Below are 57,671 nucleotides of genomic sequence, written 5' to 3'. Positions count from 1 at the left end.
GCCCTGGACACCGGCCGCATCTGCGTGGCTGCCTTGAACCAGAGCAACATCAAGGCTGTGACGGACGCGATCGTTCAGGTCATCTGATTTCGCCGCGCGATGAAAAACGGGAAGCCTTTGGGCTTCCCGTTTTTATTTGTCCCTGGAACCGCCGTGCAACCTCTAGACTGCACACAATTCAAAGTGCAGGAGCTGACGAGTGCAACGAGGCTGCGATCTTTTGATCTTGTTTCCAAGATCAAGATCAAAAGATCGCAGCGTTCCGCAGCTCCTACCGGTTTTGTGTACACCCGAGATTTTTGAAGAGAACCCACATGAAAAACGACAACCTGCGCGCCGACCGTGACGACCTGGATGATTTCATCCCGCGCGCTCCGGCCAAGCGTGAAAAGAGCCTGGTGCTGCAAGTAGCCACCGGGGTATTCCTCGGTGGCCTGGCCCTGTGGCTGGTGCAACTGGCGGCGACAGCGGTCTATGCCAAGCTGATGCTCGGCACGATTACTTTCGGCAGTTAAGCCAGTTCAGCCGAGCGCTGGGTGGCGGCATCGTCGTAAATCACATACAGCGATTCGGCGACCTGGCTTTTGATGGCCTTGCTGCTTTCGAGACCGAGGACGAAACCTTCAGCCTTGCCGCCAGCGCGGTTCAATTCTTCGGCGGTGCTTGCCCCGGCGATTGCATCGAAAAGTTTTTCGGCGTGCGGGCCGATCCCTTTGGGCAGGCTGATCTGTGCAGTGCTCATGCGAGCACCTCGGTGTTACGGATGATTTGATTCATGGCGCGTACCTTTGCGGCGAATGGCCGGTAGCGCGTGTGACCACTTCCGGGCTGCCATGGTAGACCTCTGAAGTCTTTCTGGTAACCGTCAATCGCTGACAAAATGCCGTCCGTCCCGCTGAATCGCATAAATCGCCAGGCGACGCTTGACTTCTCTTTTTGAATCAGTAACATACGCACCAATTCCGCAATAGCTCAGTTGGTAGAGCAAGTGACTGTTAATCACTGGGTCCCTGGTTCGAGTCCAGGTTGTGGAGCCAAATAGCAAAGCCCCTGAATCGCAAGGTTCAGGGGCTTTTTTGTGGGCGCATTAAAAATACCAAAAGGCCGATCTGTTTGGGCATATCGGCCTTTCCTGTTTCAGACGCAGCGGTCAGACATGTTCGCTGCTTTTCACCTGCACCTTCGGCGCGCCGTGGCCATGATCATGGTCATCCGGCTCGATCACCGGCACTTCCTTGCCATCGCAATCATGCAGCTTGCCGTCACTGAAGTAATCGCCTTCACGCAGCGCGGCGAGATCGCGATAACGCAGCGTGCGCTCTTCGGCTGCGGCGAACACCGACTGTTGATCCGAGTTGCCGGTCGTGAAGTGGTTGAACGCCAGGTTGAGCAGGATCGCCATGATTGCCGACGAACTGATGCCCGAATGGAAAATAGTCGCGAACCAGCTCGGGAAATGATCGTAGAAGTTCGGCGCGGCGATCGGGATCATGCCGAAACCGATCGAGGTGGCAACGATGATCAGGTTAACGTTGTTGCGGTAGTCCACCTTCGACAAGGTGCGAATGCCGCTGGCCGCCACGGTGCCGAACAGCACGATCCCGGCGCCGCCAAGGACCGAAGTCGGTACGGCAGCAATCACCCGGCCCATGAACGGCAGCAGGCCGAGCACCACCAGGAACAAGCCGCCGGTAGCGACCACGAATCGGCTCTTGATCCCGGTCACCGCCACCAGGCCGACGTTTTGCGCGAAAGCACTTTGCGTAAACGAACCGAAGATCGGCGCAAACATGCTCGACAGCATGTCGGCGCGCAGGCCGTTGCCCAAGCGTTTGGAATCTACCTTGGTGTCAATGATTTCGCCCACGGCAAGGATGTCTGCCGAGGTTTCCACCAGCGTCACCATGACCACAATGCACATCGACAGGATCGCGGCGAAATGGAAGGTCGGCATGCCGAAGTGGAACGGTGTCGGGAAGCCGAACATGGGACCGGTGGTGACACTGGAGAAATCCGCCATGCCGAGGAACACCGCCAGCACCGTGCCGATGACCATGGCCAGCAGAATCGACAGCCGAGAAATGGTCGCGCTGCCAACCTTGCTCAACAGCAACACCAGCACCAGCGTCACCGCTGCCAGACCGATGTTCTGCATGCTGCCGAAGTCCGGCGCGTGGCTGTTGCCACCCATTGCCCAGCGTGCGGCCACTGGCATCAGCGTCAGGCCGATGGTGGTGATCACAATGCCGGTGACCAACGGCGGAAAGAACTTGGTGATGCGCGAAAACACTGGCGTGATCAGCAAGCCGATCAACGAGGCGGCAATCACCGCGCCCAGCACCGATTGGAAACCGCCCTCCCCGCCACTGCTGACGATCGCGACCATGGTCGCCACACCAGAGAACGATACGCCCTGGACCAGCGGCAGCTGACAGCCAAAAAACGGCAGACCCAGGGTTTGCAGCAACGTCGCCAGCCCCCCCGCAAACAATGAAGCAGCAATCAACAGACCAATGTCCGCCGGCGACAGACCGGCCGCCTGGCCAATGATCAGTGGCACCGCAACGATACCGCCGTACATGGTCAGAACATGTTGCAGGCCGTAAGCCATATTCGCGCCGACCCCGAGGTTTTCGTCCTCGGGCCGTTGGTGTGAAACATGGGGCGTTTTCATGGTGGGGGGTTCCCTGGTTTTTGTTATGCGCACACTGTATTCAATACTCAGGACAAATGTCCATAGAGTTGTATACAACTTATCAGTCAAATAATGGTTAGGTAGCCATCCAACCTTCTAGCCTGCGCTTCTTGCCCTAACAAATCCGGCAACACATCCCCGCTGCGTCCGCGCCAGTGTCCACCAGGCTGAAGTGTTCACGGCGACCGACGGTGCAGTCGCGCTCTTTTTTATACATATAAAGTATGCATAATGAAGTCATTCAAGATTCAGTACGACAAAAGCAAAAACGCAGCCAACAAACTCAAGCACAAAGGCATCAGCCTCGCCGAAGCCGAACCGGTTTTCCATGACGAACGCGCACTGACACTTGAGGACAACGACCATGACGAACAACGCTGGATCACCCTCGGCCTCGATGCCAAAGGTCGTGTGCTTGCCGTTGCTTACAGCCATCGCGAAGCCAATGTTGTTCGAATCATTTCCGCACGTCTCGCCACACCCAGCGAACGGCGCGCGTATTTTCAGGAGGCTTGAACGATGAAAGACGAATATGACTTTTCCGCAGGTAAACGCGGCGCAGTAGCGCCGAGCAAGGGCAAGACCCGCATCACCATCATGCTTGATGACGCGGTGATCGAAGCGGCGCGTACCGCCGCAGAAACCGAGGGCTTTGGCTACCAGACTGTGATCAACAACACCCTGCGCCATGCTCTGCTTGATGGCCCACGCCAGCAGGGAAGCGCTGACGACTCAGGTCTGACGGGGCAATTCAAGAAAGGCATCACCGCCACCGATCTCAAGAGTCTCGAGAGAAAGCTGTCAGCGGCCATCGGCGAAATCCGTCGCGTATTGGAGCCTGATGTAAAGCCTTAGATGGAGGCTGGCGCGATGACCCGAGCCAGCGCTTGCCGCGCACGCGGTGAATCAGGCATTTGAAGATCAAACTCACGCCGCAGCAACTCCATCAGCTCGTCGACATCCGCCACTTCGCGCCGCTCACTGTCCGCGCCCATGTGATGAATGGCGAAACTGCCGTTGTTCAGGGTTTTGCGCCAACCAGCGCCGGTGCGCGCCACCATCAGGCGCTGGGCAAAAGGTGACTCGGGATGCGTCGAGACGTACCAGTTGCCGACGGTGTAATCGATGTCCTCCTGGCGCTGCAGATCAAACAGGTACATCGGCCGCCACTCGCCTGCGACCTGGGCGCGCAGCAGGTAGCCTTCGTTCTGCTTGTCGATGCGGTAGGGTTCGTGCGGGGTTAGTTGCTCATGTTCACTGTCGAGCAGCAGCGGTGCGGTCGGCACCATGCCGCCAAAGCCGACGTCGGTGATGTAACGCACTGTGTCGATGGTCACCAGACTCAAACGATGGGTGCGCGCCGTCCAGCTGCCTTCCGGTTGATTCATCACCACGCGCCCGCTGATCGCCCGCGCGTCGAAGCCCAATTCAAGCAGCAGCGCATAAAACAAATGGTTGAGTTCGTAGCAGTAGCCGCCCCGCCCTTGCTGCAGCACCTTGCTTTCGATGGAGTCCAGGTCGATCGACACCGGTTCACCCATGATCGTAGCCAGATTTTCGAAAACAAATTCGGCGGTATGGCGCAGTTGCAACTGACGCAACGTATCCAGTGTCGGTGGCGGCGGCGCATCGAAACCCAAACGTTGCAGATACAGATTGGTATTGCTCAGCCGTAGCGCACTCATTGCTCGATCCTTATGCATGGGCCGCAGAACACTGCGTGGATGTTGCCCTGTATACGGGATCAGGCACGGCTTTCGACAATTGATTTCGCCAATCGCCTGGTCAGCGCTTTTTCCGCGAGCCGATGCGAATCCATGTCGGTGCATGGTCGCTGGCGTGCGGTTCGTTGCGTACCCAGGCGTCGACGCCGGCATCGTGCAGATACGGGCTCAATGCCGGGTTGAGCAGCAGGTGGTCGATGCGCAGGCCGGAGTTGGTTTGCCAATGGTTACGGAAATAATCCCAGAAGGTGTAGATGCGTTCTTCGGGATACACGTGGCGCAGGGAATCGGTCCAGCCCTGGCCCAGCAGGCGCTGATAGCACTCGCGGCTTTCGGGTTGCAACAAAGCATCCTTGAGCCAGGATCGCGTGTTGTAGATGTCCATGTCGGTGGGCACGACATTGAAGTCACCGGCGAGCACCACCGGGTGATCGCTGCTTTGCAGGTCTTTGGCGTAATTGATCAGACGCTCGAACCAGGCCAGTTTGTAATCGAATTTCGGCCCCGGCTGTGGGTTGCCGTTGGGCAGATACAGGCAACCGACCAGCACACCGTGCACCGCCGCTTCGATATAGCGGCTGTGCGTGTCATCGGGATCGCCGGGCAAACCGCGTCGACTCTCCAGCGGCTGCGCATCACGCGCCAGAATCGCCACGCCATTCCATGACGCCTGGCCCTGCCAGATCGCGCCGTAACCGGCGGCCTCCAGTTCGGCGGCGGGAAATGCGCTGTCGACTGACTTGAGCTCTTGCAGGCAGGCGATGTCCGGCTGCTCGCGCTTGAGCCATTCCAGCAGATTCGGCAGCCGCGCGCGCATGCCATTGACGTTGAAGGTGGCGATTCGCAGGTTTTTCATCGTCTGCAACTCCTGCCCGGTGGGATTGCAAATTGTGACCCTGAGAACGCCGCGCAGGTTGCATCGAATGACAATGCGACAGCTCAGACGCGATTACGCAGCCATTGCAGGAAGCCTCTTTTCGGCGCGACCACGGGCGCTTCCTCGGTCAGCGACTGCGCCTTGTGCAGGCGGAAATCGAGCAACGCCTGCATCGCATCATGGATGTCATGGCGCGCGTCCAGGCACGGTTTCAGGTAGGACTTCTCGATGCGATACAGGGCGCAGAAAGTCTTCGCGGAAAAATCCGCCGGCAGCGCGGTGTCGGAGAGAATCCCGGCCTCGCCGATCACCTCGCCCGGCCCCATGCGCCCGGATTCCAGGGGTGCACCATGGCGCTTGAGCGTCACCGAAACCACGCCGGATTCAATGATGAACAAATGATCGCTGACCTCCCCGCCCGCCAGAATCGTTTCGCCGGCGCGGAAGGTTTGCAGGGTCATGTTCTGGCTGAAGGTGTCTTTCTCTTCTTCACGCAGAGTCGAGAAGATCGGTGAGCTTTCTAACAACGCCCTTGGCCGCGACAACTGCGGTGCGGCGCTGGTCTCGTTGCTCGACAGCAGGTTGACGCCGGAGGCCTGCAAATGCCGGTAAGCGAGGTCGAACAACTGATTGCGCACCACGCGCTTCTCGCCCATCGAGGCGACAAATCCACTGATTTCGTATTCCGCGCCGCCGCTGGCAGAACTCTTCAACGATACGCTCGGCGCCGGCGTGTCGAGCAATTGCCGGCAACCCTGCATTGCCCGCTCCAGCGCCTCGATCACTGAGCTGGGCCGGGCATGGGGGCTGACAGGCACGCTGACGGAAACGCCGAACATATTGCTCGGTCGGCTGAAGTTGATGATTTTGGCTTTCGCCGCCAGCGAGTTGGGTATCACGGCCATGCTGCCCTGACTGGTTTGCAGACGCGTGGCGCGCCAGTCGATGTCGGTGACGCGGCCCTCGGTGCCGTCGATGGAGATCCAGTCATCGAGTTGATAGGGCTTGGTGGTGTTGAGGACGATGCCGGAGAACACGTCGCTCAAGGTGCTCTGCAAGGCCAGACCGACAATGATCGCCAACGCGCCGGACGTCGCCAGCACGCCTTTGACCGGCAGATCGAGCACGTACGCCAGCGCCGCAATGATCGCGATGAGGAAAATCACCGCGCCGAGCAAGTCCTGCAACAGCCGGCCGGTGTGGCCGACCCGCTGCATCATCACCGCGCCGATCAGCACCGTCAGGGTCCGCGCACCAAACAGCCACCAGCCGATCTGCAACCCGGTCGCCGCCAGATGCAGCGGCACGTTGTCGGCCCACGGCGCCGGCTCCATCGGGTTGAGGCCTTCGTTGAACAGCACAATGCTGAACAGGGCGAAAATCAGCACCCGCACCAACAGCTTCCATTCGCTGCCGCGAGAGCTGATCAGCCGCCACAGGCCAAGATCGAGCAGGATCAGGATCAACGCGCTAAACAAAGGGTGTTCGGTCAGCAGAGACAGCATCAAACAACTCCGACAAAGGCCAATCGCGAGAAGATCGCACAGATTGGCACAGTGTAGGAGCAATTGATTTCGGCGGATGAACCGCCGCTTGAAAACACTGCGAAACCCTGTAGGAGCTGACGAAGGCTGCGATCTTGAGGATGTGGGACGCGGAGCGTCCCCGGCTGCATTCCCACGCAGAGTGTGGGAACGATCAGACGCTGAAAAACCTGTGGGAGCGAGCCTGCTCGCGAAGGCGTCCTGTCAGTCACTACCTCTTCGACTGAATCAGAGCATTCGCGAGCAGGCTCGCTCCCACAGGGGAGTTTCAGTTGCCAGTAAAGCTCGGGGTCAGGCGTGCATCCGGCCAAAACGCCCGGACTGAAAGTCGGCGAAGGCCTGATGAATTTCCTGCTCGGTGTTCATCACGAACGGGCCATGGCCGACGATCGGTTCGTCGATCGGCTCGCCGCTGAGCAGCAATACCACCGCGTCTTCGCTGGCCTGGAGAGTGAGTCGATCACCGTCGCGTTCGAACAGCGCCAACTGCCCGACCCCTACCGATTCCGCACCGTTGACCTGCACCGAACCTTTCAGCACCACCAGTGCGGTATTGCGTCCTTCGTGCAGATCAAGCGTCAGCAACTTGCCGGCATTGAGGCGCAGATCCCAGACGTCGATCGGCGTGAAGGTGCGCGAAGGTCCGGTGTGCCCGTCGAATTCACCGGCGATCAGACGCAGGCTGCCGGCGTTGTCCTTGAGCGCGATGCTGGGAATGTCGCGGTCGAGAATGGTCTGGTAACCCGGCGCGGCCATTTTGTCCTTGGCCGGCAGGTTGACCCACAGCTGGACCATTTCCAGCTTGCCGCCGGTTCTGGCGAAATTCTCCGAATGAAACTCTTCATGGAGGATGCCGGACGCTGCGGTCATCCACTGCACGTCGCCCGGGCCGATGGTGCCGCCGCTGCCGGTGGAGTCGCGGTGTTGCACTTCGCCGTCGTAAACGATGGTCACGGTTTCAAAACCACGGTGCGGATGCTGGCCGACGCCACGCTGTTCAGTGGTCGGGGTGAATTCGGCGGGACCGGCGTGATCGAGCAGCAGAAACGGGCTGATGTGCTTGCCCAGGTTGTCGTAAGAGAAAAGTGTGCGCACCGGGAAACCATCGCCGACCCAATGGCCGCGCGGGCTGGTGTAAATGCCGATGATGTTTTTCATGGGGTCTCCAATGGGTAAATGCATTGGATTAAGCCTAAAGGCATATCGAATATTCGACTAGACGGTGAAAACCGGCTTGAGTGTTCCATGTGCAGAACAATTGGGTCAGCAGCGCGCATTTCGCGAGCAGGCTCGCTCCCACAGCAGACTGCATTGGTTCAGAGACAGCGCGCGAGGCCGTGCATGGCGTCGCGCAGCTTGCCGATGGCACGCTCGATAAACGCGTTATCACCGTCTCGGCACGCCGTGTCCAGATCTGCACACGCCGCAACAACCCGCGCAGCGCCGACCATTTGCGCGCCGCCCCTGATGCGATGGGCCAGCTCAAGCAGGCCGTTGCGGTCGCCGACGTGGATATGATCCAGAGCCTGGAGATCATCACGCAGGCTGTTGCCGACTTCGTTGCGCAAATGCTCGATCAACGAGTGATCGGTCCCGGCCATCTGCTCCAGGGCACTCAGGTCAATCTCGACCGACTCGGCGCCAGGCGGTTCATCTTCGTGAAGCTCGCAACGGCGGGCGCCGTTCATGGCTTCAGCCAGATCGTGCAAGCGAATCGGTTTGAACAGGCAGCCGTCCATACCGGCATCCAGACAACGCAGGCGCTCTTCGATTTGCGCGTTGGCCGTAAAACCGAGGATCAGACAGGGCCTGCGGCCGCTGGCGGCTTCTTCGTTGCGAATCGCCTGTGCCAGTTCATAGCCATTGCGTCGCGGCATGTTGCAGTCGGTGATCACCACATCGAAGGCCTGGGTTCGCCAGCGGTCCAGCCCCTGTTCGCCATCGCCCACATCTACCGTGCGATGCCCGAGTTCGCTCAATTGCCAGCACATCAGCAAGCGGTTGACCGGGTGATCGTCCACCACCAACACGCTTAATACACAGGTCGCGGCTGCCGGCTCGGGCGTTGCCAGTGTGGTCGCCACCGACGTCAGCAGCGGCAACTGGATATTGATTTTTACTCGCGTGCCTTGCCCGAGATCACTATCGAGACCCAGCGTGCCGCCCATCATTTCGCAGAGGTTACGGCTGATCACCAGCCCCAGGCCGGAACCGCTGCGCGCCGCTTGAAGGCTATTGCTCGCTTGAACGAACGGGCTGAACAGGCGCTTTTGATCCTCGGCACTTATACCGATGCCGCTGTCTTCGATAAGCACCTGCACATTCACTTGCTCGTCCGATATTGCAACGACCTGCAGTCGCAGGCTGACCTCGCCTGCCTCGGTGAATTTGATCGCATTGCTCAACAGGTTGGACAGTACTTGTTTGAAGCGCGTCGGATCGACCAGCACATCCACGTCGGCGCGCGGATCAAGCTCGATGCGCCACAACAAGCGTTTCTGCCTCGCCAGCCCTTCGAAAACCCGACACACCGATAACACCGTCTCGCGCAGGTTGGCCCGCTCGGGCGCGAGGGACAAATGCCCGGACTCGATACGAGCGATATCGAGAATGTCGCCAATCAACGCCAATAATTGCTGGCCGGCATTCGACGCCACCTGAATGGCGAGTCGATCGGTGACGCCCTCCTCTGCGCGCTTGAGGGCCAGTTCGAGCATGCCGATCAGGGCGTTCATCGGCGTGCGGATCTCGTGGCTCATGGTCGCCAGAAAAGTGCTCTTGGCCCGACTGGCTTCGTCCGCCGCGTCCTTGGCCTGTTGCAGTTGCAGCAACCATTGCTGACGCTGGTGGATCTGCCGGCGCTGCCAGCCAATCCACAGCAGTGACAACAGAAGCAAGGCAGCTGCGCTGGCGAAACCAAGCAGAATCTCCTGACGGTGGCGCAGCCAGTAGCTGTTCTCGACCACTACATCGTGGCTCCAGCGCTCCACCAGTTCATCCATTTGCTGCGGCGCAATGCTCAGTAACGCCTTGTTCAGGATCGAGTGCAGCAATGCCGATTGCGGCGCCGTGGCCAATGCGATGCGCGCCGGCTGATCGCCAACGGTGCCGGTAATTCGCAGGCGATCGCGGTACTGCCGGGCAATCAGAAAACGCGCCACCAGCAACGAGCTCACCGTTACGTCGACCTGTCCTCGGGCAATCAGCGCCATGCCTTCGGCGGGGCTTTTCACTTCGACCAGACGTAGTCCGGGCACGCGTTGCAGCAGGTATTCACGCAACGGGTGGCCGCGATAGATGGCCAGGCGTTTGCCCGCCAGGTCGTCGAGCGGCAATGGATGTGGCCCGTTCGCCGCACTGACCAGCACGAACGGATTGTTCAGATAGGCGCGGGTGAATTGCAGCTGCGCTTCCCGCTCGGTGCTCGGCGTCACTACCGGCAGGACATCAAGTTCACCCGCCTGGAGCTGCTCGAACTGATCGTTCAACGAGGTGCCACGCACGATCTCGAAATTCAGCCCGCTGCGCTGAGCGATGAGGCTCAACAACTGCGCTGCCAGGCCGTTGAAGCGTCCATCGGCATCGAAAAACGCCAACGGCGCGAAGTCTTCGACCGCGCCCACCCGCACCACCGGGTGCAGATCAAGCCACTGCTGTTCAGCGGCGCTGAGCTGTACCCGCGACTGTTCGGCCATCTCGGCGAGGCCGACGCTCCAGCGCTGTTCGATCAGATGCCGACGTTCCATGGGCACGGCCAGCAAGGCCTTGTCGACGATGCGTTTGAGCACCACATCGCTGCGCAACAACGCAAAGGCGAACGGATTGGCATCAAGCCCCGACGGCCCGGCCAATTGCAGGTCGTTGCGATAGTTGGTGTTGATCAGATAATTGGCGCTGATGAAGTCGCCCAGGTACACGTCGTCGGCACCGAAGGCGACCGCGCCGAGTGCATCCATGGCCGAAGCATAAAGCTGCACGTGGGCGCCGGGGTAGAACGCCTGAACATGGGCCAGTGGCAGGTAATCCTCGACCATGGCGATGCGTTTGGCCGTCAGGTCGGCGGTCAGCTTCTCGTCGTGACGCGTGACCAGCATAGGCTGATCTTCAGCATACGGCCGCGACAGAACAAAGGCCGGATCCGCCGCTTCGAAACTGTTCGAGGTGCCCAAGAGATCAACGTCGGCGCGCTTGAGTGCGGCCATCAGTGCCGGCCGATCGGCGAAACGCCGCACTTCGATCCTGATGCCGAGCAGTTGCGCCAGCAGATCGGCGTAATCGGCGGTCAGCCCTTCCAGCTCATGCTGTTGGCGGGTGATTTCGAAGGGCGGGTAATCCGGGCCGGAGATGCCCATGCGCAAAACTGGATGCTCACGCAGCCACTGGCGCTCCCGATCATCGAGGCGGACCTGGATACCCCCAGGTTCGAGGCGGGCCAGCACCTCCAGTGTCTGCGGCTGATCATTCGCCCAGACCAAGGCGGCAAGCCCCAGCCAAATCCCTAAAACCCGCAGTCCCTGCGTCATGTCGAGGTACTCAGATCAAGTGATTGCGCTTGGCGAACTCACGCAGAAGCACCAGCGAACCCAGGCCAAGTTTCGCCATCATGCGGGTCTTGTAGGTGCTGACGGTCTTGTGACTCAGGTGCATCTCCTGGGCGATGGCTTTGTTTGGTTTGCCCAACGCCAGGTTCACGAAAATGCATAACTCTCGATCGGACAGCTGAGCGATCAGCTCCTGTTCAGTGCGTTGCACCGCGTTGTACAGACCGCTGGTATTGGGCAACGCAGAGAAATAGGTGTGGCCGGACATCAGCGCCTTGATAGCATCGTGCAGCAGCGTCAGATGATTGCTCTTGGTCACGTAACCCCGCGCGCCCGCGCGCAAACAGCGCTCCTGGTAATGCGTGGGCTCATGCATGCTGAACACCAGGATCCGGCAGCGTGCCGTCGGCGCTTTGATCTGGATTCGCGTCAGCACTTCCAGCCCGTCCATGGACCCCAAGCCGAGATCGAGCACGACCAGGTGTGGATCATGCGCGCAAATCAACGGCACGACTTCATTGCCATTGGACGCTTCATGAATCTGCGTGAAGCCTTGAGCCTGCAGGACAATTCGAATGGCCGCGCGCACGACTGGGTGATCATCGACGATCAGCGCTGACTTCATTGGTACTCCTGCAAAATCGAAGACACCGCAACAGTCTGTCCCGGAGTCGGTGGCCGCGCCGGCACTGTTACATGGATGAGCAAGAGAATCACCTGTCAGGTCTGACAGTTGTGCAGAGTGGTTTTTTATGCATTGGCATGGCGCAACGACGCGTGAGAGTCGGGCGGTGCCTGGCGTTCGTCGCAAGCTTCGACTCTCGCCATCACCTGCCCGATGAGCTGTGAATTGGGCAATGGCGTCGGGCTGATCTGCGCGTTTTCCTGAGCAAACCCCGCAACCGCCAGCAAGGGCGCCGACGGTTCGTTGTAGATCAGAGCGTGGCGAACCTGTGGGTGATCGAGCAGAAAGCCCGACAGATCGAGGGAGCCTGCCGCCAGCTCGGCATTGATCACCAATACATCGAACGGCTCGCAGCCGTAGTCGACCAGCGTCAACAGTTCGCCGAGATTCTGCACCGGGGCGACGCGGTAGTAGCCGAGCGAGTTGAACAGGCGCTCGATTTTCATGCGATGAAAATGCTGCGGGTCGGCGATCAGGATGCGCAACGCTTTGTTGCTCATGGTCATTCTCCCGGTGAGGTTTGGGGAGGGCAAGACTACGCAAGCGTCGGGGATAGCTCTGTAGGACTTTTCCTAAAAAGCAGGCCATTCATCCGGCGCCCCAGACGCACCAATATCCCCTGTGGGAGCGAGCCTGCTCGCGAAGGGGCTATACCAGTCAGAGACGTATTGACTGACACGGCGCCTTCGCGAGCAGGCTCGCTCCCACAGGGGAGAGCATTCCATGGCTGCTATTGCCAGCCGAATCGACGGATGTAGAAGCCTTTCACCGCTTGGGTCAAAGCCATGTACGCGAGCAGAATCATTGGCAGAAACGCGAAATACAGCGACGGCAATGCCTGCAACTTGAAGTAATGCGCCAGCGGGCCCATGGGCAGGAAGATGCCGACTGCCATGATAATCGCCGTCATCACCATCAGCGGCATGGCTGCACGGCTTTGCAGGAACGGAATCTTCGGCGTACGGATCATGTGCACGATCAGCGTCTGGGTCAGCAACCCGACCACGAACCAGCCGGACTGGAACAGCGTCTGGTGATCCGGGGTATTGGCGTCGAACACGTACCACATCAAGGCGAAGGTGGTGATGTCGAAGATCGAGCTGATCGGGCCAAAGAACAGCATGAAGCGCCCGACGTCAGCCGGCTGCCAGCGCTGCGGCTGTTTCAGCATCTCGTCGTCGACGTTATCGAACGGAATGGCAATCTGCGAAATGTCGTACAGCAGGTTTTGCACCAGCAGGTGCATCGGCAGCATCGGCAGGAACGGGATGAATGCACTGGCCACCAGCACCGAGAACACATTGCCGAAGTTGGAGCTGGCAGTCATCTTGATGTACTTGAGCATGTTGGCGAAGGTACGCCGCCCTTCGAGCACGCCCTCCTCCAGCACCATCAGGCTTTTTTCCAACAGGATGATGTCCGCCGCTTCCTTGGCGATGTCCACCGCGCTGTCCACGGAAATGCCGATGTCGGCGCTGCGCAGCGCCGGCGCGTCGTTGATGCCATCGCCCATGAACCCGACCACATGGCCGTTGCCCTTGAGCACACGGACGATGCGCTCCTTGTGCGACGGCGTGAGTCTGGCGAAGACGTTGGTCGTCTCGACCGCCACCGCAAGCTCAGCATCGCCCATGCGCTCAATGTCATTGCCCAGCAGCAAACCCTGTTGCGCGAGGCCGACCTCGCGGCAGATCTTTGCTGTGACCAGCTCGTTGTCACCGGTCAACACCTTCACCGCCACGCCGTGCTCGGCCAAGGCCTTGAGCGCTGGCGCGGTGCTTTCCTTCGGCGGATCGAGGAACGCCACGTAACCGATCAGCGTCAGTTCCTGCTCATCGGCCAGGCTGTAAATCTCGCGGCCTGCTGGCATTGAGCGAGCCGCGACCGCCACCACGCGCAGACCTTCGGCATTGAAAGCGCCGGTGACCTGGCGAATCCGCGCCAGCAATTCATCGCTCAATGCCTCATCAACTTCGCCGTGACGCACCCGGCTGCACACCGCCAGCACTTCTTCCACCGCGCCTTTGCAGATCAATTGGTGGGGCTGAGCGCGGCCCTCCACGACCACCGACATGCGCCGGCGATTGAAATCAAACGGGATTTCATCGACCTTGCGAAACGCACTGCCGACTTTCAATTCGCGATGGATTTCCACGTGTTCCAGCACCGCCACATCCAGCAGGTTTTTCAGGCCGGTCTGGTAGTAGCTGTTGAGGTAGGCCAGTTCCAGCACAGCGTCAGAATCCTCACCCCAGACGTCGACATTACGCGCGAGAAAGATCTTGTCCTGAGTCAGGGTGCCGGTCTTGTCGGTGCACAGCACGTCCATGGCGCCGAAGTTCTGGATCGCGTCGAGGCGTTTGACGATGACTTTTTTGCGCGACAGGAACACGGCGCCTTTGGCCAGGGTCGAGGTGACTATCATCGGCAGCATTTCCGGGGTCAGGCCGACGGCAATCGACAGCGCGAAGAGCAGCGCTTCGGTCCAGTCGCCCTTGGTGAAACCGTTGATGAACAGCACCAGCGGCGCCATGACGAACATGAAGCGGATCAGCAGCCAACTGACCTTGTTGACCCCCTGCTGAAACGAGGTCACCGCCCGGTCCGTCGCGCCGACCCGTTGCGCCAACGCACCGAAATAGGTGCTGTTGCCGGTGGTGAGAATCAGTGCAATCGCGCTGCCGGAGACAACGTTGGTGCCCATGAACAGAATATTGTCCAGCTCCAGCGGGTTACGCGTGTCGCGATCGGTGTGCCGGGTGAATTTCTCCACCGGCATCGATTCACCGGTCATCGCTGCCTGGCTGACGAACAGATCCTTGGCGCTGAGCACGCGGCAATCGGCGGGAATCATGTCGCCGGCCGAGAGCACGATGAGATCGCCGGGCACCAGTTGCTTGATCGGCAGCTCCCGACGTGGGCCATCGCGGCGCAGCACCGTGGCGGTGTTGCTGACCATGGCTTTGAGCGCATCGGCGGCCTGATTGGATTTGCTCTCCTGCCAGAAGCGCAGCAGCGTCGACAGCACCACCATGGAGAAAATCACCACGGCCGCCTTGAGGTCTTCGGTCAGCCAGGAGATCACCGCGAGTAAGGTCAGCAGCAGGTTGAACGGGTTTTTGTAGCAGTGCCACAGATGGGTCCACCACGGCAGCGGCTGCTCGTGTTCGACCTCGTTGAGGCCATGTTGCGCGCGCAGTGCATCGGCCTCGACTTCGGTAAGCCCCTCGCCGTGCGTGCCCAGCGCTGACAGCAACGCAGCGCTGTCTTCATGGGCGGCAGCGACCAGCGTGTTGGCCAGCGTCGGCGGCACTTCACGGCTGACCAATGTGTCATTGATCGAATCCAGCAGCGCCAGACGACGGAAGTGCCGGGCGATGTGGCGGCTGCGCAGAAAGCCTGCGAAAAATTCCTTGAGCGTGAGTTTCATGGCTGTGTCCCCTGTGGTCAGCCGGGAAACCGTCGAGCAGGTACCGCCGCGCCCTGGCACCGGGAAAACCGGCACGGCAAGGCGTGGCACGCCGGTCGGGAATGACAGGCGTGTCGATAGGCTGCGATGACGACTGAGGTCGCCATCACGCTTGGTTCAGCGTCGTTGAGAAGGACGTCGAGACACGATCCGGAACGGGTCGTGCACGGGATGCCGCTGCTCGCTGTTACGGCGAGACAACGGCAGGGAAAGGCTGCGCGTTATCTTGCCGAGAATCTGCCGGTGATCGAGACCGGCCGACAACTGTCACTCGAACAAGTACCCACTGTGGGTCTCCGCAATTGATGAAAACGCGCGCAGCTTACGCCTGCAGCTAAACCGCTGGAAGAGGTGTTTGCCGGGAATGTGGGGGGTGTTCAGGAAGGGTTCAGAATTTCCCCGCGAGCGTTCCTACGCTCAGCGTAGGAACGCCTCATCGGACGTTCCGCGTTCGGCTTCTGAAAGGGACGCGGAGCGTCCCGGCTGCATTCCCACGCAGAGCGTGGGAACGATCATATGTGGGGCTTTCCATGGCCCCTTCGCGAGCAGGCTCGCTCCCACATTTTGCCCTGCGTTCACAGATCCATTGTGGGAGCGAGCCTGCTCGCGAAAGCGGTGTGACAGGCGCCGCAGAACTCAGCTGGCAGTCGCCAACAGCAACTCCGCCACCGAGCGACTGTGCCCGCGCTGTTTGCCATGCTCGTACAACGAGCCAGCGATTTCATCGGCGCGAATCGGCAGCACCGACAGCAGCGTATCGCTCAGGCCATGGCTGGCCTGGCAGAAGCCCTGCATATATATGCCGGCCTTGCAGCGCTCGTCGGTGATCAGTTTGTAGTTGCGATCGACTTCGAATTCGCCGAGGTATTCCTCCAGCGGCGCGAGCAACTTGCGGTGCATCTGCCGCTCGTAACCGGTGGCCAGCACCACGGCGTCATAGATTCGCACCGTGACTTCGCCGGTGGCATTGTTGCGCACTGCCAGTTCGATACCGTTTGCCGTGGCAGTGGCGCTCTCGACGGTGGTCAGGGTGCGGAACGCATGGCGGGCAATCCCGGAAACCTTCTGCCGGTAGAAGATGCCGTAGATGCGTTCGATCAGGTCGATGTCGACCACCGAATAGTTGGTGTTGTGGTACTCGTTGACCAGACGCTCGCGCTCGACGCTGTTCTGCTGGAACACCAGATCAGTGAATTCCGGCGAGAACACTTCGTTGACGAATGGGCTGTCGTCCGCAGGCTTCAAGGCCGAGCCGCGCAGGATCATGTCGACCTGCACCGACGGGAATGAATCGTTCAGGTCGATAAAGGCTTCCGCCGCGCTCTGCCCGCCGCCGATGATGGCGATGCTCATCGGTTGATTGTTCACGCACGGCTGTCTGGCCATTTGCGACAGATACTGCGAATGGTGGAACACCCGATGATCGCCCTTCAGCGCCTTGAACGCCTCTGGAATGCGCGGTGTGCCGCCAGCGCTGACCACCACCGAACGTGTGGTACGCACGAATTGCTGGCCGTCGCTGCCCCGGGAAATCACCCGCAATGCCTCGACCTGCTGGTTGTGCAAAACCGGTTCGATGAACTGCACTTCTTCGCCATAACGGCTCTGCGCGGTGAACTGCCCGGCCACCCAGCGCAGGTAGTCGTTGTACTCCATGCGGCATGGATAAAAGGTGCCGAGGTTGATGAAATCGACCAGACGCCCGTGGTGCTTGAGGTAATTGACGAACGAGTAAGGGCTGGTCGGATTGCGCAGGGTCACCAGGTCCTTGAGGAAGGAAATCTGCAACTCGCTCTGCGTCGACAAGGTGTTGCCGTGCCAGCTGTAAGTGGCCTGCTTGTCGAGGAACAGCACATCCAGTTCGCCCTGGGTCACGCCGCGCTCCTGCAGAGCGATGGCCAGTGCCAGGTTCGAAGGGCCGAAACCGACGCCGATCAGGTCGTGAACGATGGGCGATGCAATTGCCTGTGTCATTTCCAGTGTCCTCTGGATGAACCCCTCAACGCGGGGAAATAAAGCCTGGGTGGCCTGACCGGCCTGAATCAGGTCAGCAGGTCGTCTGTTGAGTAGGAACGAGGACGATGAAAGGAAATTTAACCGGCGCGGCTCACTGGCCGTCCCATTGCTGGATGCGCAGGCGGCAATGCTTCATGGCGTTGACGATGTGTTTTTCCACCAGCGCCCGGGAGATGCCGAGGGTCTGAGCGATTTCCGGATGGGACATTCCTTCGATCTTGCGCAGCAGAAAACTGTCGCGGCACAGCGGCGGCAACTCGGCCAGTGCGCGCTGGAGCATTTCCAGACGCTGGCCGTGATCGAGGGTGCCGTGGGGGGACGGGGTGAAATAGCGCTCTTCGTTATCCAGCACGTCCAGCGATTCGACCTGGCGCAGCGCGTTGCGGCGGTGATCGTCGATAACCAGGTTCAACGCGGTGCGATAAAGGAAGGCCCGGGGTTGTTCGATCGGCACCTCGCTGGAGCGCTCCAGCACGCGTACGTAGGCGTCATGCACCACATCCTCGGCGACCTGACGGTTGCCCAGTCTGGCGTTGAGGAAACACACCAGCTCACGATAGTAGTTTTCCAACATGACTCCCGACCGCATCGATGCCGTTTCTGTCCTTGAGCGCACTGATCAGACCTGCGGATCACGCAGTAGCAAGATAGTGGCAACTTGAGGTGCGTAATTTATAGTAATTCTCATATAGATTTAAAGAGTTGATTCCATATCCCGGACAAATAGTCGTCGCCCGGCTACGGTAACTCGATGTGTCTGCGGCTAAATTCCGTCGCCCATGCCTCGTTTACAGGACAGCCCCTGTGTCTGTCGTGCCTTGCGACGGGCCGCAACCACTGGCCGGAACCCTGCATGAATCGTCCCCGCCCCGCCCGTCGCGCGCTGTTTGCCGCCCTCTGTCTGATTCCCGTGATCGCCGTTGCTGCCTGGCAGGTTTTGCCACCCGGTCGCGACGCCGTTGCCACTGTGCAGGTCAGCCGGGGCGATATCGAAAACAGCGTGACGGCGCTCGGCACCTTGCAGCCCCGCCGCTACGTGGATGTCGGCGCACAGGCTTCGGGGCAGATTCAGAAGATTCACGTCGAGGCTGGCGATACGGTCAAGGAAGGCCAGTTGCTGGTGGAAATCGACCCGTCGACACAGAAAGCCAAGCTCGATGCCGGGCGCTTTTCCATCGAAAACCTCAAGGCGCAGTTGCAGGAGCAACGCGCCCAGCACGATCTGGCGCAGCAGAAATACCAGCGCCAGCAGAAACTCGCCGCCGGTGGCGCCACCCGCGAGGAAGACGTGCAGACCGCCCGCGCCGAGGTCCGCGCAACCCAGGCGCGCATCGACATGTTCCAGGCGCAGATCCGCCAGGCCCAGGCCAGCCTGCGCAGCGACGAAGCGGAGCTCGGTTACACGCGCATCTACGCGCCGATGAGCGGCACCGTGGTCGCCGTCGGTGCGCGGGAAGGCCAGACCCTCAACGCGCAACAACAGACCCCGCTGATCCTGCGCATCGCCCGACTGTCGCCGATGACGGTATGGGCCGAAGTTTCGGAGGCCGACATTGGCCACGTCAAACCGGGCATGACCGCTTACTTCACCACCCTCAGCGGTGGCACTCGGCGCTGGAGCAGCACGGTGCGGCAGATCCTGCCGGTGCCACCACGTCCGCTTGAACAGAATCAGGGCGGCAGCCCTACCAGTGGTCGCAGCGGCAGCGAACGCGTGGTGCTTTATACCGTGCTGCTCGACGTCGACAACGCCGATCACAGCCTGATGACCGACATGACCGCCCAGGTGTTCTTCGTCGCCGAACAGGCGCAAGACACCCTGACCGTGCCGACTGCCGCCCTGCAACCGGGCTCGCGTCCGCAGTGGCAGCGAGCGCAGATCGTCGCTGCCAACGGTGATATTCAGGCGCGCGAAGTACGCACCGGCATCAGCGATCGACTGCGCACCCAGGTGCTCGAAGGTCTGGATGAGGGCGAGCATGTTCTCAGCGCGCCGGCCGCTGGTCATGGGGGCTGAATGCACACGCCCCTGATCGACCTGCGGCAGATCCGCAAAGCCTACGGCGGCGATGACAGCCCGCGGGTGGAAGTGCTGCGCGGGATCGATCTGTCGATCCACGCCGGCGAATTCGTTGCGATTGTCGGCGCCTCCGGTTCAGGCAAATCGACGCTGATGAACATCCTCGGCTGCCTCGACCGTCCCACCAGCGGCGAGTATCTGTTCGCCGGGGAAAATGTCGCGCAGCTGGACAGTGATGAACTGGCCTGGCTGCGCCGCGAAGCGTTCGGGTTTGTCTTTCAGGGCTATCACCTGATCCCGTCCGGCTCGGCGCAGGAAAACGTCGAGATGCCAGCGATCTATGCCGGCACCCCGGCCGCCGAGCGCCATGCCCGAGCTCACGCGCTGCTGGAACGTCTCGGTCTCGGCACTCGCACCGGCAATCGTCCGCATCAGCTTTCCGGCGGCCAGCAACAGCGGGTGTCGATTGCCCGTGCGCTGATGAACGGCGGCCACATCATCCTCGCCGACGAGCCGACCGGCGCCCTCGACAGCCACAGCGGCGCTGAAGTGATGACCCTGCTCGACGAACTCGCCGATCAGGGCCATGTGGTGATCCTTATCACCCACGACCGCGAAGTGGCGCAACGGGCCAAACGCATCATCGAAATCCGCGACGGCCTGATCATCAGCGACAGCGCCGAGCACGCGTGCGCGCCGCCTGTGGCCAATCCCGGGGCGTTGCAAGCGGTCGACCTGCGCCAGCGCCTGAGCAACGGCAGCAGCCAGACCGGCGCCTGGAAAGGTGAACTGGTCGACGCTGTACAAGCGGCGTGGCGAGTGATGTGGATCAACCGCTTTCGCACCGCGCTGACCCTGCTGGGCATCGTCATTGGCGTGGCCTCGGTGGTGGTCATGCTCGCCGTCGGCGAAGGCAGCAAGCGTCAGGTCATGGCGCAAATGGGCGCGTTCGGCTCCAACATCATTTACCTCAGCGGCTCGGCGCCGAACCCGCGTACACCGGAAGGCATCATCACCCTCGACGATGTCGCCGAACTGTCCGCCCTGCCCCAGGTGGAACGGATCATGCCGGTCAACGGCTCGACCGCCGGCGTGCGCTTTGGCAACGCCGACCACAGCAGTTACGTCGGCGGCAATGACACCAACTTTCCGCAGATTTTCAACTGGCCGGTGATTCAGGGCAGCTACTTCACCCAGGCCGACGAGGACAGCGCCGCCGCCGTCGCGGTGATCGGCACCAAGGTCCGCGACAAGTTACTCAAGGATGTCGCCGACCCGATCGGTCAATACATCCTCATCGAGAACGTGCCGTTCCAGATCCTCGGCGTGCTCGCTGAAAAAGGCGCCAGCTCCGGCGACTCCGATAGCGACAACCGCATCGCCGTGCCCTATTCGGCGGCGAGCACGCGCCTGTTCGGCAGCCGCAATCCGCAATACGTGGTGATCGCGGCCAAGGATGCGCGCAAGGTCAAGGACGCCGAACAGGCCATCGAACAGGCGATGTTGCGTCGGCACCACGGCAAGAAGGATTTCGAGCTGACCAACAATGCCGCGATGATCCAGGCCGAAGCGCGCACGCAAGGCACGCTGTCGCTGATGCTGGGGGCGATTGCAGCAATTTCTCTGCTGGTCGGCGGCATTGGCGTGATGAACATCATGCTCATGACCGTGCGCGAACGTACCCGCGAGATCGGTATTCGCATGGCCACCGGCGCCCGTCAGCGCGACATCCTGCGGCAGTTTCTCACTGAAGCGCTGATGCTCTCGGTGGTCGGCGGAATCGCCGGAATCGGCCTGGCGCTGCTGGTCGGCGGCGTGTTGTTGCTCAGCGGCGTGGCGATCGCCTTTCAAGGGCTGGCGGTGATCGGTGCGTTTGCCTGTGCGCTGGTCACCGGTGTCATTTTCGGCTTTATGCCGGCCCGCAAAGCTGCCCGGCTTGACCCGGTCACGGCCCTTACCAGTGAATGATCGACCTATGAAAGTGCGACTGACGTTCCTCGCCGCCAGCCTGCTACTGGCGGCCTGCAGCAGCCCGGCGCCGCGCCTGGACAGCGGCGTGCAGCCACCAAGCGCGTGGCAGTCCGCCGACAGCCACGGCGCGCGGCAAAGCAATCGGCAATGGTGGACGCAGTTCGGCAGCCCCGAGCTGGAGCGGCTGGTGGAACAGGCGCGGCTGGGCAGCTACGACCTCGCCGCCGCCGTGGCACGGGTCAGACAGGCCGAGGCCAGCGCAACCATTGCCGGCGCCCCGCTGCTGCCCGAACTCAAGGCCGGGCTGAACGCCAACCGGCAGAAACTGATCCACGGCAAGGGCTACAGCCAGTTGGATGTCAGTCCCGAGAATCGCTCGCTGGATTATTACGATGCCGAGCTCAGCGCCAGTTACGAAATCGATTTCTGGGGCGGCAAGCGTGCCGCGCGCGACAGTGCCGTGTTCGGTGTGCAGGCCAGCGAGTTCGACCGCGCCACCGTCGAGCTGACCTTGCTCAGCGGCGTCGCCAACAGTTACACCCAAACCCTGGCCTTGCGTGAGCAGGCGCGCATTGCCGAACTCAATCTGGCCAATGCGCAAAATGTGCTGCATCTGGTGCAGACCCGTTTCGACGCCGGCAGCGCCACCGCGCTGGAACTGGCCCAGCAGAAAAGCCTGGTGGCGGAACAACAGCGTCGCCTGCCGCTGGTGCAACAACAGGCCCGCGAAGCACTGATCAGCCTCGCCGCCCTGCTCGGCCAACCGGTGCAAGCGTTGCCGTTGCCCGAGCAATCCTTCGCCCAATTGCACTGGCCGGACATCGCCAGCGGCGTGCCGAGCGACTTGCTCAGCCGCCGCCCGGACATTGCCAGCGCCGAGGCCAGACTGGCGGCGGCGCAGGCTGATGTCACCGTCGCCCGCGCCGCGATGCTGCCGAAAATCACCCTGACCGCCAGCCTCGGCAGCGGCGCCGACCTTGCCGCCGACCTGCTGCGCACGACGTTCTACAACCTGTCCTCGGGGCTGACCGCGCCGATCTTCAACAACGGCCGCCTCAGCGCCGAACGCGACAAGGCCAAGGCCCGACAGGATGAACTGCTGGAGACCTATCGCGGGGCAATCATCAACGGCTTCGCCGACGTCGAAAAAGCCCTCAGCAGCATTCGCGGCCTCGACGAACAGCGGCAATGGCAAAGCGAAGAACTGAACCAGGCACAGACCGCTTTCGACATCGCCCAGAGCCGCTACCAGGCCGGCGCCGAAGACCTGCTCACCGTCCTGCAAACTCAGCGCACGCTGTATGCGGCGCAAGACCTGAACGTCCAGCTGCGCCTGTCGCGGTTGCAGGCGAGCATTGCCTTGTACAAAGCGCTGGGGGGTGGTTGGGAAGTGATCTGACGGAGATGCGTCGACTGAACTGACGCCATCGCGAGCAAGCTCGCTCCCACAGGGATCAGGGTAAATCTGCTGTTCATTCGTATCTTTGAGATAGCTATCGCGAGCAGGCTCGCTCCCACAGAAAAGCAAAGCAGCGCAGCTGCCCGCGGCGAAGCCGCCCCACTCAACAACGAGCGTTAGCTCGAGTGCTTTTGATCTTGATCTACCGGCGACGTCGGAAGGCTGCGCGGAGGGATTGATCCGGGCGTGGGAGCGCAGCGACCGTCTGGCGCAGCCAGACACAGCGGAAGGAGGTGCAGCGAAGCAAACCGGAAACGCTGCGCCCGGATCGATCCCGCAGCGAAGGAACCCGAGCCTGCGAGGGCCGAACGCAGGAGCAAGCGTTTTTTTGCTTACTTTTTTTAGGCGTTTGTAAAAAAGTGAGTCGCCGTAAGGGCGAAACCTTAGGTAGTCGTTACCGCAGCGATGGATATGTACTCACTCAAAATGCCCCCACCGCCCCAAAAAAAGCCTCCGCGAGCAAGCTCGCTCCTACAAGGGATTGCGACCAATTCAGAGAGTGTGTTTGTTTGAACCAATCTAGAGCTGTCGGCCCTTGACCTTCAGGTGTCGCGCATACCAAGGGCGCTGTGGCACTTTGCGGAACAGCTCGGTCATGTTGTCTTCGTCGCCAAAAGTGATACGCAGCGCCAGCTTCATGGTCTCCGGGTCCATCTCCACTGAGCGTCCGACTTGCAGCCCGGGCACGGTGCTGCAGCCGTGGGTGTCGGGGCCGAGCCAGGGGTCGGCGACTTCCACCCAGCGTCCCGGCGCAAACCACGGCACGCCGTTGACTTCCAGACGGCTCACTTCGCCCGGGTGAAAACGTTCATGGGCGCGGAACCAGTCTTCCAGGCGGTCATCAATCCAGCCGTGGAAACGCCAGAACACCGGATTCACATGGGAGGAAAACGGATCACCGAGAAAGTCGTTTTCCGGCGCATACCAGCGCGCAGCGAAGTCCGCCTGATCGCGCGCCATCGGCACTGGAATGTCGTTGGATGGGTCACGCGCCACCGAAGCCCAGCGCATGTGCAGCCAGTCGTGCAGGCCCAGTTCGACTTCCGAACCGAACTGGCCAAGGGTCAATTTCGACAAATAACGCGGGTCACGGTACTGCGATTCCCAGACCAGGAAATTGCTCTGGAAAGTCTCCGCCGCTTTGATGTCGCTGACCCACTTGGTGTACTCGTCATCGCCCTCGGCCAGCCAGGTCGGCGGCAGCGAATTGCCGTCATGATTGTCGAAATAGCGGGCGAAGCCCTGTCGGTCCCGCTCCAGCTCAGGCTGCGGCTGCGGAAACGCCGGCCAGGAAGGCAAATCCTGCATCGAGCGGGCGATGCCTAGCATGTGCCGATGCATAAAGAAAAAATCCACGCCCGAGCCATTGCGATCCTTGCTTGGCCCACGGGCGTCGCGCTCCTTGTCACGCGGCCCGGGCTGCCAGCCGATGCCGCGCAGCGCTTCGCGCTTTTTCTCCGAGAGCTTGTGCCACTTGTCGCGGGTGGCGTGCCAGAGCTGGTGGAACAACCGATGCTCGGGCGCCACCAGCCAGGCCAACAGTTGCGGATTCAGACCGGTGCGTTCACGGGCCTCGGGAAAACGTCGTTTGATGGCGATGAACTGGTTGTCCAGCTCGGGCAACGCCAACGGCCGGTCCAGACGCAGCACTTGCCCGGTGAACGTGGCGCTGCCGGCATTGCCGAACGCCGCCCAGACCTCATCCAGTTTGACTTTTAATTCATACACCGGCGGTGCAAGTGGCGCATCGGTGCGCAGCAGGCGCCAATACATCTCGGCGCCGTTGCCCGGTGCCAGATCGCCAACCACTTGATAACGCACAGGCCCTTCGGCACGCAGATTCGCTCCGGTGTCGAGATAACCGCGCAGGCCGCGCCCACGATGAGCGATGTCGAGAAACAGCTCCAGGCCTTGCGCCGGCAAACCATCAAGCCCGGCCGCCGCACCGGTAAAGCGAATGTCCCAGACCCCACGCAAATTGTCCGCCAGCTGTTGCCCGGCGGTGTCCGCCAGATCGACCGTGGCCTCGCCCGGGGTGATCGGAAACTCCTCGCGGGTCAATTCACGATGTGCATAAAAAGCGGCAGGCAGCGCGGCGCCCGTGAGTGCCATGCCCGCCATGAACCAGCGTCGAGAGATCGTCATTGCCCTACCTGTGTCAGCCATGAAGCAGGCTTTATCCAAGCTAGAACGTTTGCTCGGCGGGGAAATTTACGCCGCCGGCAAAACATCCCTGCGCCGCTGCCGGGCATTTGTAACGCACACCTAAATTAGCCGTGCAGCCACTCGTTCTTCCCAGATAGCAAAGGCCCCTGCGCCTGTACCTCGACGGCGAACCTGAATGAGATGGCAATGACAAAACCGCGTTGGAAAAAGGCTCTATTCATCGGCCTGCCGCTGGCCCTGGCGATCAGTGCCGGCGCAGGATTTCTGGCCTGGGATTACTGGAACAACCCCGGCTATCCGGTGAAGGTGATGAAACAGGCGACGGAGTTGCAGGATCGCCTGCTGTCGTTCGACAGCCACATCACCGTACCGCTGAGTTTCGGCAGCCACGACCACGAAGCCGACAAGGATGGCTCGGGCCAGTTCGACCTCATCAAGGCCAATCGCGGACGCCTGTCCGGCGCCGCGCTGACGGTGTTCGGCTGGCCGGAAATGTGGAACGGCCCGAATGCCCCGCACCGTCCGACCGAGGGTTTTGTCGAAGAAGCGCGCAATCAGCAGGAGGTGCGCTACAAGATCATTTCCGGGATCGTCCGCGACTTTCCCAATCAGGCCGGCATCGCCTACACGCCGGATGATTTCCGCCGCCTGCATGGCGAAGGCAAGTTTGCGATTTTCATCAGCATGCTCAACGCCTACCCGCTGGGCAATGACCTGAGCAAGCTCGACCTGTGGGCCGGGCGCGGCATGCGCATGTTCGGCTTCAGTTACATCGGCAACAACAGCTGGGCCGACTCGTCGCGGCCGCTGCCGTTTTTCAATGATTCGCCCGACGCCCTCGATGGTCTGTCGGACATCGGTAAACAAGCGGTGCAGCGCTTGAATGATCTGGGGGTGATCATCGATGTTTCGCAGATGTCGACCAAGGCCCTCGAGCAAGTCGCCGAACTGAGCCGCACACCGCTGGTGGCCTCGCACTCGGCGCCACGGGCGGCGGTGGATATCCCGCGCAACCTCAGCGACAAAGAACTGCAACTGATCAAGAACAGTGGCGGCGTGGTGCAAGTCGTCGCCTTCTCGCAATACCTGAAACCGCTGACCCAGGGCACGCAGGACAAACTCAATGCGCTACGTGCGCGCTTCGATCTGCCGCCACTGCCCAATCTGGCCATGGCACTGATGCCGGGCGATCCGATCATCACCGCCTGGTCGGAACAGAAGCTCGGCCAATACGCCAGCGGCCTCTACGCGATCCTCGAAGAAGAACCGAAAGCCACCCTCAAGGACTTCGGCGACGCCATCGATTACACAGTGCGCAAGATCGGTATCGACCACGTCGGTATCGCCTCGGACTTCAACGACGGCGGCGGCATCAAGGGCTGGGAAAACGTCGGCGAGATTCGCAACGTCACCGCCGAACTGCTGCAGCGCGGCTACTCCGAAGCGGATATCGCCAAGCTCTGGGGCGGCAACTTCATGCGCGTCTGGGATCAGGTGCAAAAAGCCGCGAAACCAGCGCTGGCGTCGCGCCAGGAGGTGGCGCGGCCATGACCGATCGTCGCACTTTTCTCAAGCAGGCCGGCCTGCTCGCCGCCGCCCTGCCCCTGGGCGCCAGCCTGAGTGCTCCGGCGGCCATCGCTGCCGTGCCGACTGCGTCGCGAGACAAATGGGCGCAATTGCGTCAAATGTTCGATCAGGATCCCCAAGCGATTCACTTCGCCAATTTCCTCGTCACCTCGCACCCCAAACCGGTGCGCGAAGCGATCGAACGCCATCGCGCGGCGCTGGATCTGAATCCCGGTCTGGCGATGGATTGGGATCTGGGCGTCACCGAGAAGCGCGAAGAAAACGTGCGCCACTGGGCCGGCCAGTATCTGCAAGCCAAACCGGCGCAAATCGCCCTGACCGGCAGCACCACCGAAGGCCTGGCGATGATCTACGGCAGCGTACAGGTGCGCGCGGACCAGGAAATTCTTACCACGGTTCACGAGCATTATTCGACGCGCAACATTCTCGATTTCCGCAGCCGTCGTGACGGCACGCGCGTGCGCAAACTCAAGCTGTTCGAAACCCCGCAGAGCATTTCTCTGGATCAGGTGCTCGACACGATCAATCGCAACATCCGCCCCGAAACCCGTGTGCTGGGCATGACCTGGGTGCATTCGGGCAGCGGCGTGAAGCTGCCGATCAGCGACATCTCGCGGCTGGTCGACGAGCACAACCGCCAGCGCGACGACCAGGATCGGCTGATTTACGTGGTCGATGGTGTGCACGGTTTCGGTGTCGACGACTTGAGTTTCCCGCAGATGAACTGCGACTTTTTCATCGCCGGCACGCACAAGTGGATGTTCGGCCCGCGCGGCACCGGCATCGTCTGCAGCCGCACCGAAGAACTGAAATACGTCAGCCCCAGCGTGCCGACCTTCTCCGAGGCCACGGCCTTCTCGACCATCATGACCCCGGGCGGCTACCACGCCTTCGAGCATCGCTGGGCGCTGGACGAAGCCTTCAAGTTGCACCTGCAGCTGGGCAAAGCCGAGGTGCAGACGCGCATTCATCAGCTCAACAGCTACCTCAAGCAACGCTTGCAGGAGCACCGCAACATCGAATTGGTCACCCCGCTCGCCTCGCAGTTCTCCGCCGGTTTCACCTTCTTCCGGATCAAGGGCCAGGACAGCGATGAAGTAGCTGCCTGGCTGATGCAGAACCGGGTGATCTGCGACGCGGTCAGCCGCGACGTCGGGCCGGTGATTCGCACCGCGCCGGGCTTGCTCAACAGCGAAGCCGAAGTGGATCGCTTCATGGACATCCTCGGCACCAAGCTGCGTGCCTGACCCTCGACTGCCGTTTTCCTTTCAAAGAGACGACCCATGAAAAAGCCTCACGCGTCACTCCTCTCCAAAGCCCTGCCCGCACTGGCGCTAAGCGCCCTCTGCGCTGCCCTGTTGCCCGGCACCGCGCACGCGGCGACAGCACCCGCTGCGGGCAAAGTGTTCAAGGATTGCAAGGACTGCCCGGAAATGGTCGTGCTGCCGACCGGCAGCTACACCATGGGCACGCCGGACGATGAAGTCGGCCGCCAACCCGACGAAGGCCCGCTGCACACGGTGACGTTCAGCAAACCATTCGCTATCAGCCGCTCGCAGGTGCTGGTGGGCGAATGGGACGCCTATGTGCGCGAAACCGGCAACAAACCTTACGACTTCGATGACCGCCCCGGCCGCCGCTGCACCGCCGGCAAGCCGGAATTCAAACAGACGCCACGCGATCCGGCCGTGTGCATGAACGTCGCCGAAGCCCAGGGCTACATCGACTGGCTGTCGAAAAAGACCGGGCACGCCTATCGCCTGCAAAGCGAATCGATCCGCGAATACGCCGCCCGGGGCGGCAGCACCGGGCCTTTCCCGTTCCCGTTCGATGAGGGCAAGGATTACCAGATCTCCAAACACGCCAACACCTATGGCGCAGCCGACGGCTACAACTTCACCTCGCCGGCCGGCACCTTCCCGGCCAATGCGTTTGGCGTGTTCGACGCCCACGGCAACGTCTACGAATGGACCGCCGATTGCTATCACCCGGACTACTCCGGAGTGCCCGCCGACGGTCGCCCATGGACCCAGGAAAACTGCGAACGCCAGGTCATGCGCGGCAACGACTGGGGCGAGGCGCCGATCTTCTCGCGCTCGGGCAACCGCAACAGCAGCTGGCCGACCAGCAAGGGCGACTGGCTGGGCTTTCGCGTAGTGCGCGACCTCTGATCCCGCCCTCGACGAGCGCAGCCACGCCTGCGCTCGGTTAAAGAAACTCCGCGACCATTCGTTTTCCTTAAGTACCGGCACTCCCTCCGCATCGAAGCAGGAATCCTCCATGACCAAGCCTACGCGTGGGGCGATCAACGAATTGTTCGCCCTGCTCAAGCCCTTCCGCCTGATCGTCTCGGCGTCCATCGTGCTCGGCATGCTCGGCGGCCTGAGCGTCACCGTGCTGCTGGCGACCATCAACAACGCCCTGCATTCCGATGACGGCCTGACCCGCACCGTGGTGATGATCTTTGCCGGCCTCTGTGCCCTGGCCCTGCTGACCACGATCCTGTCGGACATCGGCACCAACTATGTCGGCCAGCACATCATCGCCAAACTGCGCAAAGAGCTTGGGGAGAAAGTCCTGTCGGCGCCGATCGACCAGATCGAACGCTATCGCAGCCATCGCCTGATTCCGGTGCTGACCCACGACGTCGACACCATCAGCGACTTCGCCTTCGCCTTCGCGCCCTTGGCGATCTCCATGACCGTGACCCTTGGTTGTCTCGGCTATCTGGCCATGCTGTCGTGGCCGATGTTCCTGATGATGCTGGTGGCCATCGCCATCGGCACCACCATCCAGGCCATCGCCCGGGCCAAAGGCATGCGCGGTTTCTACGCCGCCCGCGATTCCGAAGACGAACTGCAGAAGCACTACAACGCAATTGCCGAAGGCGCCAAGGAACTGCGCATTCACCGCCCGCGCCGCCAGCGCATGTTCGTCGCCGGCATTCAGAAAACCGCCGAGAAAATCTGCGACACCCAGATCAGATCGATCAACACCTTCGTCATCGCCAAGTCGTTTGGCTCGATGCTGTTCTTCGTGGTCATCGGCATGGCCCTGGCCCTGCAATCGCTGTGGCCGAGTGCCGACAAAGCGGTGATGAGCGGTTTCGTTCTGGTGCTGCTGTACATGAAGGGGCCGCTGGAGCACCTGATCAGCACCCTGCCGATCATCAGCCGCGCGCAGATTGCCTTCCGTCGCATCGCCGAACTCAGCGAACAGTTCTCCTCACCGGAACCGCACCTGTTGCTGCAGGATCAGGGCAGCAAGCCAGCCGCCGTCAACAGCCTGGAACTGCGCAACGTGCGCTACGCCTTCCCGCCCGTGGAAGGCAGCGAACCGTTCCGCCTCGGCCCGGTGAACCTGCGCATCGAACAGGGCGACATTGTGTTTATCGTCGGTGAGAACGGCTGCGGCAAGACCACGCTGATCAAATTGCTGCTGGGCCTGTACGCGCCGACCGAGGGCGAAATCCGCGTTAACGACAAGCCGATCACTGCGGTCAATCGCGATGACTACCGGCAGAACTTCACGACGATCTTCGCCGACTACTACCTGTTCGATGACTTGATCCAGGGCGATCGTGAAGTGCCGCAGGATGCCACCCGCTACCTCGAACGTCTGGAGATCGCGCACAAGGTCAGCGTGCGCGACGGCGCCTTCAGCACTACCGACCTGTCCACCGGTCAGCGCAAACGCCTGGCACTGGTCAACGCCTGGCTCGAAGAGCGCCCGGTGCTGGTGTTCGATGAATGGGCGGCGGATCAGGACCCGACCTTCCGGCGGATTTTCTATACCGAGCTGCTGCCCGACCTCAAGCGTCTGGGCAAAACCATCATCGTGATTTCCCACGACGACCGTTACTTCGACGTCGCCGATCAACTGGTGCGCATGGAGGCCGGCAAGGTCAGAAGCGAACTGCAAACCGCTTGATCGAGGCAGCCGCGACCGGGCCGGAGAAAAAACTTTTCCGGTTTGCCGCGGCTTCCTCGTCTTAATGAGATGAATAAGAACCATTAACAACTATACCTGCCAAGGTCTTAACCTCATGTCCGCATCCCGTTTCATGCTTCGCCCTCTGACTCGAGCCCTGCTGATGCACGGCGCGACCCGCACACGCCTGGCCGGTAGCGGCCTGGGTCTGGCACTGACCCTTGCAGCAGCGCCGTATGTCCAGGCCCAGGAATGGACCCTGAACATCCCGGCCCAACCGCTGGCCCAGGCCCTGCAGACCCTCGGTCAGCAGACCAGTCTGCAAATCATCTACAGCCCGGAAAGCCTGCAAGGCCTGCGCTCCAGCGCCCTCAACGGCCGCTATCAGGATGACGAGTCGCTCAAGGCCATGCTCAGCGGCACCGGCATCCGCTATCAGCGTGACGGCAACACCGTCACCGTGCTCGGCCCGGCCACCAGCGGCAGCGCGATGGAACTGGCGCCGACCAACGTCAACGCCAACCGCCTCGGCGCCACCACCGAAGGCAGCAACTCGTACACCACCGGCGGCGTGACCATCGGCAAAGGCGTGCACTCGCTGAAGGAAACGCCGCAATCGGTCACAGTGATGACCCGCAAGATGCTCGACGACCAGAACCTCAACACCATTGAACAGGTGATGGAGAAGACCCCGGGCATCACCGTTTACGACTCGCCCATGGGCGGCAAATATTTCTACTCGCGCGGTTTCCGCATGACCGGCCAGTACCAGTACGACGGCGTGCCGCTGGACATCGGCAGCAGCTACGTGCAGGCGGACAGTTTCAACAGCGACATGGCCATCTATGACCGCGTGGAAATCCTCCGCGGCGCGGCCGGCATGATGAAAGGCGCGGGCGGCACCGCCGGCGGCGTCAACTTCGTGCGCAAGCGCGGCCAGGACACCCCGCACACGCAGCTGTCGCTGTCGGCCGGCACCTGGGACAACTACCGCGGCCAGGTCGACACCGGCGGCCCGCTGAACGACGCCGGCACTGTCCGTGGCCGCGCCGTGGTGACCCAGCAGACCCGTAAGTATTTCTACGACGTGGCTGAACGTCGCGACCAGATCTACTACGGCGCCCTGGACTTCGACCTCAGCCCCGACACCACCCTCGGTCTGGGCATGGCCTATGAAGACGTCGACGCCACCCCGTGCTGGGGCGGCCTGCCGCGCTACGCCGACGGCTCCGACCTGCACCTGAAACGCTCCACCTGCCTGAACACCTCGTGGAACAACCAGCGCAGCAAACGCGCCACCTACTTCGCCGACGTCAAACACCAGTTCAACGATGACTGGTCGCTGAAAGTCGCTGGCGTGTACTCGCGCAACACCCAGGACATGGAATATTCCTTCCCGAGCGGCACAGTGCCCTTGGGCGCCACCGCCACCAACACGCTGATGCTTGGCAGTACCTATGACTACGATCAGCGCGACTACGGTTTCGATGCCTACGTCGACGGCAAATTCGACGCCTTCGGCCAGCAGCACGAACTGATCGTCGGCGCCAACGCCAGCCGTTCGCACAAGGACGACTTCTACGCGGTGGCCGCGTTGCCACAGCGTCAGAACGTGTTCAACCCGAACCACAACATCCCGCAGCCGGATGAAAGCTACTACCTGGCCAACGCCTCCCGTGGCGGCCCGGTGGACATGCACATCAAGCAATACGGCGCCTACTCGATCGCCCGCCTGAAACTCGCCGACCCGATGACGCTGGTACTCGGCAGTCGGGTCAGCTGGTACAAATCCGACACTGACTCGGTGCAGTACTTCCGTGGCGAAGGCACCGAGGTCAACACCCAGTCCACCGAAACCGGCCAGGTCACGCCGTTCGCCGGCCTGCTCTACGACCTCAACGACAACCTGACCGCCTACGCCAGCTACACCGACATCTTCACCCCGCAAGGCTCGTACAAAACCATCGACGGCAGCACGCTCAAGCCGCTGATTGGCCAGAGCTACGAGCTGGGGATCAAGGGTGAGTGGTACGACGGTCGTCTGAACACCACGTTCAACCTGTTCCGCACCATCCAGAAAGATGCGGCCCAGGATGACCTGCGGTGCGAAGACAGTTCGTGCCAGATCAACTCCGGCAAGGTCCGCGCCCAGGGCTTTGAAGCTGAAGTCAGCGGTGAAGTGATCGACCGCCTGCAACTGTTGGCCGGTTATACCTACACCCAGACCAAGGTGCTGGAAGATGCCGACGCCACTCAGGATGGCGCGGTCTACAACTCCTACGTGCCGCGTCACCTGTTGCGCGTCTGGGGTGATTACGCCCTGAGCGGGCCGCTGGATCGTGTGACGATTGGTGCGGGTGTCAATGCGCAGACGGGCACCTACCGGGTTTCGCCTCTGGGCGGGGACAATGTCGATGGCGCGGGTTATGCGGTCTGGAACGGTCGCATTGGTTATCGGATTGATGACACCTGGTCGGTGGCGTTGAACGGCAATAACCTGTTCGACAAGCGTTATTACGCGACTATTGGTACCGAGGGGTTCGGTAACTTCTACGGGGATCCACGCAATTTTGTGATGTCGGTGAAGGCTGATTTCTGATTGCTCTTAGTTGTGTGGAAGCCCCGCTTTGGCGGGGCTTTTTGGTTTTTGGGATTGGGGGGCATATCCGTTGCTGCGGTGAAGGCTACTTAGGGTTCCGCCCTTACGGCGGGTCACTTTTTCCAAACGCCGGAATGCCGGCCCAGCGAAAAGTAACCAAAAAGGCTTTGCCCCGGCGTACGGCCCGCTCGCTGGGGCTCGGGGTACCTTCGTTACGGGACCGATCCGGGCGCAGCGGCTCCGGTTGGCTTCGCTGCACCTACACTCGCTGTGTACGACTGCGTCGTACGGTCGCTGCGCTCCCACCCCCGGATCGATCCCGTAAAGAAGCCTGCCGAAGGGGCAAAAGATCAAGAGCCAGAGCAAAAGCCCCTCACCCTAGCCCTCTCCCGAAGGGAGAGGGGACTGACCGAGGTGTTCAGGCGAAATACGCCGACTTGCGATATCGAGTCGAATGCAGATTCTGGAAAGCCCGCAAATCGGCTCCCTCTCCCTCGGGAGAGGGCTGGGGTGAGGGGCGAATCCAACACAGATCCAAAGCAGACCACACGCTTTTCACCACTCAACAATGAGCGTTAGCTCGAGTGCTTTTGATCTTGCTTTTGATCCACCGGCGACGTCGGAAGGCTGAGTGGAGGGATTGATCCGGGCGTGGGAGCGCAGCGACCGTCTGGCGCAGCCAAACACAGCGAGTGTAGGTGCAGCGAAGCAAACCGGAGCCGCTGCGCCCGGATCGATCCCGCAGCGAAGGAACCCGAGCCTGCGAGGGCCGAACGCAGGAGCTAGCGTTTTTTGCTTACTTTTTTTGGCGCTTGTAAAAAAGTAAGTCGCCGTCAGGCGAAACCGCCAGCAGCCGCTACCAAAGCAACGGATATTCACCCCATCCAAAAAACCCGCGCAAGCGCCCCACCAACCCGCGAATAAACCTCCAGAACCCCAGGCACCACCGTCCCCAACCGCAACAAATCATGAGTCAACCCGCCACAAACCTCGACCTCGACCTCAACCCCCTGCCCACGCAGCCTGTCGACATAAGCCTGCCCCTCATCCAGCAACGGATCAAACCCGGCCAATACGACAATGGCCGGCGCCACACCACGCAGATCCTCCGCCAGCAACGGCGAAAAACGCCAATCCAGATAATCCTCCGGCCCTCGCGCATAGTGCTGATAAAACCACTCCAGCGTGTCGTTCTCGAGCAAATACCCCTCACCAAACAACAGCCGCGAATCATGCACCCGCGAAGCATCGGTCACCGGATAACACAACAACTGCGCCTTGGGCGCGATAGCCACCGTGTGCGGCTGCACCACTGCCTGAATCGCCAGCACCGTCGCCAACGTGGCACCCGCGCTGTCGCCACCAAACGCAACGCGCGAACCATCCAGGCCGAGGCTCGCAGCCTGTTCGGCCAGCCAGGCCAAAGCGTGCTCGCCATCCTCCAGCGCCGTCGGAAAGCGATGCTCCGGCGCCAGTCGATAACCGACCGAGAGCACCGCACACGGCGTGCGCTGGCAAAACTCGCGGCAGACGCCGTCGTGGGAATCCAGACTGCCAACCACGAACCCGCCACCGTGGAAATACACCAGCACCGGCAGCGGCGATTCAATACCGTTGGGCCGATACAAACGCAACGCCAGCGCCGCACCATCGCGGGCCAGTGTCTCAATCTCGCTGACTTCAACATCCTGCGGCGCCGGCCAGCGCAGTTGCGCGGTGGTCTGCTCGAAGGTGGCGCGGGCCTCGCTCGGGGTCAGTTGGTGCATGGCCGGCAGGCCGGCGTCCTGGCTGTCTTGAGCGAGGTCGAGGAAAGCTTCCAGATCAGGGTGTAACGACATCGATAAAAATCCTTGTATCCGCAATAAGACGGGCGCGCCTGGGCAGCGCCCGCGCAAAAGACCGGGCGATCAACCCGCCCGCGCCATGCAATGCTCGATCAACGCTTCAAGCTCACGCTGGTAATCGCTCATCAGCGCATCCATGGTGCCGGCGCGGTAACGCTGGCTGCTGTAGATGCAGCGCAAGGCCAGTTGCCCGTCATAGACCTGGCCGACGATTTCCAGCCAGTTGCCCAGGTTCGCCTTGAGGCTGTAGTTGTCGCCGGTCTCTTCCAGTGCCGGCACCAGCAACGCCTGTTCATCGAAGCTCTGGTCGAACTGCCCGAGGTAGTTGAACGTCACCCGTGCCTGCGGCAGTGCGGCCAGTTGCGCCGAAATGTCCGGCCCGGCCAGATGACGCAGCACGCCATAGCCGATGCCCTTCTGCGGTACGCCCGCCAGTTGCGCCTGCACATCGATGATCGACTGGCCGATGTCGTCGCTGTCCGGGCGTAAACGCACCGGGAACATGCTGGTGAACCAGCCGAGGCTGCGGCTCAGGTCGATCGATTCGAAGAGGTCTTCGCGACCGTGACCTTCAAGCAGAATCAGCGCCGACGGTTGCTGACTCCAGCGGCACAGGGCGCGGCTGAGCGCCGACAACAGCAAGTCGTTGATCTGCGTGCCGTACACCGCCGGGGCCTGTTTGAGCAGTTGTTCGGTGTGTTCGCGGGACAGCTTGAGCCGTGCCTGCGCCTGTTGCCGCACGAGGTTCTTGCCGCGCGGGTTGTCGCACGGCAGATCAACGCCGGGCTGATCCAGTTGCTCCAGCCAATAACTCAATTCCTGCTCGGCAATCACCGGCGCCTGCGCCTGCAACGCTTCGGCAAACGAACGATAACTGCTGGTGCGAATCGGCAGTTGCGGCGCCAGCCCCTGCACGCACGCCTCATAAGCGACTTTCAGATCGTCGAGCAGAATCCGCCACGACACGGTGTCGACCACCAGGTGATGAATCACCACCAGCAAGCGCGCCTGGCCATCCGGCAAGGCCACATGCATGACCCGCCAGACCGGCCCGTCATTGAGTTTGAGGCTGCGCTGCGCGAGGTTGGCCAAAGCTTCGACCTCTTCGCTGCTTTGCGCTTCACGGCGCCACAGCACAGCCTCGTCGGACGCGCTGCTGCTATAGCGCTGCAACCAGCGCCCGCCGTCATTGGAAAAACGCAGACGCAACGAATCGTGATGCTGTTCGATCAAGCCCAGCGCCTGTTCCAGTGCATCCAGATCCAGCGGCTGACGTGCGCTGAGCAGCAACGACTGGTTGTAGTGATGCGCCTCGGCCATGCCTTCGGCGAAGAACCATTGCTGGATCGGCAGCAAATTGAACGCACCCTCTGCGGCAACCTGAGTCAGGTCCGGCAACGCTTGCCCGGCGCCGTCCTTCGCCACCTGCTGCTCGACGATGCCGGCGATGGTTTGATAGCGCATCAGATCACGCAGCTTCAGCTCCATCTGCAGGGTCGGGTGGTTTCTCACCCGCGAGATCACTTGCAGGCTGAGGATCGAATCGCCGCCCAGTTCAAAGAAGTTATCGCTGATACCGACCTGCTCGACCTGCAACACCTGCGCCCAGATTTCCGCCAGCAGGCGTTCCTGCTCGGTGCGCGGGGCAACATATACGTCGCTTTTGAACTCCGGCTCCGGCAAGGCCTTGCGATCGAGTTTGCCGTTGGGCGTGACCGGGAACGCGCTGAGGCAGACGATCTGCGCCGGCACCATGTATTCCGGCAGCGAAGCGCGCAGCCCGGCCTTGAGTTCATCGCCGATGTCTTCACCGCTGGCGGTGACCACGTAGCCGATCAGTTGCTTGCCGGAGGCATTGTCGCGGGCAATCACCAGCGCATCGCTGACCGCCGGCAACTGACGCAGGCTGGCCTCGACTTCGCCCAGCTCGATGCGGAAGCCACGCACCTTGACCTGATGGTCGATGCGCCCGACGTAATCGACCACGCCGTCCGGGCGACGGCGCACCAGATCGCCGCTGCGGTACAGGCGTTCGCCGGGCGCAAACGGGTTGGGCACGAAGCGCTCGCCGGTCAGATCGGGGCGTCCGTAGTAACCACGGGCGACGCCGTAACCGCCGATGTACAACTCACCGGCAAAACCCGGCGGCAGCGGATTCAGATCGTCGTCGAGCACGTACAACGAACGCGCACCGACCGCGCGGCCAATCGGCGCGTATGCCGCTTCGCACTGCTGGCTGATGGCGACTTTCCAGAGCATCGGCGTGACCACGGTTTCGGTCGGGCCGTAGCCGTTGGTGAAGTATTGCGGACGCAACGCCGCTTTCACCTGTTCGAAAGTCTGCTCCGGCACCGCATCGCCACCGAAGCAGTAGATGCGCACTGGCGGCGGCGCAATGCCGCTGGCGGCTGCGTACTCGGCCAGTTGCTTGAGATAGGCCGGCGGGAAACAAGCGATGGTCACGCCGTAATCGTGCAGGGCCTGATAGGTCTGCTCCGGCGTCCACAAACAACCGTCGCGGATCACCAGACGACCGCCGCTGTACAGCGTACTCAGCCAGCGTTCGTGAGCGCCGTCGAAAGCGAAGGACATGAAGTGCAGCTCGCAACTGCTCGCGTCCATTTCGTACAACTCGGCGATCGCCTGGCAGTGCATGCTCAGCGGTCCCTGGGTCACGGCCACGCCTTTCGGCCGTCCGGTGGAGCCGGAGGTGTAAACCAGATAGGCCAGGCTCTGCTCATGAACATCGCAGACCGGGACCGCGTCACTGTAAAGACTGCGATCGAGCTGATCGATTTCCAGACGCCGCACGCCGTTAGGCGCCGGCAACGTCGCACGCAGGCTGGTTTGCGTCAGCAGCAGCGCCATGCGCGAATCTTCGATCATGTACGCCAAGCGCTCGGGCGGATAATCGATGTCCAGCGGCACGTACGCCGCACCGCTCTTGAGCACGGCGAGGAAGCTCACCAGCATTTCCAGCGAGCGCGGCAACGCCACGCCGATCACCACTTCCGGCCCGGCGCCATGGGCGATCAGGCACTGCGCGAGTCGATTGGCCTGCCGCTCCAGCTCTGCGTAGCTCAGGCTTTCGCCGGCGCATTGCACCGCGATCGCGTCGGGCTGCTGTTGCGCATGACGACTGATCAACTCCGGCAACAGGCGAGGTTCATGGCGGTGCGCCGGCTCGGCGCTCCAGGTCTGCGCCGCTTGCCATTGTTCGGCGGACAGACGCTGCAAGTTACCCAGCCGCTCATACGGCGCGGCCATCATCGCCGCGAGGGTATTTTCCAGGGTCAGGCGAATGCCTTGCACCGCCTCGGCGCTGAAGTGGCTGCGCAGGTACAGGTACTCGATCGACAACTCATCGCCGAGCATCACCGCAAGGTCCATCGGCACGTTGGTCACGCCATGGCCGATGGATTTGCCGAAGGTCAGCTCGGTGTCGGTTTCTTCCTGCAAGCGCTCGTCGATCGGGAAGTTCTCGAACACCACGATGCTGTCGAACAGCGCCTGCCCACCGAGGTTCGACCAGCGCTGCACATCGGCCAGCGGCGCCTGGGAGTAATCGCGAATGTCTAGGTTGTAGGCCTGCACTTCACCCAGCCAGTCGGCCAGACGCTGATCGGCCTGTGGGGTCTGAATGATCGGCAAGGTGTTGATGAACAGGCCGAGCATGTTGCCGACGTTCGGCAGACTTTCCGGACGCCCCGACACGGTGGCGCCAAAGGTCACCGTCTGCTGGCCGGTATAACGCTGCAACAGCAGCAGCCACGCACCTTGAATCAGTGTGTTGGGGGTGATGCGCAAGTCGCGGCAGAACTCCAGCAGACGCGCGGTCTGCGCTTTGTCCCAGTTCGAATAGAGCGCATCGTGACCAGTAACGTCGGCACTATGACGCGGGTGCATCGCCTGACTCAGCGCGGTCGGTTCGTTGACCACCGCCAGACGCGCCTTCCAGAACAGCTCCTGGGCATCCTGATCCTGCGCCTGCAACCAGGCGATGAAGTCGCGATAGCGGCCGTTTTCGCCAGTCACCTCGCCCGTGGAGTAGTACTGCAAGACCTCGCCGAACAGCCGCGAACTGCTCCAGCCGTCCATCAGAATGTGGTGGCTGGTCCAGATCATCTGGTACTGCTCGTCGCCCAGCTGCAGCAGGGTCACCCGCTGCAAACGCGCTTCAGCCAAGTCGAAGCCCAGCGCGCGATCGGCACTGGCAAATTCGGCAATCGCCGCCTCGCTGCAGTCCTGCCCACGCCAATCGAGCACCTGCATCTGCAACGGCGCTTGGCGATGGACGACCTGCAGCGGTTTGGCCAGCCCATCCTGCCAATGGAAACTGGTGCGCAGGATCGCCTGACGGACAATGATGAATTCCCAGGCCTTGCGGAAACGCTCCACGTCGAGGCCCTTGATCGGCAGGCTGACCTGTTGCACATAGAGGCTGCTGCCGTTATCCGACAGGGTGTGGAAGAGCATGCCTTCCTGCATCGGCGACAGCGGATAGACGTCTTCGATCAGTTCCGCCGGCACCGGCAAGGCATCGAGTTGCGCCTGATCCAATTGCGCCAACGGGTAGTCGCTGGCGCTGGCGGATTGCGCGTCTTCAAGCGAAACCACTGCGGCCAGTTTCTGCACCGTCTGCTGCTGGAACAGGTCCTTGGGCGTGAAGCAAATGCCCTGCTGCCGAGCGCGGCTGACCAGTTGAATCGAGATAATCGAATCACCGCCGAGGGCGAAGAAATTGTCGGTCACGCCGACCTGCTCGATCTTCAGAATGTCCTGCCAGACCTCGGCCAAATGCTGCTCCAGCGCCGTCGATGGCGCGACGTAATCGCGTTGTGCCTGGCTGGCATCCGGTGCCGGCAGGGCCTTGCGATCAAGTTTGCCGTTGGGTGTCAGCGGCAACTGTTCGAGGAACAGCCACTGCGCCGGCACCATGTAGTCCGGCAGATGCGCCTTGAGCGCGGTTTGCAGCGCAGTGCTCAGCGCGTCCAGTTGCGCGGGGCTTTGATCAGCCTCGGCCGGTACCACATAAGCGACCAGTTGCTGGCCGCCAACGCCGTCCACCGCCAGCACCACGCCTTCGCGCACGCTGGCCTGGGCCAGCAGACGCGCTTCGATTTCCCCCAGTTCGATACGGAAGCCGCGCACCTTGACCTGATGGTCGATGCGGCCGACGTATTCGATACGGCCGTCATCCAGCCAGCGCGTCAGGTCGCCTGTGCGGTACATACGCTCGCCGTTGCTCGCCAACGGGTTGGGCACGAAACGCTCGGCGGTCAGGCCCGGGCGCAACAGATAGCCACGGGTGATGCCGTCACCGGCCAGATACAGCTCCGCTGCGATGCCGAGCGGCGCTTGCTGCAATTGCTCATCGAGCAGGTACGCAGTGGTATTGCGCAATGGCCGGCCGATATTGGCCTGGCCGCCGAGTTCGCGACGGGTCCAGGTCGAATACGTGGTGTCTTCGGACGGCCCGTACAGATCGTAAACGTGGGCAACCGAAGTCTCGCGGTACAAGGTGTCGACCAGCGCCTGCTTGAGCGGCTCGCCGGCCAGATTGATGATCCGCACACCCGGCGGGATCTGGCCGATGCGTTGTAGCGCGGCAATCGCCGATGGCACGGTGTTGATCAGGCGCACCTGATCACGCTCGGGCAAGTCCGCCAGCTCCAGGGCATTGCGTGCGATGACCATGGATCCGCCGCGCGCCAGGGTGACGAAAATCTCCCACACCGACAAGTCGAAGCACACCGACGTCGAGGCCAGTACGCCTTGCAGATCGTCCTCGCTGTAGACCTCGGCGGACCACTGGATCAGCGCCTGTACGTTGCGATGGGCGATGGCCACGCCTTTCGGTTTGCCGGTGGAACCGGAGGTGTAGATCACGTAGGCGAGACTGCTCGAGTCGGCGCGCGCCGGCAGGTTGTCCGGCGCTTGCGCGGCGAACGCCTCACCGCCGGCCTCGACCAGCACCACGTGTGCTTCGCTGGATGGCAGTTGCGCCAGCAACGCTTGCTGGGTCAGCAGGACTTTCGCCTGGCTGTCGTCGAGCATGTAGGCCACGCGGTCGGCCGGGTAGTCCGGGTCCAGCGGCACGTAGGTGCCGCCGGCCTTGAGCACCGCCATCAGGGCGATCACCAGTTCCGCCGAACGCGGCAGCGCCACGCCGACGCGCACTTCGGCGGTGACACCCAGCGTCACCAAATGCCGGGCCAGCTGATTCGCCCGCAGGTTCAGTTCGCCATAGCTCAGGGCCACGCCGGCATGACTCAACGCCAGTGCCTGCGGATGTGCTGCGACCCTTGCTTCAAAGCTCTGCGAGATCAGCCGCTCGGCCGGATAAGCGGCGTGATTGTCGTTCCACTGCGCCAGCGTCTGCCGTTCGGCCTGCGGCAGCAGACCGATCTCGCCAAGTGCCCGCTGCGGCGCTGCGATAAATTGCTCGAGCACTTCACGCAGATGCGCGGCCAGAGCGAGCACGCTGCGCTCGGCGAAGTGTTCGGTGAGGTAGTTGAAATCGAGGTTGAGCACTTCGCTGGCGCCGGCAATCAGGGTCAGGCCGTAGTTGGTCTGCTCGCGATGCTCCAGACCGGAAAAGCGCAGCCCGCCCGGATTGGCCTCCAGCGCTTCTGACACCGGGTAGTTCTCGAACACCAGCAAAGTGTCGAACAGCGCTTCGCCACTCAATGCGGCCAGACGCTGAATGTCCTGCAACGGCGTCTGTTCGTAGTCGCGCAACAGCAGGTTCTTGTCCTGCACGCTGCGCACCCAGTCGCCCACACTGAGGGTGGCCTGCGGACTGGCGATCACCGGCAGAGTGTTGATGAACAGCCCTAACTGTTCTTCGATGCCCGGCAAATCCACCGGCCGCCCGGAAACCGTAGCGCCGAACGCCACCGTGGCCTGCCCGGTGTAGCGCTGCAACACCAGCAGCCATGCCGCCTGCACCAGGCTGTTGAGGGTCACCTGTTGCTGACGGGAGAAGCTGTTCAGACGCTGGGTCAACGCTTCATCGAAATGCAGACGATGCATCTGTTTGCCCGGCCCCGGCACGGTGCGTCCGTGGCAGGCCGAGGCCAGTCGGGTCGGCTCGTCGAGTTCGGCCAGTTGCCCGCGCCAGAATTCCTGCGCGGCCGCCTTGTCCTGGCCCTGTAGCCACACCAGAAAATCCCGATAGCGACCCTGCGCGCTCGGCACCGGCTGGCCGGCGTAATCCTGCAGCACCTCGCCGAACATCCGCGAGTTGCTCCAGCCATCCATGAGGATGTGGTGGCAGGTGAAAATCAGTCGATGGCGATCGTCGGCAGTGCGCAGCAGGCACAGGCGCAACAGCGGCGGATTCTGCAGATCGAAGCCACGTTCGCGGTCGGCCTGCGCCCGTGCTTCAAGCACCGCCGGCAGATCGGCGGCATCGCGCACATCGATTTCCGGCATTTCCAGGGTCAGTTGGCGGTTGATCACCTGCAACGGCGCATCGAGGCCATCGCGGCCCCAGATGAAACCGGCGCGCAGCACTTCATGGCGATCGACCACGCGCTGCCAGGCTTGCTGGAACCGCGCGACGTCGAGGCCGTCGATGTCCAGCAGCATCTGATAGACGTAGGCGCTGGCATCCGCGTCGTACAGGCTGTGGAACAGAATGCCCTGCTGCATCGGCGCCAGCGGATAGATGTCCTCGATGCGCTGGGCGGCGATCGGCAGGCTGTCCAGATGCGCCTGGGACAAACCGGCCAGCGGCACGTCGGACGGAGTCAGCCCCCCGGAATGACTGAGGCAGTGGTCGATCAATTCGCTCAGCGCCACTTCGTAGGCGCGGGCCAAACCGACAATGGTCGCCTCCTCGAAGACGTCGCTGCTGTAGGTCCAGGTCAGGCTCAACTGGCCCTGATAAACCCGGCCATCGATGGTCAGCCAATTGGCCATCGGCGCGTTTGCGTCCTGACCGGCGCCCTTGTCTTCGGTGGCCGGCCGCCACAAGGCGTCTTCGTCGAAGTTGTTATCGAACTGGCCGAGGTAGTTGAACGTTACCTGCGGTTGCGCCAGTTCATGCAGTGCCGCTTGTGCTTCGGCGGTACCGAGATAACGCAGCAAGCCGAAGCCGATGCCCTTGTTCGGGATCGCGCGCAGTTGCTCCTTGATGCCTTTGATCGAGGTTTCCAGGCTGGCGTTTGGTGTCAGGCGCACCGGGAACATGCTGGTGAACCAGCCCACGGTGCGGCTCAGGTCGATGTCATCGAAGAGGTCTTCGCGGCCATGGCCTTCGAGCTGGACCAGCGCACTGTCGCTGGCGGTCCACTCGCACAGCACCCGCGCCAGTGCGGTCAGCAGCAGGTCGTTGACCTGAGTGCGGTAGGCCGCCGGGGCCTGTTGCAGCAGCTGGCGAGTGCGTTCGGCGTCCAGCCGCGTGTCGACGCTGCGTTCGAAGCGGTTGTTCAACTGGCCCTGCGGATTATCCAGCGGCAAACCGAGCGGAACGTCGCGCAACTGTTCGCGCCAGTAGCTCAGTTCGCTGCCCAGCGCCGCGCTGCGCGCATGTTCTTGCAGGCGCAAGCCCCAGTCCTTGAACGCGCTGGTCTTGGCCGGCAGATGCACGCTCTGTCCGCTGCTGATCTGCTGATAGGCGCTTTGCAGGTCTTCGAGCAGGATTCGCCACGACACGCCATCGACCACCAGGTGATGAATCACCAGCAACAGACGCTGACTGGCGTCCGGCATATCGACCAGCGCCGCGCGGATCAGCGGGCCGTTGTGCAGGTCGAGGCTGCGTTGCAGCTCCAGGCACAGCGCTGGCAGTGCCGCGCTGTCGTCCAGCGTGAAAGTGCGCAACAACGCCTGTGGCTGATCTGCCGCGCCGTGACTTTGCTGCCAGCCCTGCTCGGTTTGGCGATAACGCAGACGCAAGGCGTCATGCTGTTTTTGCACCTGCGCCAAGGCCTGTTGCAGCGCTGCGGCTTGCAGGGTTTTCGCCGGGGTCAGCAGGATCGACTGGTTCCAGTGATGCCGCGCCGGGATGTCGCTGTGGAAAAAATACTGCTGGATCGGCGTCAGCGGCGCATCGCCAAGCACCTCGCCCTGCTCCGTTTGCATCGCGTCGCTCTGCTGCGCGACGGTGGCCAGACGCTGCACGGTCTGATGCTGAAAAATGTCCTTGGGCGTAAAGCGGATACCAGCCTGCCGAGCGCGGCTGACCACTTGAATCGAGATGATCGAGTCGCCGCCCAGCTCGAAGAAATTATCGTGAAGCCCGACCCGTTCGACCTTGAGCACGTCCTGCCAGATCGCCGCCAGACGCTGTTCCAGTTCACTGCGCGGCGCGGCGTAGGCCTCTTGCACTTGCGCAACGTCCGGGTGCGGCAGCTGCTTGCGATCGAGCTTGCCGTTAGGGGTCAGCGGCAGTCGGTCGAGGAACGCCCAACTGACCGGGACCATATAATCCGGCAGTGTTTCGCGCAGGTGCGCCTTGATCGAATCGCGCAGGGCGCCCTGCTCGTCCGCGTTCACTGCCTCGACGGGCACGACCCAGGTTGCCAGTTGCTGACCGCTGAGGCCGTCCACCGCCAGCACCACCGCTTCGCGCACCTGTGGATGCTTGAGCAGTTGCGCTTCGATTTCGCCGAGCTCGATGCGGAAACCACGGATCTTCACTTGGTGGTCGATACGACCGATGTACTCGATCACCCCATCGCCGCGCAGCCGTGCGAGGTCGCCGGTACGGTACAGACGCTGGCCGGCCTTGCGGTTGAACGGGTCGGGCACGAAGCGGGTAGCGCTCATGCCAGCCTGATTCAGATAACCACGAGCGAGACCGGCGCCAGCGATGTACAACTCACCGATGCAGCCTTGCGGCACCAGGTTGAGCGAGCTGTCGAGCAAGTACCACGACAGGTCGACAATCGGCGCGCCAATCGGGCTGCTGTGATTGCTGTGCAGATCCGCCAGCGACAATGGCCGGTAGGTCACGTGCACGGTGGTTTCGGTGATGCCGTACATGTTGATCAGCGTCGGCGTGCGGTCGCCAAAACGTTCGAACCACGGGCGCAGATTCTGTACTTCCAGCGCCTCGCCGCCGAACACCACGTAACGCAGGGTATTACTGCGGCTCGACTCGCAGGCGACCTGCATCAACGGCTTGAACGCCGACGGTGTCTGGTTCAGCACCGTGACATTTTCATCGCACAGCAGCGTGTAGAAATCCTCTGGCGAACGGCTGACATCGTGGGGCACCACCACCAGTTTGCCGCCGTACAGCAGCGCGCCAAAAATCTCCCACACCGAAAAGTCAAACGCGTAGGAGTGGAACAGCGTCCAGCTGTCCTGCGGGCCGAAATCGAACCAGTGCGCGGTGGCGCTGAACAGGCGCATCACGTTGCCGTGCGGCAGCAACGCGCCCTTGGGTTTGCCGGTGGAACCGGAGGTGTAGATGACGTAGGCCAGATTGTCCGGCGTGGTCAGGCATGGCGGGTTGCTTTCGATGCTGTGTTCCGGCGCCTGATCCAGATCGAGGCAGACCAGCCCCGGCGGAATCGGCAATTGCCCGAGCAAATGGCCTTGGGTCAACAGCAATCGAATACCGCTGTCGTCGATCATGTAGCCCAAGCGGTCATCCGGGTAGCCCGGGTCCAGCGGCACATAGGCGCCGCCCGCTTTCAGCACCGCGAGAATGGCGACGATCATGTCCAGCGAACGCTCCACCGCCACGCCGACGCGCACGTCCGGGCCGACGCCCTGCTCGAGCAGCGTATGCGCCCACAGGTTGGCGCGGCGATTGAGTTCAGCGTAGGTCAGGCGTTGTCCTGCGAAGGTCACGGCCACCGCGTCGGCATGCCGCTCGGCCTGGGCCTCGATGGCTTGCTGGATGCACGGCGTCAGCGGTTGTTCAATCAGCGACGGATTCCATTGCGCCAACAGCTGTTGCTGCTGGCCGGCGTCGAGCATCGGCAATTGGCCGATGCGCCGGGTCGGCTCGGCGACGATCGCCTGCAACAGCGCGGTCCAGTGTTGCGCCAGGCGCTCGATGGTCGCTGCGTCGAACAGGTCAGTGGCGTACTTGAGCACCGCTTCGATGCCGTGCGCCTGTTCGGTAGTGTTGAGGGTCAGGTCGAATTGCGCGGTCTGGCTCTGCCATTCCAGCGGTTCGATGTTCAGGCCGTTAAGGCGCGTCGCAACGCTCGCACGGCGCTCGGCCTGGTGGTTGAACATGACCTGGAACAGCGGGCTGTGACTGAGGCTGCGGCCCGGCTCCAGCGCTTCGACCAATTGCTCGAAGGGCAAGTCCTGATGCGCCTGCGCCTCCTGCGCGGTCTGTTTGACCTGACGCAGCAGTTCGACAAACGGCAGCTCTGCGTCGATGTCCGCCTTGAGCACCTGGGTGTTGACGAAGAAGCCGATCAGGCGCTCGATTTCCACTCGGCCACGGTTGGCCACCGGCACGCCGACTCGGATGTCGCTTTGCCCGCTGTAGCGATGCAGCAAGGCCTGAAACGAAGCCAGCAGCAACACGAACAGGGTGACGTTTTCCTGCCGGGCAAAGGCCTTGAGGGCATGGCTCAGCGCCGGGTCGAGAATCAGGTTATGGCTGGCGCCGGCGAAGCTTTGATCGACCGCGCGCGGGCGATCCAGCGGCAACTCCAGCACCGGTTGTTCGCCGCCGAGTTTTGCCTGCCAGTAGGCCAGTTGTCGCTCCTGCTCACCGGCCTCCATCCACTGGCGCTGCCACAAGGCGTAATCGGCGTATTGAATCGGCAGCGCCGGCAGACCGGCGTCGTGACCGAGGTTGAAACCGGCATAGAGCTGCACCAGTTCCTCGATCATCACTTGCAGCGACCAGCCATCGGAAACGATGTGATGCAGGGTCAGCACCAGCACATGCTCAGCGGGGTTGACCTGCAGCAGCGCGGCTCGCAGCAACGGGCCGTGCTGCAGATCGAAAGTCTTCTGGCTCTGGGTCTGGACGAAAGCCTCGATCGAGTGCTCCGGGTCATTCGCCAGTTCAGCGCTCAGGTTGTGAATATCGAGAGTAAAAGGTCCTGCGGGCAGGACCACTTGCAAGGGTTGCGCGCTGTCTTGAGAGAACACCGTGCGCAAGGTTTCGTGGCGTTCGATCAGCGCCGCGATGCTGCGTTCCAGTGCCGGCACATCCAGCGGCCCCTGCAAGCGCAGGGCCGTCGGAATGTTGTAGGCCGCGCTGTGCGGTGCCCACTGCCAGAGGAACCACTGGCGCTGCTGAGCGTAGGACAGCAGCAACGGCTCTTCAGCCGTGCGCTTGAAAACCGGGGCAATGTCAAAGAGGTTGACGCCTTTCTGCTTGAGCAGAACCGCCAGAGCCTTTCTTTGCTTAGCCGAAAGTTGTCCTACCGACTCGATTAACTCTTGCACGCGTTTTTCCCTCTCAAGAAATCAGTTTTTCCAGATCATCGAGGGATAGACGTTTGAGGGCCTCCAGTGATTTAGCCAATTCATCCTGAACGGGCGACATTTCGACGCGCAGCGCTTCGATCCGCGCGCAGAAATCCTTGAGGGTGTCGGTTTCGAACAGCGCCTTGAGCGGCACCTTGTCGCCGAGGCGCTCCTGCACCCGGGTCACCACCAATGTCGCCAGCAACGAATGGCCGCCGAGCTGGAAGAAGTTGTCCGCCAGCCCTACCCGCTCGACTTCCAGCACTTGCTGCCAGATCGTCGCGACCTCCCACTGCAAATCGCTTTGCGGTGCCTGGTATTGCTCCTGCGTCGGGCTCTCGCCCAACGCCATCAGCGCCTTGCGATCGAGCTTGCCGTTGGGCGTCAGCGGGATCGCGTCGATCAGGTGCAGATGCCCCGGCACCATGTGCGCCGGCAAGCGACTGGCCAACGCATTGCGCACCCGCTCGGCCAGCGTCGACCGCTCGCTGTCCGGCGCGGCGACGAGGTAGGCATGCAGGTGTTTGCCAGCGGCGCCGTCCTGCGCCAGTACCACCGCTTCGCCGATATCGTCGAGTTCCAGCAGACGCGCTTCGATCTCGCTGAGCTCGATGCGGAAGCCGCGAATCTTCACCTGATGGTCGGCGCGACCGATGTACTCGATGTTGCCATCGTCGCCCTGGCGCACCAGATCGCCGGTGCGGTACAGGCGCTCGCCGTTGCTCGCGTAAGGATTCGGCACAAAGCGTTCGGCGGTCAGCGCGGCGCGGCGCAGATAGCCGCGCGTCACCCCGGCACCCGCCAGGTACAGCTCGGCCGCCACGCCCTCGGGCAGCGCCTGCAACTGACTGTCGAGCAGGTAGGCCACGGTGTCGTCCAGTGGCCGGCCAATGTTCGCCCGGCCCTGCGGCGTGCGCAGGGTGAAGGTTGAATAAGTGGTGTCCTCCGACGGCCCGTAGAGGTCGTAGACCTGCTGCACCTGAGTGCTGGCGTAGAGGCTGTCGACCAGACTCTGCTTGAGCGGCTCGCCGGCCAGATTGATGGTGCCGACCGAAGCCGGAATCTGCCCGGCCCGTTGCAACGCGGCAATCGCCGACGGCACGCTGTTGATCAGGGTGACCTGCTCGCGCGCCGGCAAATCCGCCAGCGCCAGGGCGTTGTCGGCCAGCACCAGGCAGCCACCGCAGGCCAGCGTGACAAAGATTTCCCACACCGACAGATCGAAGCAGATCGAAGTCGAGGCCAGCACACCGCGCAATTGTTCTTCGTGATAGACACCCGCTGACCACTGAATCAGCGCCGACAGATTGCCGTGGCTGATGGCTACGCCTTTCGGTTTGCCGGTGGAGCCGGAGGTGTAGATCACGTACGCCAGATTTTCAGCCGCGAGGTTAACCAGCGGCGCAGTGGCCGGGTATTCGCTGGCGACGTTCTCCTCCACCAACAGCACCTGCGCACTCAAGGTTTCGGGCAGCATCGCCAATGCCGCTGGCTCAGTGAGCAGCACCGCCGCGCGGCTGTCGTCGAGCATGTGCAGCAAGCGCTCCTGCGGGTAATCCGGGTCTAGCGGCACATAAGCGCCACCGGCCTTGAGGATCGCCAGCAAGCCGACCAGCATGTCCGGCGTGCGGCGCATGCACACGCCGACGCGCACTTCCGGCCCGACGCCCATGCCTTGCAGCTTGTGCGCCAGACGATTGGCCCGGGTATCGAGGTTTTGGTAAGCGATGGATTGCTCAGCGAACAGCACCGCGTTCGCCTGTGGCTGTCGCTGCACCTGCGCGGCGATGTGCGCCAGCACCGTGCGTTGATCCGGCGTGGTAACCGGCGCCTTGCCCCACTCGATCGCTTGTTGCCGTTGTGGCTCGGCGAGCAGTTGCAGCGCGCCCAGCGGCTGCGTGGCGTCGGCGAGGAACTGCTCGAGCAGGCCTTGCAACTGCGCACTCAACGCGCGGATCGCTTGAACGTCGAAGCTGGCCTGATCGAAACTCACGCCCAGACTCAGCTCGCGGCCGGTGACCGCGACCAGCGTCAGCGGATAGTTGGTCTGCTCCTGACGGCGGATTGCCGAGAACTTCAGACCCGTCTGCGGGCCCTGCGCCAAGGCCTCGGCCATCGGGTAGTTTTCGAACACCAGAATGCTGTCGAACAACGCGCCGGCACCCGCCCCGGCCCAGCGCTGAATGTCATACAGCGGCGTGTTTTCGTGCTCGCGCAAGGCCAGGTTGAGGTCTTGCACCTGTTGCAGCCATTGGCTGACGCCGATTTCCGGCGATGGCGCCGCCACCACCGGCAAGGTGTTGATGAACAGGCCGATCTGCTGCTCGACGCCCGGCAAATCCGTCGGCCGCCCGGCGACAGTCGCGCCGAACGCCACGTGATCCTGGCCGGTGTAGCGCTGCAACAGCAGCAGCCACGCCGCTTGTACCAGCGTGTTGAGGGTGACTTTCTGCTCGCGGGCGAAGCGGTTCAGTTCCGCGGTCAGCGGTTCGCTGAACACATGCTGGTGATCGGCATAGCCGCTGGCCGCGAGCCTGACCGGCATGGCACTGGCCAGTCGCGTCGGCTCTTCGAGATCCGCCAGCGCCGTGCTCCAGAACTGCCGACTGGCTTGCGGATCGCGCTGGCCGAGCCATTCGATGTAATCGCGATAACGCCCCTGCCCTGTGCTCGGCACGATGCCGGCGTAACGTTGCAGCACTTCGCCGAACAACTGCGAAGTGCTCCAGCCGTCCATGAGGATGTGATGGCAGGTGTAGATCAGGTGATGAGTGTGCTCATCGATGCGCACCAACGTCACGCGCAACAGCGGTGCGTCGAGCAGATCGAAACCGTTGTGCAGATCTTCAGCGGCGAGATGATCAAGCGCGGCATCCAGGCCAGCGCGACCGCGCCAGTCCTGCACCTGCCACGGCATCTGCACACGGCTGCGGACCACCTGCACCGGCGCGGCGGCATCCTGCGGCCAGACGAACGCCGTACGCAGAATATCGTGGGCTTCGAGGGTCTGCTGCCAGGCCTGGCGGAAGCGCTCGGCGTCGAGCTGCTCGACATCGACGCGCAGCTGATTGGTGTAGGCCGGGCTGTCCGGCTCGTTGCGGCTGTGGAACAGAATGCCTTGCTGCATCGGCGACAGCGGGTACAGATCGACGATGTCACGCGGCGCAATCGGCAATGCCGACAGCTGCGCCTGGGTCAGGTTGGCGAGGTTGAAATCCGAAGGAGTCACGCCTCCTGCGCCGCTCGCGCAGCAATGTTCGATCAGGCGTTCCAGTTCGCGGCGATAAGCCTCGGCCAGCGCCTCGATGGTCTCGGCGCGATACATGCCGCTGCCGAAGGTCCAGGTCAGCTCCAGCTCTCCGCCGAGAACCTGACCGTCAACACTCAGCCAATTTCCCAGCGGCGCTTGCCCATTCTGATTGGCGCCGGTGCTGTCACCGCTCGGCAGGAACAACGCGCCATGCTCAGCGCTGAACGCGCCGTCGAACTGGCCGAGATAATTGAAGGTCACCCGTGGTTGCGCCAGCGTCTGCAACTCGGCTGCACGCGTGAGGTACCGCAGCACGCCATAACCGATGCCTTTGCCCGGCACCGCGCGCAGTTGTTCCTTGATCGCACACAGCGATGCAGCGGGACTCGTCTGCGGGGTCAGGCGCACCGGGAACAGACTGCTGAACCAGCCGACCGTGCGGCTCAGGTCGATGTCTTCGAACAGGTCTTCACGACCATGGCCTTCGAGCTGGATCAACACCGAAGGCTGCTCGCTCCAGTCACACAACACCCGCGCCAATGCGGTCAGCAACAGGTCGTTGATTTGCGTGCGGTAGGCCGCCGGGGCGACTTTCAGCAGTTTGTCGGTCAATGTCTGGCTCAGGCGCGTACTGGCGCGGGCGGCCTGGGCGCGGGTCTGGCTGTCCACGGCGAAATCTTGTGGTAGTGCCGCGTCTTCCGCCGCCAGGGTCTGGCGCCAATAATCGCGTTCGCCGGCAAGCGCTTCACTCTGCGCATAACGATGCAACTGCTCGGCCCAGTTGTGCAGCGAACTGCTCTGGCCCGGCAACACCGGCGCCGTCCCCGCCGCCAATGCCTGGTAAGCCTGCTGCAAGTCCTCAAGCAGAATGCGCCACGACACGCCGTCGACCACCAGATGATGGATCACCAGCAACAAGCGCTGCTCGGCGTTCGGCAGGTTGACCAGCACCGCGCGCAGCAAGTGCCCGCGTTGCAAATCCAGGCTGCGCTGCGCCGCGTCGGCCACGGCCGGCAAGGCATCGAGGCTGTCCAGCTCGCGTACCCAGAGCAATTCGGCATCACCCTGCGGCTGCGGCAGTGCCTGCCAGTGATCGCCCGACTGCACAAAGCTCAAGGCCAGCGCTTCGTGCTGTTCGACCAACGTCGCCAGCGCCTTGCGCAAATGCACGGCGTCCAGCGCCAGGGTCGGTTGCAGCATTACCGACTGGTTCCAATGCTGGCGCTGGGCAATCGGCGTCTCGAAGAAACGCACCTGAATCGGTAGCAACAGCAACGGCCCGCGAGCCACTGGTGCGGCGACGGCAGCCGGTTTGGCTTCGATCAGTCTGGCCACGGCAGCCAGTTGGCCGATGGTCTGTTTTTCGAACAACTGCTTGGGGCTGAGCTTGATGCCCTGGCGCTTGGCCCGGGCGATGATCTGCAAGCTGAGGATCGAGTCGCCGCCCAGTTCAAAGAAGTTATCGCTGCTGCCGACCCGCTCAAGCTTGAGCACCTCAGCCCAGATCGCGGCCAGTTTTTCCTCGATCTCACCGACCGGCGCGATGAACTGCTGGCTGACCACGCCGGGCACTGGCAAGGCACGCTTGTCGAGTTTGCCGTTGGCAGTCAGCGGCAACTTTTCCAGCAACAGCAACTGTGCCGGCACCAGGTAATCCGGCAGCCGCGCCTGCAATTGCTCGCGCAGATCCTGCGCCTGCACCTTCGCGCCCGCTGCCGGCACGCACCACGCCAGCAGTTGCAGGCGCGCCGGATCGTCATCCAGTGGCAGCGCGAGCACGGCGGCCTCGCTGACGTCATCGAGGCTGAGCAACACCCGCGCGACTTCCGCAGGCTCCACACGGTAGCCGCGCACTTTGACCTGATCGTCGGCACGACCGATGAACTCAAGCGCCTGCTCGCGATTGCGCCGGACCCGGTCGCCACTGCGGTAGACCCGCGCGCCCGCTGCGCCGAACGGGTCGGGCAGGAAGCGTTCTGCGGTCAGCGCTGGCTGATTCAGGTAACCAAGGGCAACGCTGTCGCCGCCGATGTACAGCTCACCGGCGACCTGATCGGCTACCGGGTTGAGCACATCGTCGAGCACATAGACATGGGCACCGGCCAACGCCGTGCCGATAGGAACACTGCGCGCCTGCGCGGGGAGTTCTTCGACCTCATGGGTCAGCACACCCACGGTGGTTTCGCTAGGGCCATAGTGATTGATCAGGCGACAGCCCGGTTTAAATTGCTGCACACGCTCGACCAGTGCCGGCGAACAGGCTTCGCCGCCGACGATCAGTGCGTGTTCCGGCAGCACATCGGCAGGCTTGGCCGCCTGCAACAGCGCGGCGAGATGTCCGGGGACGATTTTCAACACGCCAACGCGATGGCGGGCCATGTATTCGGCAAAGCGATCCGGATCGAAGCCGAGTTCTTCTGGCAGCACATGTAGCAAACGACCGGAGCACAACGCGCCGAACAGCACGGTGAAGCCAAGGTCGGCGGCGATGGTCGAGACCAGCGCCATGCTCGCCTCGGGCGCCGGCGCCAGACGCTCGAGTACACCGCGCACATAACTGCCCAGCGCGCCGTGGCTGACCAGCACGCCCTTGGGTTGCCCGGTGGAACCGGAGGTGTGAATCACGTAGGCCGGCGACTGCGCATACAGCGTCAGCTCAGGCGCGGACGTCGGCAGCGAGCGCCACTGCCCTGGCGCAAACTCCAGACCCTGACAGCCCTCACCCGCCAATTCGCTGAGCCGTGCGTCGCCTTCAGCACCGATCAGCGCACGGGCCTGCGCAGCGCCGAGCATCTGCTTCAGACGCGCGCTTGGCGCCTTGACGTCGAGCGGCATGTACACCGCGCCAGCCTTGAGAATCGCCAATACGCAAGTCAGCCAGTCCAGCGAACGCTCGAGCAGCACCGCCACCGAATCGCCGACATTGACGCCCTGCGCACGCAAATAATGGGCGAGACGATTGGCTTGTTCATCCAGCGCCTGGAAAGTGATTGTCTGCTGTAGATCACGAGCGGCCAGCGCTTCTGGTTGCCGGGCCACTTCACGCGCCCAGTGTTGCAACACCGTCAACGCCGGTTCGCGGTGAATGGCAAGCGCAGCAGGCCGCCGCGTGGCTACGGTGTGCAATGGCGCCTGCGGCGAGTCGAGCAACTGTGCAAACAGGTCCAGCAACATCGGCACAAAACCGGCGACCGTTTCCGCCCGATAGAGATCGCTGGCGTAGGTCATCTGACCGTGGATCAGTGCGCTGTCGTCGGTGATGTCCAGGGCCAGATCGAAATGCGTGCCGTCCTTGGCCAGCGGGTATTCGCTGACGGTCAGGCCGGGCAAGGCCATTGAGCGTTGTTTCTGCATGCCGACGTTCTGGTTGAACTTGGCCTGGAACAGCGGGTTGTGGCCCAGCGTGCGTTCGGCGACCAATTCGTCGACGAGTTGCTCGAACGGCAACTCCTGATGTGCCTGTGCGCCGAACGCCGCTTCACGCACCTGCGCGAGCAAATCGGCGAAACTGCCGCGCTCATCGACCTGGCAACGCAGCACCTGGGTGTTGACGAAGAAACCGATCAGTCCCTCGACTTCGGCGCGGCCACGGTTGGCATTCGGCACGCCGACACGAATGTCGCGCTCGCCGGCCAGACGCGAAAGGAACAGCGAGAACCCGGCCAGCACCAGCATGAACAGGCTGATGCCCTGGCTGCGCGCGAAGGCATTGAGCTGCTGCGAAAGGTCAGCACCGAAATCGAAACTCAGGGTCTGCCCGGCGAAGCTCTGGGTCGGTGGTCGGGCAAAGTCCGCTGCCACTTCCAGCAGCGGATGCTCGTCGCCCAATTGCTGACGCCAGTAGTCGAGCTGGCGCTCGCCCTCGCCGGCCTCCAGCCAGCGCCGCTGCCAGATCGCATAGTCGGCGTACTGCAACGGCAGCGCCGGCAATTGCGGCTCGCGCTGCAAGCTGAACGCCTGATAGCACTGCACGAATTCCTTGACCATGACGTCCATCGACCAGCCATCGGAGACGATGTGATGCATGCTCACCACCAGCACGAACTCATCGTCGGCCAAAGCAAACAGGCTGGCGCGCAGCAACGGGCCGTGGCGCAGATCGAACGGTTGCGCGGTGACGTCTTGCACGTGTTGCGCCAGCACTTTTTCGCGCTCTTGCACGGCGGTGCCGGTCAGATCAAGGCGGTCCAGGGCAATTTTCTGCTGCTCGAGAATCACCTGATGCGCTTGATCGCCATCGGTGTGAAACACCGTGCGCAACACTTCATGACGCGCCAGCAGATGATCGAACGAGCGGCTCAGGGCTGACTCATTCAGCGAACCTTTGAGACGCAAGCCAGCGGCCATGTTGTACGCGGCGCTCTGCGGTTCCAGTTGCCAGAGAAACAGCAGGCGCTGCTGGGCGAACGACAGGGGAATCTGCGCGCAGTCGTGGCGGCTGACCGGCAGCGGCAGCAGGCTGAAATCCTTGCCCTCCTCGCGCAATTTGGCGAGAAACAGCCGACGCTGTTCCAGCGGCAAGCCGACGAACCTTTTTGCAATACGTTCCGCCATCGTGCCGCTCATACTTCTTCTCCTTGCAAAGCATTCATGAACTGATCCAGGTCGGACCAGTCGTCGTCGCCGCTCGCCTCGGCCAGTTGCCCGAGCACCTCGGCGAGATCCGCCAGCAGCGGTTTTTCGAACAGGCTGCGCAGCGGCAGCACCACGCCCATCTGCTCCTTGACCCGGGCAATCACCTGCGCGGCCAACAACGAATGACCACCCAGCTCAAAGAAGTGATCGTCCAGGCCCACACGCGGCACGTGCAGCACCTCGGCCCAGACCTGCGCCAGACATTGTTCGGCCGGTGATTGCGGGGCGCGGTAATCGCCCTGCAACTGCGCCGGATCCGGCGTCGGCAAAGCTTTGCGGTCGAGCTTGCCGCTCGGCGTCAGCGGCAGGTTCGCCAGCAACAGCAGATGCCCCGGCACCATGTAATCCGGCAGGCTGGCTTGCAGCGCAGCGCGGGTCTGCTGACGGAATGCCGCTTGCGTTGCCGCGCTGACAAGCACCGCAGGTTCTGTCACCACGTAAGCGACCAGTTGCGCTCCACCCGCGAATGGCACCGCCAGCACCACTGCCTCGCGAACGCGCGGACATTGCTGCAGGCGCGATTCGATCTCGCCCAGTTCGATGCGGAAGCCGCGAATCTTCACTTGATGATCGACCCGGCCGACATATTCCAGCGCGCCATCGCCGCGCAGCCGCGCACGGTCGCCAGTGCGATACAGGCGCTGGCCGTCGGCAAACGGGTCGGCAATGAACCGCTCAGCGCTGAGGCTCGGTTGGCGGTGATAACCGCGCGCCAGACCCGGCCCACCGATGTACAACTCGCCCACCGCGCCTTGCGGCAGCAGGTTCAGATCATCGTCGAGCACGTACAGGCGCCGCGCCGCCAGGCCCTGGCCGATCGGCATGCCACGCCACGACACGTCCTGCGCGGTCAGCGCGGTGCAGTCATGAATCGTCGAGACCACCGTGGCCTCGGTCGGGCCGTAGGTGTTGAGCAGGCGCACATGGCCGAGCCCGGCCTGCTGCCACAGGCGCAAACCGTCCACCGCCATGGCTTCACCGCCGACGTGAATCTGCCGCAGCGCGCCGAAACTTGCCGGCGGTTTCGCCGCGTATTCCTGCACCAGCCAATACCAATAAGCCGCTGGCAGATCGGCCAGGGTGATGCCCTGATCGATGATCACCTGATGCAGCGTCGCGCTGTCCCACAACGGCGCATCGCGCATGACCACGCTGGCGCCATGGCACAGCGGCGGGAAAAATTGCTCGACGAAACCGTCGAAACTGCTGGTGGCAAATTGCAGAACACGGTCGCCTTCGCGCAGATCGCTGTAATCGATGGCGCGGGCAATGAACTCGCTCAGCGCGCCATGACTGACCGCCACGCCTTTCGGCCGCCCGGTGGAGCCAGAGGTGTAGATCACATAAGCGAGGTTGTCGGCTTCGACCGTGACCGGCAGGTTGCCGCTCTGCTCGCTGGCGGGCAACTGCTCCAGGCACAGGCATTCGATGCCGTCGAGCGTCGGCAGGCTGGCGAGGCTTTGCTGATCGCTGAGCAACAGCTTCAAACCGCTGTCAGCGAGCACATGGCGCAAGCGTTCGGCCGGGGTCTGCGGATCCAGCGGCACGTAGGCACCGCCGGCCTTGAGCACGGCCAGCAGCGCCACCGCCAGTTCCAGCGAGCGGCCCAGCGCGACACCGACCAGCACGTCCGGGCCCACACCCTGTGCGCGCAACTGGTGGGCCAGACGATTGCTGCGAGTGTTGAGTTCGTCGTAGCTGAATGCCGGCGCAGGCGCTGTGGCCAACCGCACCGCCGGCGCTTGCGCGGTCCGTGCGACTTGCGCTTCGAACAGGCTTTGCACGCTAATGAAACGAGGCGCTGGTGCGGTGGCCTGGATCAAGGCGTGGCGTTCGTCTTCGGCAAGCATCGCCACATCGCCGATCAACTGCTGCGGGTCGCGGCACACCGACTGGAGAATGTTGCGCCAATGCCCGGCCAGCGCGGCGATGGTTGAAGCATCAAAAATATCCGTGGCGTAAGTGAAGGCAGCAAACAATTGCTCGCCCTCCTCGCGAGTGTCGAGCATCAGGTCACTGGTGGCCGCATGTTGCCGGCCGCTGCCGGCCAGTTGCTCCTCGCTCAAATAGCCCACGCGCAAACCCGAGGCCAGTTGCGCCTGGTGCAGATCGGTGACCAGCGGCTGGTGGTTGAACATCACTTGGAACAGCGGATTGTGGCTCTGGCTGCGCGCCGGTTGCAGGGCTTCGATCAGGGCGTCGAACGGCAGATCCTGATGGGCCTGGGCGCCGAGGGCGGCCTGGCGCAGGTTCTGCAGCA

The 57,671-nt window shown here is 62.3% G+C and carries 29 protein-coding genes and 1 tRNA gene (2 of these 30 cut by a window edge); 13 read left to right on the top strand and 17 right to left on the bottom strand.

Features of this window, described 5'->3' with window-relative positions:
- Window positions 1–87, top strand: partial view of an amino acid aminotransferase gene (locus tag PSH90_RS09525; RefSeq protein ID WP_305382591.1) — the 3' portion only. 1,110 nt of this gene lie to the left of the window's left edge; the window shows 87 of its 1,197 coding nt (coding positions 1,111–1,197); its start codon lies off the left edge, out of view; its stop codon occupies window positions 85–87.
- A 227-nt stretch (window positions 88–314) separates the two neighbouring features.
- Entirely contained in the window at window positions 315–515 is a 201-nt protein-coding gene (locus PSH90_RS09520) for a hypothetical protein (protein ID WP_041478524.1), read from the top strand.
- On the opposite strand, the gene PSH90_RS09515 is transcribed toward PSH90_RS09520, so the two are convergent.
- Window positions 512–742, bottom strand: a complete 231-nt coding sequence (locus tag PSH90_RS09515; RefSeq protein WP_122700510.1) for a hypothetical protein — start codon at window positions 740–742, stop codon at window positions 512–514. The two genes, PSH90_RS09520 and PSH90_RS09515, sit on opposite strands and share 4 nt — an antisense overlap.
- 219 nt (window positions 743–961) lie before the next feature.
- Here PSH90_RS09515 and PSH90_RS09510 point away from each other — a divergent pair.
- Window positions 962–1,037: transfer RNA gene (locus PSH90_RS09510), tRNA-Asn, on the top strand.
- A 113-nt stretch (window positions 1,038–1,150) separates the two neighbouring features.
- Here the strand turns inward: PSH90_RS09510 and PSH90_RS09505 are convergent.
- Complete coding sequence (locus PSH90_RS09505) at window positions 1,151–2,674, bottom strand: nucleobase:cation symporter-2 family protein (RefSeq protein ID WP_024012376.1); 1,524 nt, start codon at window positions 2,672–2,674, stop codon at window positions 1,151–1,153.
- A 252-nt stretch (window positions 2,675–2,926) separates the two neighbouring features.
- On the opposite strand from PSH90_RS09505, the gene PSH90_RS09500 reads away from it, so the two are divergent.
- Window positions 2,927–3,211 (top strand): BrnT family toxin, encoded by a 285-nt coding sequence (locus PSH90_RS09500; RefSeq protein ID WP_305382590.1) that lies wholly within the window; start codon window positions 2,927–2,929, stop codon window positions 3,209–3,211.
- A 3-nt stretch (window positions 3,212–3,214) separates the two neighbouring features.
- Window positions 3,215–3,550, top strand: coding sequence for a BrnA antitoxin family protein (locus PSH90_RS09495; protein WP_016773914.1), 336 nt, complete (start codon window positions 3,215–3,217; stop codon window positions 3,548–3,550).
- Here the strand turns inward: PSH90_RS09495 and PSH90_RS09490 are convergent.
- The 10 genes from PSH90_RS09490 to PSH90_RS09445 form a co-directional block, all read right to left on the bottom strand.
- Complete coding sequence (locus PSH90_RS09490; RefSeq protein WP_305382588.1) at window positions 3,547–4,380, bottom strand: arylamine N-acetyltransferase; 834 nt, start codon at window positions 4,378–4,380, stop codon at window positions 3,547–3,549. The genes PSH90_RS09495 and PSH90_RS09490 overlap by 4 nt on opposite strands.
- Before the next feature lie 100 nt (window positions 4,381–4,480).
- Entirely contained in the window at window positions 4,481–5,275 is a 795-nt protein-coding gene (xth, locus tag PSH90_RS09485; RefSeq protein WP_095179485.1) for an exodeoxyribonuclease III, read from the bottom strand.
- Window positions 5,276–5,358: 83 nt separating this feature from the next.
- A complete protein-coding gene (locus PSH90_RS09480) occupies window positions 5,359–6,801 on the bottom strand; it encodes a mechanosensitive ion channel family protein (protein WP_041478518.1) in 1,443 nt (480 codons plus the stop codon).
- Window positions 6,802–7,131: 330 nt separating this feature from the next.
- Complete coding sequence (locus PSH90_RS09475) at window positions 7,132–7,998, bottom strand: pirin family protein (RefSeq protein WP_150741426.1); 867 nt, start codon at window positions 7,996–7,998, stop codon at window positions 7,132–7,134.
- Between the two features lie 158 nt (window positions 7,999–8,156).
- Window positions 8,157–11,363, bottom strand: a complete 3,207-nt coding sequence (locus PSH90_RS09470) for a transporter substrate-binding domain-containing protein (RefSeq protein WP_305382587.1) — start codon at window positions 11,361–11,363, stop codon at window positions 8,157–8,159.
- A 10-nt stretch (window positions 11,364–11,373) separates the two neighbouring features.
- Window positions 11,374–12,006, bottom strand: coding sequence for a response regulator transcription factor (locus PSH90_RS09465; RefSeq protein WP_056784337.1), 633 nt, complete (start codon window positions 12,004–12,006; stop codon window positions 11,374–11,376).
- 125 nt (window positions 12,007–12,131) lie between these two features.
- Window positions 12,132–12,566, bottom strand: a complete 435-nt coding sequence (locus tag PSH90_RS09460) for a hypothetical protein (protein ID WP_041478514.1) — start codon at window positions 12,564–12,566, stop codon at window positions 12,132–12,134.
- Window positions 12,567–12,796: 230 nt separating this feature from the next.
- Window positions 12,797–15,496: a magnesium-translocating P-type ATPase gene (mgtA, locus tag PSH90_RS09455; RefSeq protein ID WP_095179481.1), complete on the bottom strand. Its 2,700-nt coding sequence runs from the start codon at window positions 15,494–15,496 to the stop codon at window positions 12,797–12,799.
- 675 nt (window positions 15,497–16,171) lie between these two features.
- Window positions 16,172–17,509: a lysine N(6)-hydroxylase/L-ornithine N(5)-oxygenase family protein gene (locus PSH90_RS09450; RefSeq protein WP_024012366.1), complete on the bottom strand. Its 1,338-nt coding sequence runs from the start codon at window positions 17,507–17,509 to the stop codon at window positions 16,172–16,174.
- A gap of 133 nt (window positions 17,510–17,642) precedes the next feature.
- Window positions 17,643–18,125, bottom strand: a complete 483-nt coding sequence (locus tag PSH90_RS09445) for a sigma-70 family RNA polymerase sigma factor (RefSeq protein ID WP_016773904.1) — start codon at window positions 18,123–18,125, stop codon at window positions 17,643–17,645.
- A 279-nt stretch (window positions 18,126–18,404) separates the two neighbouring features.
- On the opposite strand from PSH90_RS09445, the gene PSH90_RS09440 reads away from it, so the two are divergent.
- The 3 genes from PSH90_RS09440 to PSH90_RS09430 are packed head-to-tail and all read left to right on the top strand — an operon-like array spanning window position 18,405 to window position 22,941.
- Window positions 18,405–19,568: an efflux RND transporter periplasmic adaptor subunit gene (locus PSH90_RS09440; protein ID WP_122747138.1), complete on the top strand. Its 1,164-nt coding sequence runs from the start codon at window positions 18,405–18,407 to the stop codon at window positions 19,566–19,568.
- Window positions 19,569–21,539, top strand: coding sequence for a MacB family efflux pump subunit (locus tag PSH90_RS09435; protein ID WP_305382586.1), 1,971 nt, complete (start codon window positions 19,569–19,571; stop codon window positions 21,537–21,539).
- A gap of 7 nt (window positions 21,540–21,546) precedes the next feature.
- A complete protein-coding gene (locus PSH90_RS09430) occupies window positions 21,547–22,941 on the top strand; it encodes an efflux transporter outer membrane subunit (protein WP_305382585.1) in 1,395 nt (464 codons plus the stop codon).
- Between the two features lie 579 nt (window positions 22,942–23,520).
- Here PSH90_RS09430 and PSH90_RS09425 read toward each other — a convergent pair.
- Window positions 23,521–25,146 carry a PvdJ/PvdD/PvdP-like protein gene (locus PSH90_RS09425; RefSeq protein WP_095179476.1) on the bottom strand — a complete coding sequence of 542 codons (1,626 nt, stop codon included), beginning with the start codon at window positions 25,144–25,146 and terminating at the stop codon, window positions 23,521–23,523.
- Window positions 25,147–25,353: 207 nt separating this feature from the next.
- Here PSH90_RS09425 and pvdM point away from each other — a divergent pair, with 207 nt between their 5' ends.
- The 5 genes from pvdM (at window position 25,354) to PSH90_RS09400 (ending at window position 33,283) form a co-directional block, all read left to right on the top strand.
- Entirely contained in the window at window positions 25,354–26,718 is a 1,365-nt protein-coding gene (pvdM, locus tag PSH90_RS09420; RefSeq protein ID WP_095179475.1) for a pyoverdine-tailoring dipeptidase-like protein PvdM, read from the top strand.
- The gene (locus PSH90_RS09415; protein WP_305382583.1) at window positions 26,715–28,001 is read left to right on the top strand and encodes an aminotransferase class V-fold PLP-dependent enzyme; all 1,287 of its coding nucleotides are present in this window, start codon (window positions 26,715–26,717) and stop codon (window positions 27,999–28,001) included. Before pvdM ends, PSH90_RS09415 begins: the two co-directional genes overlap by 4 nt.
- 36 nt (window positions 28,002–28,037) lie before the next feature.
- Entirely contained in the window at window positions 28,038–28,925 is an 888-nt protein-coding gene (locus tag PSH90_RS09410) for a formylglycine-generating enzyme family protein (protein ID WP_236169438.1), read from the top strand.
- Between the two features lie 109 nt (window positions 28,926–29,034).
- Window positions 29,035–30,684 (top strand): cyclic peptide export ABC transporter, encoded by a 1,650-nt coding sequence (locus PSH90_RS09405; RefSeq protein ID WP_024012358.1) that lies wholly within the window; start codon window positions 29,035–29,037, stop codon window positions 30,682–30,684.
- A 115-nt stretch (window positions 30,685–30,799) separates the two neighbouring features.
- Window positions 30,800–33,283, top strand: coding sequence for a TonB-dependent receptor (locus PSH90_RS09400; RefSeq protein WP_177327015.1), 2,484 nt, complete (start codon window positions 30,800–30,802; stop codon window positions 33,281–33,283).
- 875 nt (window positions 33,284–34,158) lie between these two features.
- Here PSH90_RS09400 and PSH90_RS09395 read toward each other — a convergent pair.
- The 4 genes from PSH90_RS09395 to PSH90_RS09380 all read right to left on the bottom strand — a co-directional run.
- Window positions 34,159–35,121 carry an alpha/beta hydrolase gene (locus PSH90_RS09395; RefSeq protein WP_305382582.1) on the bottom strand — a complete coding sequence of 321 codons (963 nt, stop codon included), beginning with the start codon at window positions 35,119–35,121 and terminating at the stop codon, window positions 34,159–34,161.
- Window positions 35,122–35,190: 69 nt separating this feature from the next.
- Window positions 35,191–47,505 carry a non-ribosomal peptide synthase/polyketide synthase gene (locus PSH90_RS09390; protein ID WP_305382581.1) on the bottom strand — a complete coding sequence of 4,105 codons (12,315 nt, stop codon included), beginning with the start codon at window positions 47,503–47,505 and terminating at the stop codon, window positions 35,191–35,193.
- 13 nt (window positions 47,506–47,518) lie between these two features.
- The gene (locus PSH90_RS09385; RefSeq protein WP_305382580.1) at window positions 47,519–55,342 is read right to left on the bottom strand and encodes a non-ribosomal peptide synthetase; all 7,824 of its coding nucleotides are present in this window, start codon (window positions 55,340–55,342) and stop codon (window positions 47,519–47,521) included.
- Window positions 55,339–57,671: the 3' portion of an amino acid adenylation domain-containing protein gene (locus PSH90_RS09380; RefSeq protein ID WP_305382579.1), read on the bottom strand. The gene runs 1,069 nt beyond the window's last position; only the last 2,333 of its 3,402 coding nucleotides appear in the window; its start codon lies beyond the right edge, outside the window — the gene reads right to left on this strand; it ends in the stop codon at window positions 55,339–55,341. The genes PSH90_RS09385 and PSH90_RS09380 overlap by 4 nt, the downstream gene beginning before the upstream one ends.

Origin of the sequence: Pseudomonas sp. FP1762 (genome assembly GCF_030687105.1) — a bacterium.
GTDB classification, from domain to species: Bacteria; Pseudomonadota; Gammaproteobacteria; order Pseudomonadales; family Pseudomonadaceae; genus Aquipseudomonas; species Aquipseudomonas siliginis.
The sequence above is the reverse complement of the archived record's forward strand: the minus strand, read 5'-3'. Positions and strand labels throughout refer to the sequence as shown.

Bases quoted from the DNA above. Each gene is read 5' to 3' on its own strand.
- PSH90_RS09395 (WP_305382582.1), bottom strand. From the start codon at position 35,121: ATGTCGTTACACCCTGATCTGGAAGCTTTCCTCGACCTCGCTCAAGAC.
- PSH90_RS09435 (WP_305382586.1), top strand. From the start codon at position 19,569: ATGCACACGCCCCTGATCGACCTGCGGCAGATCCGCAAAGCCTACGGC.
- PSH90_RS09490 (WP_305382588.1), bottom strand. From the start codon at position 4,380: ATGAGTGCGCTACGGCTGAGCAATACCAATCTGTATCTGCAACGTTTG.
- PSH90_RS09415 (WP_305382583.1), top strand. From the start codon at position 26,715: ATGACCGATCGTCGCACTTTTCTCAAGCAGGCCGGCCTGCTCGCCGCC.
- PSH90_RS09440 (WP_122747138.1), top strand. From the start codon at position 18,405: ATGAATCGTCCCCGCCCCGCCCGTCGCGCGCTGTTTGCCGCCCTCTGT.
- PSH90_RS09505 (WP_024012376.1), bottom strand. From the start codon at position 2,674: ATGAAAACGCCCCATGTTTCACACCAACGGCCCGAGGACGAAAACCTC.
- PSH90_RS09520 (WP_041478524.1), top strand. From the start codon at position 315: ATGAAAAACGACAACCTGCGCGCCGACCGTGACGACCTGGATGATTTC.
- PSH90_RS09410 (WP_236169438.1), top strand. From the start codon at position 28,038: ATGAAAAAGCCTCACGCGTCACTCCTCTCCAAAGCCCTGCCCGCACTG.
- PSH90_RS09445 (WP_016773904.1), bottom strand. From the start codon at position 18,125: ATGTTGGAAAACTACTATCGTGAGCTGGTGTGTTTCCTCAACGCCAGA.
- PSH90_RS09470 (WP_305382587.1), bottom strand. From the start codon at position 11,363: ATGACGCAGGGACTGCGGGTTTTAGGGATTTGGCTGGGGCTTGCCGCC.
- PSH90_RS09495 (WP_016773914.1), top strand. From the start codon at position 3,215: ATGAAAGACGAATATGACTTTTCCGCAGGTAAACGCGGCGCAGTAGCG.
- PSH90_RS09405 (WP_024012358.1), top strand. From the start codon at position 29,035: ATGACCAAGCCTACGCGTGGGGCGATCAACGAATTGTTCGCCCTGCTC.
- PSH90_RS09430 (WP_305382585.1), top strand. From the start codon at position 21,547: ATGAAAGTGCGACTGACGTTCCTCGCCGCCAGCCTGCTACTGGCGGCC.
- PSH90_RS09460 (WP_041478514.1), bottom strand. From the start codon at position 12,566: ATGAGCAACAAAGCGTTGCGCATCCTGATCGCCGACCCGCAGCATTTT.
- PSH90_RS09480 (WP_041478518.1), bottom strand. From the start codon at position 6,801: ATGCTGTCTCTGCTGACCGAACACCCTTTGTTTAGCGCGTTGATCCTG.
- PSH90_RS09425 (WP_095179476.1), bottom strand. From the start codon at position 25,146: ATGACGATCTCTCGACGCTGGTTCATGGCGGGCATGGCACTCACGGGC.
- PSH90_RS09475 (WP_150741426.1), bottom strand. From the start codon at position 7,998: ATGAAAAACATCATCGGCATTTACACCAGCCCGCGCGGCCATTGGGTC.
- PSH90_RS09500 (WP_305382590.1), top strand. From the start codon at position 2,927: ATGAAGTCATTCAAGATTCAGTACGACAAAAGCAAAAACGCAGCCAAC.
- PSH90_RS09450 (WP_024012366.1), bottom strand. From the start codon at position 17,509: ATGACACAGGCAATTGCATCGCCCATCGTTCACGACCTGATCGGCGTC.
- PSH90_RS09465 (WP_056784337.1), bottom strand. From the start codon at position 12,006: ATGAAGTCAGCGCTGATCGTCGATGATCACCCAGTCGTGCGCGCGGCC.
- pvdM (WP_095179475.1), top strand. From the start codon at position 25,354: ATGACAAAACCGCGTTGGAAAAAGGCTCTATTCATCGGCCTGCCGCTG.
- xth (WP_095179485.1), bottom strand. From the start codon at position 5,275: ATGAAAAACCTGCGAATCGCCACCTTCAACGTCAATGGCATGCGCGCG.
- mgtA (WP_095179481.1), bottom strand. From the start codon at position 15,496: ATGAAACTCACGCTCAAGGAATTTTTCGCAGGCTTTCTGCGCAGCCGC.
- PSH90_RS09400 (WP_177327015.1), top strand. From the start codon at position 30,800: ATGTCCGCATCCCGTTTCATGCTTCGCCCTCTGACTCGAGCCCTGCTG.
- PSH90_RS09515 (WP_122700510.1), bottom strand. From the start codon at position 742: ATGAGCACTGCACAGATCAGCCTGCCCAAAGGGATCGGCCCGCACGCC.
- PSH90_RS09385 (WP_305382580.1), bottom strand. From the start codon at position 55,342: ATGAGCGGCACGATGGCGGAACGTATTGCAAAAAGGTTCGTCGGCTTG.